Raw genomic sequence first — 57,671 nt, forward strand, 5'->3', positions numbered from 1 at the left:
GGGTTATACCGGTCCTAAGGGTAGGTTATCCACGTGTTACTGAGCCGTTCGCCACGAACCCCCGAAGGAGTTCGTTCGACTTGCATGGCTTAATCGAACCCCAATAGCAGTAGCCTCCGCCAGGATCAAACGGATTTGCTATAAGTTAATAAATATTAGGGAAGTACACAAAACGTATATAAAGAATTGGATGAGTATGCAATATTAATTTAGTTACAAAGTAACTGAATATCACCACACTACTACCAAAAAACCAACATCAAACAACAAACACTGTATGCCAAGTGGCAAAGGTTTGCGCCCTCATTTAAAATCGTATTCAAATAAATTTATAATCATATAGCCACGTGCGGAAAAACAGCCATTCATAGAGCGATAAAATCGCACTCCGGCCGACGCCTTATGCATCGTGGCACATACTATACACGACACCCAAAGAAACACAAAGTTATTAGAAATATTTGCAAAATAATGGACTTGATTTAATGTCCTTAAAACATGTTTATTCTATCTTCAGGTGTACAGGTGTAATTAATAATTAAGGATATCCAGGACATATATATTTTTGGATTTTTTAATAAAATCTAATAGAATTTTTTGAAATTATTATACTAATTAATATTATACTAATTTGCTTGAATTTTTAGAATTTGAATTAAACCTCCAGCAATTTACAGCATTTATAAATTAATTAATTCATTTTTTTAAACAATTTTTAGACTTGTCTTAGAGTCATTTTCATTATTATTTAAGAGTAGATATAAAGAAAAAAGAAAAATCAATTAATCACTATTTAAACCTTTCGATTGCATCTAAATCACAAAATATTTTTATACTCCCAATAGATTTTAAAGCGGTGATATATTATGAAGTTCGGTATCGAATTTGTTCCAAATGAGCCAATTGAAAAAATTGTAAAGCTTGTAAAACTGGCAGAAGATGTAGGATTTGAATACGCCTGGATCACTGACCACTACAACAATAAAAACGTATATGAAACCTTAGCATTAATTGCTGCAGGAACTGAAACTATTAAAATGGGACCTGGTGTGACCAACCCATACGTGAGAAGCCCTGCTATAACTGCTTCCGCGATTACCACCCTAGACGAACTCTCCAACGGAAGAGCAACTTTAGGTATTGGACCTGGTGACAAAGCTACCTTTGACGCCTTGGGAATTGAATGGACTAAACCTGTAAGTACCATTAAAAGCGCTATCACCATGATGGAAACCATGATGGCTGGTGGAAAAACCGAAAGTGGTGCAAGCTTAATGGGTACCAAAGCTGTCCAAGAAAAGATCCCAATTTACATGGGTGCTCAAGGACCAATGATGTTAAAAACCGCTGGAGGATTCTCCGACGGTGCATTAATTAACGCATCAAACCCAAAAGACTTTGAAGCTGCTGTACCTCTAATTAAAGAAGGAGCAGACGCAGAAGGTAAATCCATATCAGACGTTGACATAGCAGCATACACTTGTTGTTCCATAGATGACGACGCTGGTAAAGCATTAGGTGCTGCAAAAATCGTTGTTGCATTCATCGCAGCAGGATCCCCACCGCCTGTATTCGAAAGACACGGACTAGCCCCTGACACAGGAGCTAAATTCGGAGAATTCTTAGGTAAAGGTGACTTCGGTGGAGCTATCGGAGCAGTTACTGACGACTTAATGGATGCATTCTCTGTTGTAGGAACCCCTGCAGAATTCATACCAAAAATCGAAGCTCTCGGTGAAATGGGTGTAACTCAATATGTAGCTGGTTCTCCAATCGGACCTGACAAAGAAAAATCCATAAAATTACTGGGAGAAGTTATATCTAGCTTCTAAATCCAATAATTTTCTTTTTTTATTTTTGACTTGAATAAAATATAATTAAACTGTTTTAACTTAATATCTGATTTTAATTAATAAATTTAAAAAAATAATTCTTTCCCTTGAATTTCTTGTTTTAATGATTAAAAACAAATTAGTTTCTAATTAAATTATTCTGCTTTTAATATCATATTTCCTGCAAATTTCTGAAGTTAAATCACTAATCTTCTTCTGATAGTAAGGTGGAGGATAATCCGAATTGTCAAAAATAGCCTTTGTTTTGGTTAAAACTTCAGAAAAATATTCTGCAAGTGCATCATAATATTTCATCCGAGAATCGTTGCACTGGTCACCAAATAAAGTCATTCCTCCACTAAGGACAAAATCTCCACCAAATTCCTTCACAGTTTTTATGATAAAATCAATTTGATCTGCTGTGTCTGATAGAAATGGTAAAAGAGGCATTAAACAAGCACCGACCAAAAATCCCTCCTCTTTTAGCTGGGCCATTGCTTCCAACCTATCCAAAGGAGAAGGTGCCGCAGGTTCGAATATCCTTGCCATTTCATTATCCATGGTAGAAAAAGAAAAGGTAATTATGGTGCCCTTTCCTAAGCTGGTAGCAAGATCTTCTGGTAATTTAGCAGATTCATCAATCTTTTTCAATAAGTCCATATCTCTCAAAATAAGGTTAGATTTAGTAGATAAATTAAGGGGAAAATGAAAACGGTAGATAATTTTTAAAAGTTCTCTGGTAATTTTCAAATCTTTTTCCTGATGCAGGTAAGGATCTGTGGCAGAACCTAAAGCTATAATTCCATATTCTTTTTTTCGGGCCCTATTTTTTAGTTGGCGGTACAATACTTCTGCAGCATTGATCTTCACTGATAAATCCTTGGGAATTCTAGATCCATACTTACTCCCATTAACATAGCAGTAAACACAGTTGAAAGAACATCCCAGATAAGGATTAAGTGTATAATCCTCTAAAAACAAACTGTCTCTTTTTTTATGTTTGTTGAGAACAGATTTTGATTTTATTTCTTTAATCAATATGTATCACCAAAATAATTCATTATAATTATAAAAAAAATTATAGGATTATTCATTTATTATTTATAGATTGAAGATTATCTCTATCAATATCGTAATTATCTTCTAAAATAAAATTAAATCCAAATTTACTTTTTATATATGATATGGCCTCACTTTCAGATTTAACTGCAAAATTATACCTTTGATGTACTTTAATTATCTCTTCCAATGATTTTTTAACCAGATCCTCATTTTCCCAGTTTTTTAAATCTAAAACAACTGTTTCCAAACATCCTTCTTTGTAACTTATCTGGCCAATAACATGAATAATCATATTTCGGACTCGAGGAGTAACTTCATTTTGGAGTTGGTGAAGAATAAATAAAACATCTTCTGGATGAGTTCTCCCCCTTAATTCAATTCCATGCACCATCAATCGCCTGATTTCGGGGTCAGGATGATTTAAAAATTTTTGAACAAATATTAAAGTTGGTTGAGGATTTTTTTCTCCCATTTTCTTTAAAGAACCCATTATTGAACTTTTAACTTTGTGACTATTGTCATTTAAGGCCATTTCAAAAAGAGGAGCCACTTTATCAAATTCAAGTTTGCCAATTTCACCCCAAGCAAAAACCGCAGTCTGTCTCTGTTTTTCATCAGAACTTTGGTATAATAATTTAGTTGTGGTGATTATTTTTTCCTGAAAATCATAATCATTCAAGTATATCCTACTTAAAATAAGATAAAGATTTTTACGAATGTAAGAATCATCATCAGAAGCATATTTAGAAATATTTGAATTTTCTAAAATTTCATCCTTTTTAAGTTCTGATTTCACTTCTAATTCCATCTTTTGAACAAATTTTATCCTTTCTTCCTTGGAAAGATCGTAAAAACCCATTTTAAATCCTCATTAATAAGAAAAATTTATTATTTTATAATTATTTATAATTTAATACCAGATAATCTATTATAGTTTATTGAATTCTAATCATCTATTAAACAGAACTTTATTTTACTAATCAAATAATATCTCAGATATTCTTAATAATTATATCTAATTAAATATCTATGAATTAAATTAAAATTATGTTACAGATTAATAAATAAAATTAAATTTAAGGTTTTCAATTATTATCCTGATTTTTCTAGTTTATTAAATTCTTAAAAACATTAAAATTATAAGCTGATAAATTTTAATAACTGATTAAAAAAATTATATTTACCATATTTATATCAACATTTAAATTCAATATAAAAATATTAAAAAATTAATATGCAATTTATCTATTTATCACATTAAATATCATCTAAAGGGAAAAATATGAAAATTCAAGAACTTTCACAAGAAATAAGGGCCAAATCTCTAAAAAGAATAAAAGAAAAAACTCCACAAGAACTTTCAGCCACTTGGTCTCATGAAGACCTCACTTATTCTGGTGAAGGACCAACCATATTCATGATTTTACCAACAACTGGTTGCGCGTGGGCGCTTGCTGAAAGTGGAGGTTGTACCATGTGCAGTTACATCTCAGAGTCCAGTTTAGAACCAGTTTCAGCTGCCACATTAGTTGAAATTTTTAATGATCTGCTTGGGAGATATGAATTAAATGAACCGACTGCAATAAAGATATTTACTTCAGGAAGCTTTTTAAATCAGAGTGAATTTCCTCTAGAAGCAAGAAACGAAATATTGAATACTTTAGATGGACTAGAAAACGTCTCAGAAGTTATTGTAGAATCAAGACCAGAATATGTGACTAAAGAAGAAGTTTTAGCTTGTTGTTCTCTGATTCCGGAAAAGATATTTGAAATAAGTATGGGCCTGGAAACCAGCGATGATTATACAAGGGAATTCAAAGTAAATAAGGGTTTTAACAAGCAAGATTTTGAAAAAGCTGTGGATGTTATTAAAGGCCTTAAAAGTGAATATAATGTCAAATCAAAAGCATATGTTCTTATAAAGCCTATTTTAACTTCTGAAAAAGATGCTATTGAAGAGGCGGTGCAAACAGCAATTTATGCTGAGGAAAAAGGCGTTGATAGAGTTTCATTCTGCCCATCAACCATTCATAAAGGAACTGTTATGGAAGAACTCTGGAGAAAAGGATCCTACCAGCCACCTAGAGTATGGAGTGTCTTAGAAGTCCTGAATAGGGTTAGAGAATCTGTAAAAATACCGTCCATAATGGATACTTCTGGTTTTGGAAGTCGTAGAGGCCCTTACAACTGTAAAAATTGCAATGATAAATTGAAAAAGATAATAATGAAATCTAATCTTGATCAAAGTACTATAAAAGATTTCAAATGTGATTGTAAGGTTGAATGGGAAACAGAAACAAAATTTGGTGATATTAACCGATCTCCTTCTCGTATTCAATATCCAAAGAATTAAATTTAATGAAATTATTAATAGAGATTAATTATTATTAAATTCATTTCTAATTTATATTTCTAATTTATATTTCTAATTTTTTTATAGATTATAATTATAAAATAATTAGTTAGGAAATTTTAATAGAAATTTTAATAATTATAATTTAAATTTATTAAAAATAATTATTTAATAAAAACAAATAACCAATAAAAGAGCTGATTGAATGAAACAGACCCCTGAAACTTCTGGAAAGTTCGCAACTTGTTTGAATTGCATTGATGGTAGAATACAATTCCCCGTGTTAAACTGGATAAAAATTAATTACGGAATTCCCTTTGTGGATATGATTACCGAACCCGGTATAGTAAACATATTTTCAGATGACAATGAACATAACAAGAGTTCTCTTTTTGAATCCACACTGGAAAAAGTTAAAATTTCATTAAATATCCACGATTCCAATATAATATTCCTAGTTGGGCATGATGATTGCGCAGGTAATCCTGAAAGTCCCCAAGTGCAAAAAAATCAAACAAAAAAATCTGTAAGGAATTTAAAAGAAATTATAAAAGAAATTAATCCATCATGTAAAGTAATCGGCCTATGGATACCTTTAAAAAAGGATTTATTTTATGATTCTTCTTTAAAGGAACGTTATATAGCAAAAAATTTAGCAGAAGTGGATATTGTGAAAAATATAAAAATCATATTAGAATTATAATCTAAGCTAAAAATAATATTTATGAATAAGTATCTAAACATTACAATGCATTATTTTTTTATTATAATTAATTAAAATAGAATATTGATTAAAATAGAAATTAGTAAGTAATTTATTAATTTCGGACTTATAAAACCACGAGAATAAAAAATGATTGGCATAAGCGCTGATTTTGACCCGGTCCATAAAGGCCATGTTAAACTCATTCAAAAAGGAAGGCAAATAGCCGAAGAGACTGGAGATGAAGTTGTAATCTATCTTAACAAAGGTTATAGTGCTAATCACGCTCCATTTTTTGCAGATTATGAATCTAGAAAGGAAATGGCCCTTAAAGCCGGGGCAGATAGAGTAGTGCCTATTGAAGGCCTGCATCACCGCCTTACACTAGCCTATAGTGTGCCCATTAGGATAGCTATGATGATTGAAGACGGTGCTGTGGATTACGTAGATGCTGCGGGAGTGAATGTTTCAGTTCCCATGCTTACCAAGAAGGCCAAAAAATTCGCCAAAAAGGGAATATTTAGTGGAATTCCTCGAAATCTTCCTAATAGAAATGTTATAAGGTGGTTTGCAGTTAATGAGTTCCTATATAACAAATATCAGCGCAAAATGCGTTTCCATATTATCGACGAACTTTCCATGGGGGGAAAGGTTTCTGGAAGGGAAATAAGACGACAGATAGTTGAAAATGATATGGAAATACCTCCCCAATTGGATCAAGTTCTTCCCCAAAGCACCATCAAGATTTTGGAAAAAGGAATTAGAAAAGGGACTATTCCTGGAGAAAGAAACCTGGCCACCATTACCAAAAGAATGAACACCTATTCTCGCTCTAAATTAACTGAAATTGCTCATTTAAATGCAGATGCTATTAATTCTATAATTAAAGGAAGGTTTTATCGAGAAGAAGATCAAGTTTGGGCCACTTTCAGGAAAGCAGGTTATGGGCCAGTTCTCACCAGGTTGGCTGTGAGTGCTATTGAAGAAGAAGTAGCTAAAAAAGAGGTTTTAGAGTTAATTGAGTCCTATGAAAAACAGGGCGTTATTCCTCCAGATCAAAAAGTGGGTAAAGTTATAGAAAGAGCGTGGTTTGTTTCTCAAAAGAAAGAACATAATTTAAGTGCTAGTGAAGCCCATGATAAATTCAGAAAAGGAATTGAGCTTCAGAAAAAGCCGTGCATGACCTTTGATGCAGGATTAAGTATTAGAAGTTTTGAAGTTGAAGAATTAGAATCTGGTATGAATGCTGGAATTTATGTTGATCAAAATGGAGTTCTCGCCTGTGAGATTAGAACTGAGAAAAAGAAAATAAAAAGTCCATTGAAACTCCCCGGGGAAATGGCCACTTATCTTAGGCTTTTAATTGATTCTCATTTTATTCCAGTGAAAGCTGAAGTTGTGGAAAAGGAGAGAGGGATAAGGATTAGAATAACTGTGGATAATTAAGATATAGCTAATATTAGAATAACTGTGGATAATTTAGAAAAATATTTAAAAGTATTTTTCAAAACCTATTTTTTAAAAATCTGGTTCTTGAAATGAAGCATCTTCCCTTAATTCAACTACAGGACAACTCCACTTTTTACAGAAAGTCATTACCATTTTTCCTTTATCTGTATTTATGTAAACTCTCCAGCACTCGCCATCATATGATTTAAAATCAATTTCCATGATTTTTTTACCAATTAGCTTTTCCAGAGTCTGTTTACATTCTTTTATTTGATCATCAGAATCATACAAACCATTAACCCCCTAAATTATCTATTAAATGTTCAAATATTTCCACAATATTAAAATCGTCATAATATTTTATGTTTTATCTATTTCTAATAAGTTATGATTCTGAAATTAAATTGAATTAATTAAATTAAAAATGAAATAAATATATTGATTAATTAAGATTATTCTGAATTTTTTATTTTATGAAATGAATATGCAGTTAAAGTATTGTTTAATCATATAAATGCTTAAAAAGTTCTTTATAGGATTTAAGATCTGATTTAAACTCTATGGCATCTTTATAATCTTTATGGTTATTATCATTTTTATTAAAATCTTTATTTTGATCAAGAATAATTTCAAACATGTTTTCAATTGCATCTGCCATTATGGGGTCGATTTCATCAGATAAAAGATTTTTAACTTCATCCATTTCTTCATATCTTCTTTTAGCATGTTTAAAACTACTTATTAATCTAGAATTAGCTGAATTTTTAAATTGATGCCCTTCAGTTTCACCAATAATTTCCATAACTTCTTCATCAATCCCCATTTTATATGCTGCCGAAATTGTCTCCCAAAGAAGAGCAGATACTCCTTTAGTATAAGAACTTCTCAACATTTTTATCTGAGAACAGTTTCCAATTTCAGTTCCCATTATTTTTATATTTAATCCATAATCATTTAAAACAGCAAAATCTTTGGCTGAATCACCACAAGCAATGATTTGAGCATTAGAACCGTTTTTTTTTACACTACCAATGATGGACGCATCCACAGTTTTTTTATTTTCTACCTGGCCCAGTGCCTCCCAGACAGTAGCTGGGGAAACATTGTTAATATCTACATAAATTCCTCGAGAATATTTTCCTATATCTCGGGCTACTTCAACTGCATTAGATGGGTTAACGGCCGAAATAAGTATTTCAGAAGTTTCAGCGAGTTCTCTATAACTATCGCAAATAGTTACGCCCATTTCAAGAGCTTTATTTTTTGTATTGCTGCTTCTACCATGTAAACAAGTGAAAACAGTCACACCATTATCTAAAAGCCCTTCTGAAAGAGTAGAAGAAACCTCACCAAATCCTAAAAAGCCTACTTTCATAAATTACACCAAAATAACTAATTTTACTAAATATCCTAACTTACTGAATGCTTATTAATTACATTATTCAGAATCTAATATTTGATATTCATATTATAGAATTCTAATAAATAAATCTATAATTTTAAGAAAATAATGAAAAGAAAAGTTTAAAGAAGATCTTTATTTATTTAAATTTAAACTAATGAAATTTAGGTTTAAGCTAGGGCTAGCCAAATCATATAAATTCCAGCCCATGTAATTAAAATTCCAGACATTTTTCTTATTAAATTCGCTTTTTTGGCCAATTTTTCAATATTTGCACTGGAAACTAGTAATCCTAAAACTAATATACTAATGGAAAATCCTGCGGTGTATAAAAGTAAATTTAGAGCACTGTAGAAAGCATTTCCTGTTGAAATGCTGAAAGTGATTAACGCTATAAGATAAGTGCCATAACAAGGGGCCCAGGCCAGTGAAGTTAAAATTCCCCATAGAAACGATCCAAATACACCTCGACGATTGGAATCAGACACATGTGAAAATTTAAAAAGGTTTTTATTGACAATAATCATTATCCCCATCACAATCAGTATTATGGAAGCTATTATTCTAAAATAATGGAGATAATAATTTATGGCCGCGGTGAAAAGTATGGTCAATACTATAGTTATGGTAAAAATTAAAAAAAGACCCATTACAAAAGCTAAAATTTCAGTTTTTCTACGCTCTGCCAAAGTATACCCGATTAAAACTGGTATAACGGGTAAAACACATGGAGATAATACTGAAGCAATTCCTGCTAAAAATGAGAATAACGGGACAATATCCATTTAAATCTCCTTAATAATTTAATATAAAATTATAATGCGCTTAAAAGTTGATCTGGAGATTTATATCCCTCAATTTTTTTAATTTCTTCCCCATTAGAGTTCATAATTATTAAAGTTGGAATACTGTATATTCCATATTTAGATGACAGTTCTGGATTGGTATCCACATCTATTTTAACTGCCACATAATTTTGGGACAGTTTCTGGGTAACCTTTTCATTTACTAGAGTTTCTGATTCTAGTTGTTGGCAGGCAGGGCACCAGTTAGCTGAGAAAAATGCAAATACTAATTTATTTGTTTTTTGAGCTTCTGAAATAGCAGAGTCAAGATTATTGTACCATTTCAAACTATAAGATTGATTAGATTCATTAGAAACATTATTATAATTATTAGTTAATGACTGATTGCTATTATTAAAACTGTTTAAAGCCATGGCCACACCAGCAATTACTACTATTATCAAAGCAGCAATAACCCAGATTTTAAGAGAAATCTTCATAAATGATGATTATGTGATTACTACACATATAATTTACGATAATTGTAATGTCCTTTAGATAATTAAATATTGTATAATTAAAATCATGAAAAAGTTAAATAAAAAAAATAGAATAAATAGAACAAAATAATTCAATTAATTAATTCAGTTAATAATTCAACTTAACTATAACATTAGAACCTTCTGCAACCCCCAAATCCCTGGAAGTAGGGCCACATTTTGTATTTAAAAGAGAAAATACTGGTTTTTCTCCAAAATCAATTTCAGTAAGACCCTCATAATTACCTAAACCTTTAGATATAATTAATTCAGCATTATCAAGCATGTGTCGAAATTCAGAGGATACTTGCTCATAAATAACACCTATAGAATCCGTGCCTGTGGTTACCAGTTTTGCCATCCGTTCAAGGCCCACTTGATAAGCATCATCTAAACAAGCATCATTAAGTATAGGATTTTCTTTTACAGCTACAGTTACTTCCAAACCATATTCTTCCATCTTTTTTATTAATAATTTGTCAAAAACAATTTCTCCAGTATTGTCCGCCAAGTAAAGAACAGTTTTAACTGATTTAAGTGATTTTTCAAGTTCTGGAGTGTGATTTATAACTAGAGGGGCCTTAATCGTGTCCACCATTAAATTTAATGGATCACAGTTTACTCCCAGAGCTCCGAAATCTATTAAATTGCCAACAATGGCTGCTTTAACAAACATTTCCAGATCTTCTTCGCCTTGGAGAAATTCTATTAATTGAGGAAGGAATTCTTCTGCAATTTCATTGCACTTTGCTTTAATATGCAAGTAAGGATCAGGATTGCCAGTTTTTTCTTTAATAAGACGATGGATACTGGTTCCAATAACATTAGAAACAGCACCATTATGAAATTCACGGCCTAAAAGAACAGTTATTTCAGCCATGATTTCAATTTTTAGATTTTCATCACCAGTGGCCAAATCCAGGGCCTCTTGGGCCTGTCTTAGGAAACAGGGAGCACATTCATAGTAGACTTTCATTTAATCACACCATTAACTATTAAAAATAAATAATTTAATAAATTAAATAAAGATATTAAGTAATATTATTAAGAGTTAGATAACTATTGGATTTAAATAACCTTAGTTTAAAATTATCCACCATATATAACCTTAATAACTTCAATAATATCCCCATCAGCAATTATTTCTTCCTCTATGACAATCTGACCATTTTTTTTAACAACCACTGTTTCTAATGGAAAATCCATATCTTCTAAAACACTTTTAATGGTTTTTTCTTCTGAAACTTCTCTGGATTCCTTTTCATCACCAATGATTAATGTAAATTTCATTTAATCTCCCCTGAATATTATTCTAATATATTTTAATATATAATTACTCAATATGGTCCCTATTTATCCAGTTCACTGCAAAAAATACAGGTCCGGCACAGTTCATGAGCAGAGGGCTCACCACAGCGAGTGCATTTTCCCATATTAAATTCTTTAGTAAATTCTTTTTTTATAAATGGTTTTAGCTTATCAAATCCTCTTAAAGTCGAGTACATGATAGTGGGATGGTTTTGAGACAATTGCTTTATAAATTGGCCCACTTCGCCTCGGAAAGAATCACTGGCATAAGGACAACCTGCAAAATGAACTTCCAACTTTCTGGCCAGCGCATAAAGAGCTACTTCTTTTTCTGGAATCTCCCTTAGAGGTTTAATCTTCACTGTGAACTTTTCACTTCTGGAACTGGTTTTAGGGCCAATTCGAGTTAGATTTTCAATATTGCCTTCTAAATAATTCATTAAAATGGCCTGGGTTTCATCATCAAGATTATGACCTGTAGCAATTTTAGTTGCTCCAACATTTCTAGCCTCTCTATTTAAAATCCAGCGCCTAAAAACACCACAGTAAGTACAGGCCCCTCTTTGAGAAGAGGTTGACATTATATCATCCAGCGTGGTATCAAATGAGTCTTTAAAAGTAACTACATTGTGTTCTATCCCTAAACGTCGGGCATGGTCACGAGCTATTCTTACCCCATCTTCCCGATATCCTTTGATACCTTCATCAATGGTTACCGCAGTCATTTCAATTATATTTCTTTCATAAAGTGAATTTAATATATCCAGAACCATAACACTGTCTTTACCACCAGATAGGGCCACCAGAACTTTATCTCCCTTATCAATGAGTTTGTACTTGCGAATATCTTTCAATACCTTTTGCTGTGTTCCTTGAATAAAGCAATCCTGACAAAGTCTCTGTCCAGAATGCTTTTTTTCAATAATAACATCAGGGGCACCACATTTGGTACATGTTTTCATTTTTTTACTCCAGTAAAATAAAATTGATTTAATACCTATTAAATCTTGATTTTAAATAATTAATGATTTTAAAATATTAGATTAAAATTTAGATTGAATAGTTGTCCTTCTTATTGAAATTTAATAAATTAATTCAAATATCTTTATGTAGATTATATTATAATTGTAGATATAAAATTTTGAATATATTAAATTTAATTTGGAATATTCAATTAATTTGATTAGATATCTAAAATATTATTTTTATTAAACATGCACTTCAAGTGTAAAAAAATACACTAACTGTGAAATTTAGACAAAAATTTAAATTAAATAGAAAAAGGTTTTTTAAATAATTCAAAGTCCTGAGTATAGTTTTTCCCAGTAATCATTGCAATTTCTGCTTTTTGAAGTTCTGAACCCAAATAGGCAGCATGTTCCAGACGACTTACCAGTTGTCGGTTTAAAAGTTCTTCATATATCTTCTTAGCTGATTGGCCAACAATGGCCACATCAGGTTCCATATTTTTATAATGAACAACCATTATCTCATTATCATTTATCATGATCTTGAAACTTCCAGCCTCATCCTGCACGAATTTTTTAGTTCCCTCCGCTTCAAAAACCGGCACATCAAATTCTTCCACCACTTTCTCAGGAATTCTTTTATCCTTGAAAGCCAGGAGATTAATTCCCAGATCTTTAGGAATAGAACCCCTATTTTTAGCTAAAAACATCATTTTAGATGATACCGCAAGTTCATAAACACTTCGAACTGTTTTGCCGCTTTCTTCAGGAGTAAATAATATACTGGCCCCTAGTTCCATAGCTATGCCTGAGAGAAGAGAATTGACACCCGTCGAATCTGTGTCTAAAAGCTCTGTAACATTGCCTACACCAAAAAAAACAGGTTCTGGATTTTTATCATGATACTGATGGCAGGCCATTATAGAATCTACAATACTCCTGCTGTTAATTGGATCAAGAATTAAATCAGCCACTAAATCAATTTTCTTACATTTTTCTCGAAGCTCTTCCAACGAACTGACCCTTTCCTCCACAGTATGAGGAACCCAGCCCCTTTGGAAATCCGTGGGAAGAATAACTGCTGGAATTTGTTTTTCTTCCATCAAAGGAAGCATTTCTTCACAATTTCCATGATCTAAACTTAAAACCATATCTACACCGGATTTTACGGCGGATTCTATCTCCAGTGGGTTCAAAGTGTCTATACTTACGGGAATATCACCAGCTATCTGTTTGAGAGTTGAAACCATTTCTGGAATTTTATGGGCCAGATTTTCACCAGCCACCATCCCAATATCAACCATGTCCGCTCCGCTTTTTATAAAGTATTCTGCTTTTTTAATAAGATCTTCAGTAGTTAAAAGAGGAGCATTGGCTATTTCTGCCAACACTCTCATGGGAAAGTCTTCCCCAACAGGTAATTTACCAACTAAAATATTATTATTCTTTTTAAGAAGTTTATTGGTTAGTTTTTCATCTTTTTCAAAATCTTCAATAAATTCCAAAGCCTTTTGACGTTGTTCTGCTTCAATAAGTTTATCAGCTGAAGTTATGGTTGAAAGTTCTAATTTATCCAGAGCATCAAGGACTATTTGCAAGTCAGCCGCGTCAGTTGGTCCTTTATATGCTGGAATTCCAGTTTCTTTCTGAATTAATTTAGCATCTTTACGAATAAGGCCGGGGATAATTATCATATCCAAATCATCCAAATCAATTAAATTGCTTGATTCAAGTTCTTTAATTTCATTAGATATTTTTCTAGGCGTTAAAAAAGCCGCTACAGGAGTATTGACAACATGAACAAATACATCCTGTTTTGAACTAGCTGAAAACTTTTTTACCAGTCCTTCAGCCAGCTTTCCGGTGATGATAATAACTTTCATTATAATTCCTCAGTCTTTTATTGATAATTCTGTGCTAATTAATCATCGAAATATATCAAAATATTATCAAACTTTAACTAATAATTTCATTAATACTATACTTTATTTCATGGCACCATCATGTATATATATATTAAAAATTTATAATGATTAACTATGAGGAATGGAGGTAAATTATGATCGAAATTCGCTTTCACGGACGCGGTGGTCAGGGCTCTGTTACAGCGGCAGAGATTTTAGCAAAGGCTGCTTTCGAAGATGGAAAGTATTCACAAGCATTTCCCTTTTTTGGCGTTGAAAGAAGAGGCGCTCCCGTCATGGCATTCACAAGAATAAACGATGAACCAATTAGACGACGATATCAAGTTTATAACCCAGATTACGTTGTAGTACTTGATGAAGGACTTTTAGAAGTAGTAGATGTGTTTTCAGGTCTTAAAAGCCACAGTATGGCAATTATAAATACTCAGGGAGAAGCACCTGAACACGAAGGCTCTGAAACCCATGTAATAGATGCTACAGGAATTGCACTGGAAAAGTTAGGTTTACCAATTGTAAATACTGTTATGCTTGGTGCATTTGCAGGAGCTACAGGACAAGTAAGCCTTGATTCCATTATAAAAATTATAAAAGAAACTTTCCCAGGTAAAGTTGGAGAAAAAAACGCTGTTGCTGCTAAAGCAGCTTACGAGCATGTTAAATGAGTTAAATCCAATTCATTTAATATTTTAATAAATTAAATAACAACTAAAATTTAGAAATAAAAAAGTTTTGAAATTAGAATTAATAAAATTTAAAATTTTAAAACAAATTAATTTTAACAGGTGATTATCATGGAATCCATCGGAGGAGCTGTCAAAAAACCCGGAAGTACCCGGAATAATAAGACAGGAAGTTGGAGAACATTTAAGCCCATACTTGACAAGGAAACATGCATAGATTGCGATAACTGCATTATTTTCTGTCCAGAGGGTTGTTTAAATAAAGAACACGATATTGATTACGATTATTGCAAAGGGTGCGGCATATGTGCCGAAGAATGCCCTGTAAAAGCCATAAAAATGGAGAGAGAATAATGGTTCTTAAAGTTATGACTGCTAACCGAGCAGTATCAGAGGCTGTAAGTCTTGCCAGACCACAAGTTATTCCAGTTTACCCCATTACTCCACAAACAACAATATCCGAATATTTGGCCCAATTTGTGGCTGATGGAGAGCTAGATGCAGAATTTATAAGAGTAGAATCTGAACACAGTTCTATGAGTGCCGCCATAGGTGCTTCTGGAACAGGAGTAAGAGTATTTACTGCTACATCATCCCAGGGGCTACTTTTAATGCACGAAGTTCTTTTTGCAGCTGCCGGTCTAAGAACCCCTATAGTTATGGCCAATGCCAACAGGGCTGTTGCAGCCCCACTAAGTATCTGGAATGATCATCAAGACTCAATTTCACAAAGGGATGCTGGATGGATACAAATTTATGTTGAAGACGGACAGGAAGCTTTGGACTCTGTTTTACGCTCATATAAAATTTCAGAAGATAAGGATGTTCTTTTGCCAAGTATGGTCTGTCTGGATGGTTTCATACTAACCCATACCGTAGAACCTGTGGACATACCTACCCATGAACAAGTAGATAACTTCTTACCAGAATACGTATCCGAGCATTTATATCTTGACCCAGAAAGGCCCATGTCTATTGGAACTCTTGCCGATCCTAATTATTACATGGAAGCCCGATACCAAATGGAATTAGCTATGGAAAGATCACTGAAGGTAGTTAAAAAAGTTAACAAAGAATTTGGTGAAATATTTGGTAGAGAATATGGTTCCGTGGAAGAATATTATTGTGAAGATGCAGAAATCATATTAGTCACCATGGGATCTCTATGCAGTACCATAAGAGATGTGGTGGACGAATTAAGGGCTAATGGAGAAAAAGTAGGTATGTTAAAGATTAGAACTTACCGGCCATTCCCTAAAGAAGACATTTATAATGTCCTTAAAAACGCTAATAAAATAGCTGTTCTTGATAAGAACATTACCTTTGGTATTGGAGGAGCATTATACGCCGACCTGAAAGCATCAATTAATTTCCAGGACATTGAGATTTACGGATTTATTGTAGGTCTTGGCGGAAGAGATATTACTCCAACCCACCTCAAAGACATTGTAAATAAGACTAAAAACCCTACCCAGGACATTACCTGGATCGGATTAAAGGAGGGAGTCTAAATGAAAATACCTGAAGAAGAATTACTCGCCCCGGGTCACCGTGGTTGTGCCGGATGTGGTGCTACCATAGGTGTAAGACTAGCACTTAAAATGTTAGGCAAAAACACCGTTGCTGTTTCTTCAACTGGTTGTTTAGAGGTAATTACTACCCCTTATCCTGAAACCGCGTGGGAAATTCCTTGGATACATGTTGGATTTGAAAACGCAGCGGCGGTAGCTTCAGGAGTAGAAAGGGCCCTAAAAGCTCAGGGAAAAGATGATGTTAATGTTGTAGCATTTGCTGGAGACGGTGGAACAGCAGATATTGGTATGCAAGCTTTATCTGGAGCAATGGAAAGAGGTCACAACCTGATTTACATTTGTTACGATAACGAAGCTTACATGAACACCGGTATTCAGAGAAGTGGATCCACACCTTATGGTGCATCTACAACCACCAGCCCCCATGGAAAAGAAAGTTTTGGTGAAGATAAACCTAAGAAAAATGTTCCCATGATTATGGCAGCGCATGGTGTGCCTTATGTGGCTACTGCGTCCATATCTTATCCAGAAGATTTCATGAAAAAAGTTAAAAAAGCCGCTGAAATTGAAGGGCCAGCTTATATTCACCTCAATCAACCATGTACCACAGGTTGGGGTTATGATCCATCAAAAACTATAGATATAGGCCGTCTAGCTGTAGAAACAGGCTCATGGATTTTATATGAAATCGTTGATGGTGAATTTAAGGTTACTTATAGACCAATGCAACGAAAACCAGTGAATGAATATTTGAATGCTCAAAAAAGATTTAAGCACTTGGAAGATGAGGAAAAAGATAAGATTCAGGAATACGTTGACAAAGTATGTACTGAGCTTAGGATATAGGGGGCAGAAGATTGGATAAATTAATAGTTCAGCCAGAGTTATGCGATGGCTGTTTAGACTGCGAAGATGCCTGTTCTAAACTTTACGGCGTATCTAGAATAATGATACGGGAAGTTGAAGGTTCATATTATCCTATTATCTGTCAACAGTGCGAAGACGCTCCATGCAAAACTATCTGTCCTACAGAGGCCATTATAGAAAAAGAAATTCATTCTGAGAAATGTATTGGTTGTGGACTATGCATGATGGTTTGTCCATTTGGATCAGTAGCAATGGATGATAGAAAGGCTCAAAAATGTCACCAGTGTCCAGATCTTGATACACCAGCTTGTATTAAATCTTGCTCAAAAAGAGCCATTGCTTTGATTGACGCTGAAAAATTAAAGCTTGAAAAACAGACCAAACACATTGCCAAGTTATCTGGTGTGGGAAAACCTAAAAAAGGTTCAGACATTATGACTGTTTTGACTGCCAACGCCAGAGCCAAAGGAGCTTTTAAATAGGAGGCCTGGAATGAAAGAACTAGTTTCAAAACCAGAACTATGCAACGAATGCATGAAATGCGAAAGGAATTGTCCTAAAAATGCTATAAGAGTAATAAATGGAGTTCCCATATTTTGCATGCATTGTGCTCCTGAGAGAGCTCCCTGTTTAAATATTTGCCCAGAAGACGCTATAGAAGAAGTAGACGGAGCAATAGTAATTTTAAAAGAAAATTGCATTGGATGTGGGCTCTGCCGGGATGCTTGCCCTATAGGTGTCATAAGCATGGATGAAAAAGGAATTGCCAATAAATGTGATCTTTGCTTTGAAGAAGAAACACCAATTTGTGTTTTGAGTTGCCCTACCGCCGCCCTAAAAACAGATTCTGAAGAATTAATTTCAGGAAAGCAGAACAAAATAGCCAAAGAACTGGAAAGATTAAAAAATATAATGAAATATTAAGTTCGGTTTAATTACCGGCCGTTTTTTCATTTTATTATTCCATTTATTTATTTATTTGATAATTAATTCATTTCTATTCTTAACATTTAATTAAAAAATTCGTTTATTTTATTATTTGTTTTATTAATTTATTTTAGATCTTCAATAAGTTTAGTTATTTAAATAAATTGAAACAAATTTTTAATTATGCATTTTAAATGTATTATGGTAAATTTTAATTAATAGCAAGTAGTTAGTTTATTTATCTAATTTTTATTAAATTTGACTATAATTCATTAACTGGAAAAAGGTGTTTTCATGATTACTCAAAAAAAAATAGAAGATACAATTTGTGATCTTTATCATGATGCGGTTATCAATCTACCATCTGATGTAAAATTTGCATTGCAAGGTGCTTACAAAAATGAGGATAGTGAGTTGGGACTGCTAAATCTTAAAGCTATCTTGGATAATATTGGTGCTGCTGAAGAAATGGGTGTTCCTCTCTGTCAAGATACGGGTCTGCCAATAATATTTGTTAAGTTAGGTAATGTAAATGTGGAAAACCTATATCAAGGAATCAAAAATGGTGTAGAAAAAGCAACTAAAGAGGTCCCTTTAAGGCCTAATGTAGTTCATCCATTCACCAGAAAAAATACTGGAACTAATACTGGCCAGGGGATTCCCCAAATAGATATTGAATTAATAGAAGAAGATTATTTAGAACTTACTATATTTCCCAAAGGATTTGGGTCTGAAAATAACAATGCCCTTAAAATGGCCCTTCCCGGTGAAGGTATAGATGGAGTAAATGAATTTGTGGTAGAAACTGTTATAAAGGCCCAAGGAAAACCATGCCCGCCGGTAATTGTAGGGGTTGGAATTGGTGGATCATCAGATATGGCCATGAAAATGGCAAAAAAAGCACTGCTGGGTAAAGTAGGTGAGCGAAATCCAGAAGTGGAAATTGCAAAAATAGAAACCGATATTTTAGAAGAAATAAACCAGTCTGGTATCGGGCCTATGGGATTAGGTGGAAAAACCACTGCACTTGATGTAAAAATATTAACTGCAGATACCCATACCGCAGGACTCCCTATTGGGGTTTGCATCCAGTGCTGGGCTGGGAGGCACGCTAGTGCTATTTTAAGGCCTTGAATTATTTAAATCCATATTCTAATTTTAAATTATATTTATTTTTTCATATTATTTTAATTCAATTTTTAATATACAAATATCAATTTAAAAATCTTTATTTTGTTTTTTTCCAATTTATTTTTTCATTAAATTAAATTCTCAATAAAATTATCCCCGTTATTGTAAATAAAATTCAGCACACCTTGGTAATTGATATTTTATCACCTAAAAAAAGATTAGCTATAATAAAAGTAACTAAAGGGAATGATGCAATTAAAGGAACAACTTCTGATGCATCTCCAGACTTTAAAGCATAATAATATAATAATTGTCCTAAAAGAGCAGCACATATTCCCTCTAGAGCAATAAAAACCCACCCCGATATATTCACATCAGTTAATGGACTGGCATCCGTATTGAATAATAACCATACCAACATAATCCCACTAATTATAAAACTTCTTATACATAGGGCTAATGCTGGACTGACACCTTCAAGTCCAATTTTTCCAAATATAGGGGCCAAACCAAAGAAAAAAGCAGCTAAAAGAGCAAAAATATAATAATTCAAAAAAATCACCTAAGCTCCTTAAAGGTTTTTTAATTAGTTTAAAAAAATTAATTTATTAAATCCTTAAATTTTAATTTGAATTCAAGCATTTATTCTTTTTAATGGTTTATTAAGGAAATAAATAGTATTCAGAACTCTTGAGACATTAAATATAATTTAATTAATATGATTCAAAATAAAAATAAAAAGATAAGTGAATATTAAGGTTTTTCACAAGTGATCATGAAAATAGTCCTATCACCTATGCTAACTGCCCGATCAGCAATTCTTTCCAGGAAACGGGCCACAAAGAGCAAGTTTATCAGGTAAGAAATAGCATCTTTATCATCAAACATACTTCCAGTGATATGTTCCAGGGCCTGATCAAATAAATCGTCTACTTTATCATCATCATGGCGCAGTTCTTTAGCCATATCCATATTCTGATCTAGAAAAACATAGATACCTTTACTTAACATCATCTGAACAAAATCAGCCATATGTTTAAGGTCTTCACTTGGTTTTTTAGGTATTTCTTCATCTTTCAATTTTTCAGCAGCATCTGTAATATTCGCTGCTAAGTAAGCTATACGTTTTAAGTGGCTTCCAACTTTAATACATGCTTCAATAAACCTCAAATCACGAGCAACTGGTTGTTCAGCTGCAATTATACTTATACATCTTCTTTCAAGTTCAAAAACCATCCCATCGATTTCTTTACTGTCTGCAACGACTTTTTTGGCCATTTCCTCATCGTATTCCAAAAAAACATCCACTGCATTTTTATGGGCCTGTATAGTCCTTTGTCCAATATCTTCCATTTCTTTTCTCAAGTCTTTAAGTCTTTTACGGAATAATATCCGCGGATATTTTTTATCCATTAATAACCCTCCCAATAAATCTAAGATTTGTAAGATTTGTAATTAAGTAGCAAGTTTTCCACATCTTCTTCTGAAGGCGCTCTAATTCGGTATTTCTCTAAAAGATCTTTGCGTGAAGCAATATCCGAAACTTTTTCATTAAGTATTAATTTAATTTCAATAGGTAGTGAAAGTTTACATTCTTCATTTAATTCAATTAAAGTTTCAAATAAAGAATTATTTGTTTCATAAATCTCTAATTTTGAATCATTAGCAATATCAATATTTTTCATAGCTTTATTTTCATAGAACTCTTCTAAAGATGATGCATCCATGAACCAGGATCCCACAATAAAACCTTCTTTTATGAAAATTACTGCCTCATTATCCCGGTTCAATATTTTAATATAACCAAACTCAGGCAAATCAGACTTATCTAAATTTCCATATTCCATTATTATAGGGTCTTCTGTGGGTAGCCACAATTTGATCGCCTCGGTTATCTCATTAAAACGTTATAAAACACTTTATGGTGCATTACTCTTTTTCCTACAATCATATAAGCAATTCTATCTGCCATTCCCATTACGTGGTGACCCATACTTAATAAATTTCTTCCCACCAGTATCAAATGAGTGGATGAAGCTCCAATCTCTTCACCATCATACTGAGCAAACATCTGATTATAGAAATCCTGTAAGGGGACATAGTTTTTGGTGGATCTTTTCAGTAGTTGAATATCCTGGGCAATTAAAGCACCTACACCATCTTTTATCATTGTTTGAACTGTTTGTGACATAAAACTAAGATGCGGTGGTTTGTAGGAATTGCGTTCATTAGCATTAGCATCAATAGCGTATCTGGCTATATAAGCCGATAAAATATTTATCCTCTCGAGTTCTATAGAAGTTCTGAGTAAAGCTGCACCCATTCTTAGATCTTTAGCCACTGGTTGATGTAATCCCAGAATTTTAAGACATCCATGTTCAATTTCATAACTTTTTTCATTTACTGAAGCAGTGGATTCGATGATATCCCTTGATCTAGATATATCTTCTTCTAAAAAGCTGATAACAGCATCATCAACCCGTTCCACTGTCAGATTACTATAATCAATCACTTCTTTACTAAGTGAAGATAGTTTATTTTCTAAAATAGCCCCAAACATCAACTCACCTATTGGATTGCATGTTCAATCTCTCCATTATTGATTACAAAAACGATTAACCAAACCTACCAGTAATATAATCTTCTGTCCTTTTGTCTTCTGGTTCCAGAAATAATTTTTCTGTTAGATTACTCTCCACGATTTCTCCATGAAGGAAAAAAGAGGTATGTTTAGAAACCCTGGTTGCTTGTTGCATGTTGTGAGTTACTATAATTATTGTAAAATCATTTTTTAATTTGTGAATTAGATCTTCAATTTTGGTGGTTGATATGGGATCCAGCGCAGAACAGGGTTCATCCATCAGAATAACTTCCGGTTTTATGGCAATGGTTCTAGCAATGCATAATCTTTGTTGTTGACCACCAGAAAGACCCATAGCAGATTTATCAAGCTTATCCTTTACTTCATCCCACAATGCAGCTGATTTTAAACTTTCTTCAACTCTTTCCTGCACAGTATCCTTATCAGTAATCCCGTGAACTCGCAAACCATAAGCAACATTGTCAAATATTGATTTTGGAAAAGGGTTAGGTTTCTGGAATACCATTCCTATTTTTTTCCGAAGATCCACCACATCAATTTTAGGATCGTATATATCTTCACCATCTAAATAAACGACTCCATCACGTCTAAAAGTTGGAATAACATCATTCATACGGTTTAAAGTTCTTATAAATGTGGATTTACCACAACCAGAAGGCCCAATAAGGGCAGTCACTGTGTTTTTTGGAATTTTTATATTAATGTCTTTGAGGATGTGTGCATCATCAAAGTAAACATTTAAATCTTCAACTTCGATTCTATTCATTCTATCTCCCCATCATCTTTTTCCGGTATCTTTCAACAAATGTATTAGTTAATACAGTAATTACAAGCACCATTATTACCAGTACAGCTGCCGTTCCATATGCATTGTCCAGAGAAATTCCTTCAGTAGCCATCACAAACAGGTGAAGCGGTAAAGGCCTTCCCGGGTCAAATATAGATACTGGCATGGCCAACGCAGAACCAACAACAAACAAAATTGCTGCAGCTTCTGATATCGCCCTAGCCATACCTAAAATGACCCCAGTAGTTATTCCAGGTATAGCTGCAGGTAAAACTACCCTATAGACCGTTTCCCATTTATTTGCTCCTAATGCCAAACTTCCTTCTCGATAAGATCTTGGAACAGATTCAATAGAAACTTCAGCCACTTGAAAAATAGTGGGAAGAGCCATTAAAGCAAGAATCAACCCTCCTGAAAGTAATGACCATCCCATTCCTAAGAATATTACGAAAAACGATAGTCCAAATAGACCAAACACAATTGAAGGTATGGAAGCCAGAGTTTCTGCCCCGAATCTAATTAGTTTAACTAATCTACTCTCGCCAGCATATTCTGAAAGATATACTGCAGCCCCAACACCTAGTGGTGCGGCCACAATTCCAGCGATCAGTGTTACATATATACTGGAAACAATCATAGGGGCTATTCCACCCGCTCTTCCAGAATCAATAGGATCTGCAAGTAAAAATTCCAGGCTAATCACAGGCATTCCTTTCAAGATAATGTATCCAATTATAACAATTAGAATAATTATCGTTAGTATCCCTGAAGCCCAAAAAATAGATTTCATTATTTTCTGTGAATTTTTAGGAGAAATTATTCTAAATGACATGTTTAACACCGCATTTTTCTAAAATCAAATTATTAACGTATTTATAACTTGAAGTTTTCTTTAAGGATACTTTGGTTAACATTGAAGGTTTCATAGATATCCCCCCCCAATTACAACCTTTTTCTTGTAGTGATAATAGTTAGCTATTACTAATAGAACCATAATCATTAAGAATAGCACGACTGCAGTTCCAAACAAGGCATTGTAATGTAGGCCTGTTGCATAACCCATTTCTAAGGCAATGTTAGATGTTAGTGCTCTTACTGGATCCATAATGGAACCTGGTATCTGAGTTACATTTCCTGCAACCATAATTACTGCCAGAGTTTCTCCTACGGCACGACCCATACCCAAAATAATTGCAGTTATTACTCCCGGAATTGCTGCCGGGAAAATAACATTCTTTATGGTTTGCCATTGTGTGGCTCCAAGGGCTAAAGATGCTTCTTTGTACTCAAGAGGGACTGAACGTAGCGCATCCACCGAAACACTTATTATGGTAGGTAAAATCATTACAGTCAAAATAATGGATGCTGTGAGCATACTAAACCCTGTACCACCGAATTGAACCCTAACAAATGGTACTAGAACTATAAGGCCAAAAAATCCATAAACTACCGATGGAATACCTGCTAATGTTTCAATCACCGGTTTTAAAATTTTTGTCATAGTAGGGGGTGCTATTTCAGCCATGAATATTGCACATAGTATTGAAAGTGGCACCGCCATTATTAAAGCCAATATCGTAATGCACAGGGATCCAATGATCATGGTGAAAACACCATATTGGCCATCAGATGGGGCCCAGTCCATACCAAAAATGAAATTCAGAAAACCATATTCCTGAAATATGGGAAAACCTTCCCTGAATATAAATGCAATTATCAGCAGAATCACAATTATGGAAAATATAGCTGTGATAAAAAGCCCTTTCTCAACAAAGTATTCTTCAAGTCTTTTATTCATAATGCACCCCAAATTAGTCGGTAATTTTTTGTTCAAATTAAATTAATCAACTTAACAATTAATTAATTAAATGAATGAATGATGAATTTCAATAATTTTTAATATTTTTATCGAGCATTTAATATTTTGAATATGAAATTCAATAAATATTATATAAATTTTTGTTGATTATTATTTGTGAATTATATATAATTTTTGTTGATTATTTGTGAATTTTTGAAGGAGATAAATCAAATTTTAAAATTAATGGATTTTTTTATATTTTTTTGATAAAAATTGGAGATTAGATATTATTCAGAATGTAATTCATACATCATCTGAAACATTACCAATAGCTGGAACAATCTTTTCACTTCTTATAATTGATTGACCTTCTGGAGAGAAGACCCAGTCAATAAATTCTTTGGTAACACCCTGGGGGTCACCTTTAGTCAAGAATTCAAATGGAACCAACAAAGTATAGGAACCATCAGATATAGTGGTTTCCGAAGGAGTTATTCCATCTATCTCAAGTGCTTTAACGTCATTACTCATGTGAGAAAGCGATACGAAACCAATAGCATAAGGATCTTGATTTACGGCTTGTTTAACACCCTCTGTAGATCCCTGAACAATTGCGTCTGATCGGATCTTGGTTTTGTTCATAACCAGTGAGTTAAAAGAACTTAAAGTTCCAGAACCAGATTCCCTTACCACAACATGAATTTCAGCATCCACACCACCAACTTTTTCCCAATTAGTGATATTGCCATTATAAATGTCTTTTATTTGTTCTTTGGTAAGATCAGAAACCCCATTCTCTAAGTTAACTGCTATTAAAATCCCATCTTTACCAATAACATATTCTTTTAATCCGTCCTTTTCATCTGATTTTAAAGACTTAGAACTGGTCCCAATATTAACAATTCCTTGTTCTGTAGTTCTTATGCCCAGGCCAGATCCACCACCCTGAACATTAATCTTAACATTCGGGTGCTCTTTCATATATACTTCAGCTAACTTTTCAGCCACTGGTTGAACCGAGGTAGAACCTGCGATTTCGATCCTATCATATTGAAATCCTGGTTTAAAGAGCAGATAAGCACCAATGAGGATTATAATAATAATTATTCCAAACTTAAGTTTTGAGTCCATTACATCACCTTTGAGAAATAATTCTTTTTTTCTCTATTTAAATGCTGCCGTGATTTAATAATCTTTAGCATATTTAGATATATTTGTGATGAATATAAATACAAATTGATAACTCAAGCTAGTATGACATTTTATAAGAATTATTTTATGTAAGATATTGAATTTATTTTTCTTGAATTTGACTATTCTATTTTAAAACTTTCAGGATTGATTAATATCCAAAATACAAAAAAAATGAGATGGTGGTTATTAACCACACTCATTTAATTATTTTGCAGGTACTACCTTTTCAGATTTTACTATTTCCTGTCCAGCAGGGCTTAAAACCCAGTCAATGAATTCTTTTACTGTGCCTTTAGCATCGCCTTTTACTAAGAAAAGGAATGGTCTTTGTACTTTGTAAGTACCATCAGTCACAGTTGCTTCGGAAGGAGCTACACCATCAATTTTTAAAGCTTTTACAGTTTCGTCAAGATTTGCTAAGGATATGAATCCTATGGCATTTGGATCTTGTTTAACTGCTTGTTTAACTGCTTCAGTGGAACTTTGAACAATTGCGTCCTTTTTAATTTTGGTTTCTTTACCCATGATTATTTCTTCGAATGCTTTTCTGGTTCCAGAACCATCTTCTCTGGTCACAACATTAATTTCAGCATCAGATCCACCTACTTCTTTCCAATTGGTAATGTTTCCACTGAAAATACCTTTAACCTGGTCAGGAGTTAATGCACTGACTGAATTTTGACTGTTAATAGCAATAACAATTCCATCTTTACCAATCAAATATTGGGTTAAACCCGCAGATTCGTTGTCTTTTAGTTCTTTGGAACTAGTACCGATGTCCGCGGTGCCTTGTTGAGCACTGGTTATACCTACACTAGAACCTCCACCCTGAACATTAATCTTAACATTCGGGTGCTCTTTCATATATACTTCAGCTAACTTTTCAGCCACTGGCTGTACAGAAGTTGATCCAACAATGTCTATTTTAGATTCCTGGCTTCCGCCACCGAGTGCCATAACGGCACCGGCTATTATTATTATAGCAACGATTATTCCAATGATAATTTTGGTATCCATATTTTACCACCTCATTCTTAACCTTAGCCTACAAGCATATAAAGGTTACTATTTAGTGTACTAATAATCACTTTTAGTGAACATTTCTCTTTTTGGAGCATTTTTAGAGGATTAAAATAAAAATTTAGTTCTTAATATAAGAACAATACTACGCTAAAAGCATTAAAGTTAAATAATCCTTTGATAATATAAGAGTCATTATGATAACTGAGGAAGTATTAAAGGATATATTCAAACCCAATAATCTCAAGTGGAGGACCGCTATAACAAAGGTAGAACCTAATAGGCTCCTAACCAGAGGCCATCTACAAGAAGATTTGATAGGAAATACATCCTTTGCAGAAATGATATATCTCTTAATCAATGGAGAAGAACCTTCAAAGAACGAATCAAAAATGCTGGAAGCCATATTGGTATCATTCTGTGACCATGGAGTAACACCCCCTAGCACACAGTCCGCGAGATTAATGGCTTCGGCAGGATCTCCAATGCATGCCTGTTTGGCTGGAGCTTTGCTGGCTTTTGGAGAAAATCACGCCGGAGCCATTGAAAAATCCATGCAAGTCCTTCAAGAAGGTATAAATAAAACTAGATCAGACATGGACATTGATAGTATGGCAGAAATCATGTTTGATTACTTCATGAAAAGAGAAGAAAAAATTCCAGGATTTGGACACCGATATCATGATGAAGATCCTAGAGCACCAAGACTTATGGAACTGGCCCAGGAATATGAATGCCTAGGTAGGCACAGTGAACTGGCCTTAGCCCTTGAAAATTTACTTTTCGAGTCCAAAGGTATTCGAATGAATATAGATGGTGCTAATGCCGGAATCTTATCTGATCTTGGGTTTGATTGGAGATTAGGAAGTGGAATGTTTATTATAGGAAGACTACCTGGAATAATGGCCCATGTACATGAAGAGGTCACTAGGGAGTCACCATTTAGAAAGGTTTTTGAAATGGATGAAATTTATTATGATGGTAAAGAATGAAAAAAATACGGAAATGGTTAGATAATAATTAGATACTAAATTTTAGACTATATTTAATTGAATTTTTTAGTTTTGATTTTTTAATTTTTTATTAATTTTTAATTGACTATGCTGTAAATTGCATATTTTAATAATAAATAAGGAACATATAATTTATATCAAATATCCAAATTTCAATAACTATCCTAATTAATCTTATTAATTTGATTATTTTGAAATTAGAACTAAAGAGGAGATAATATGGAAGAAAAATACGAACAAGCTAAAAAAAGAGTAAAGCAGCTTAAAGCCTTTTACAACCATCTTTTGATTTATGTAATAATTAATGCCCTTCTTTTTGTAATCAACTTTTTTGTTTCTCCCGGCACCTGGTGGTTTTACTGGGTCACTATATTCTGGGGAATTGCAGTTTTATGGCAGGGAATGGAGATTGTGTCAAGAAACAGATTCCTAGGAAAAGATTGGGAAGATAAAAAAATTAAAGAGTACATGGGAAAAAAAGAAGAATAGTTTTAAAAGAATAAATATTAAAATTATTCTAATAATTAATTCTAATAATTATTCTATTTATTAAATATGAAAGCAATCTGATTTAATCTGCTTTGTTAAATATATTTTTATTCCTTGTTATTTGAACCATAAGACTGCCTCTTTTCTCTAAATCTTTCCGGAGTGGTAGTTCTAGGAATATTGCGATAGTATTCGACTGCAGTATCTACTATTTCAATTGAAATATCCCCAATTCTTTCAAATGCTTTAACAACACGTGAAAGAGATATATAATATGTTGAGCGGTCCTTATCCTCAAATGGAGTTTCTGCCATCTGAGTGGCTATACAATTAAGGGCCTTCTTTTGAAGAGCATGCATTTTCTCTTCATAATCCATAATGTCATTTTTTAAATCCAGTCTTTCGTTAATAAATGACTCCATGGACCAGCTGACCATTTTACGGGCCGTTTGATACATATCTTCCAGATATTTGAGCATTTCCGGATCAACTTCATATGCTTCTTTTAGAGTGAAGTTAGCTATAATACCTGAATGATCACCAATTCGTTCTAAATCATAGGCTATTTCACTAAAAACCATTGTTTTACTAAATTCTGAGTAAGGATTTATAGCCATGGCCGTATCAACTGAGGATCTGACTTTTTCATGCATATTATTAGTAGTATAATCCATTTTAAGGGCTTCATTAGCCATTCCCACATTGTAATTAGAAAATGCATTGAATGATTTTTCCAGTTGCTGACATACATGTTCTGACATATTTTTTAATATATCTTTAATGACAAAACTTCCAGCATATTCTCTAGAGGTACGTTCCTCATCAAACATCTCTGAAAACTCATTAAATTTTTGGATATCCAATATATAGGCCCTTCTTACTACACCTTTTTTTACCATTGGTTGAAGAAGTTTGGTTACGTATCTGCGAGTTATTCCTAATTTATCTGCAATTTCATCCTGTGTTGCTGGATTTTCATACAGTATAATATCTAGTATAGACTTAAGTGTAGTGTTTTTAGTCTTTTTATTCATGATATCCCTATTATTTGATTAAATATTTTTTAAAATTATACTAATTAATTAAAATTTTTAAAGAAATGGAAATGATAATAGTTCCATAATTGATCCCAATATTTAGTTATGCTTCTGTCAAACAGCTAATTCATTTATCTATTTCAGCCATTCATCTAGATTTTTTTCTTTTGAATCTTCTTTACTGTTTTTATTTTCTTCACCATTAAGATCAATTTCATCATCTTTTTGCCTAATTAACGATATAGATCCTTTTAAAATGGCAAAAATTACATAGATAAGTACAAATATGACCATTAAAGATATTAAATCATCAAATCGAGTGAATAACCCATAGTAAAGATTCACCAAAGGAGAATGCACGTCTATCAATCCCCTAAGTAGCACTATTACTCCTAAACCAGAAATTATAAACCCATATCGTTTTTTAACAAATTCAGACTGTAAAATAGGGTAAATTCCCATTATTATCAGGCCAATTCCAATTGATCTAAATAGATTCCATCCTGTGGCACCTTGTAGAAAATAGAAAATTTGTTCTGAGCGCCAATAGATGGGGGCCATGAAATATATAATTTCTATTCCTAGAATTAAGAGGAGAGGTAATGTATATACAATACTGGATTCAATTTTTTGAGTTTGAACTTTTTCTAACGGATTTCGAATGAAATGAGACATGAATTGATAAAGTACAGACCCTAAAACTGCACCTATGACTGTCCCTCCAATTCCCAGTTGGATGGTAGTGTAAGCAACAATTCCGGAGATAATGCCGGCCATAAATATATCAAAGGTCTTGGACATGTTATCACTAATAAATTTTCATTTTTTTGAATTAATTTTATAAATATTTTAGTTTAAAAATGCAATTCTGAGTTAATTTTTACTTTAGATTTAATAATTCAATATTTAATCATATAATCCGTTCAATTTTATCTAATTTATATATTCGTATATAGCCTACTTATTTTTGCTATTTGAGAACTAAATAAATAACTGATCAATTATTAATTTACATAAGGAATTGATTTACATAAGGATTTATTAAATATATGAAAATACAATACAAGGCAAAGTATTTCTGAATTTAAGTGAATATAATTCTTAAAAACTAATAAAGAAGATAATAATAAATAAAATGATAATCACAAAATGATTAAATCAGTTTAATCGTGATTTAAAAGATGATTATAAGAACAAACGACATATTCCTCTTGTTCTAATCTAACAGAATAATTAGCCATTTCCCTTTTGGCACCAGTTTCAGTATTTATTAAATCAACATGAATATCATTATCATGAATAAGCAGTTGATTGTGGGAAGGAAAAGTATTGCCTCTTAATTTACGAGTAGTAGCAGTTCCAGAATTAAGTACAGCCATTTTTTCTATCATCCAGACATTTGGAACATGCTTATGTCCATTAAGTACAAAATCAACACCACATTCACTGAATACTCTTAGTAAATCACCTGAATCCAATAATATATTTCTTTCACGGCCAGTTTGAGGAATAGGAAGTAAATGATGATGAAATGTCACGATTTTACATAAATCATTGGGAAGTTTTTCCATTTCTTTTCTCAACCAGATCAGTTGATCAATTCCTATCTGTCCATCATTAATGTCCGGTTCAGATGAATCAAGGCCAAAAATTGCAAATCCTCCGGATTTATCTACATGGGTAAATTTTCGGTGACCAATAAGTTTTTCAAAATGAATTAAGCCAACATTCCTAGCATCGTGATTTCCAGGTATAGTATAGGTATTAGTTATAGACCTTAATTCATCTACAAACTCCGCTGCTTGTTCATATTCATGAACGTATCCCTCAGTAGTTAAATCCCCAGAAACTATAATAAGATCAGGATTTTCTTCTTTTAGTTGATTTAAAAGATTATTTTTTAAGTGCTGAGAGAAATTTTTCTCACCAAAATGAATATCAGAAATTTGAGCTATTTTCTTTTCCATAAACATCACCTTAGGATTTTATAATTAACAAATTAACTTTTAGATAAATCTTTTAACTTAAAGTTATTCTTTTAATCTTATTTTCCATCATATTGGATCGATATTTTAATCATTTGATATCAGAATATCTAAAATGAATAAAATTTATTCCAATTAATCTATTAATAAGATTAATAATTAAAAGATATTGAATAAAAATTATTAAATTACTAAAAATTGTGAATAAAAAACTAATAAAAAAGTAATTAAAGCCTTAGGGGGGATTTGAACCCCCGGCCTATGCCTTACCAAGGCATCGCTCTACCCCTGAGCCACTAAGGCAATAATGAAACAATTATATGAATAAAAACAGTAATGGGATTTTCATTCATTTATTAATTATGATTATATATATTTTACTATCTTATCAATTAATTATTGCACAAATAGCTAGAAATTGACTGAAATTAATAGTTAAACTTAAATTAAGATTATTAAAGTGCAGGGGAAGGGATTCGAACCCTCGAAGGCCTACGCCAGAGGATCTTAAGTCCTCCCCCTTTGGCCGCTCGGGCACCCCTGCATACTATCGTAAGTTGTACATTGTACTATATTAACTTAACGGTTATTTATTCAAATTCAATTGAAATTTTAGGATAAATATGAACTAAATTAATAATTTAGGCAATTATTTAGGATTTAGATTTCATTTTCATAAATACATTATTTTAGTGCATTATTTGAATATAACATTTTATATTTCAGTTTACATAATAAATATAGATTTTATATCATATTTAATAATCTAAATGATAAATATCGGTGATAAAATTGAAATTCAAAACAGACACTTGTGGATATTGTGGTGCTTGTGTAAGTGTATGCCATGAAAATGTATTATCCTTGGATGAATGGCAATTAAATATTGGTCAGGGCTGTGTTGAATGTGAAAATTGCATATTCATCTGTCCCTTAGGAGCACTAAAAAAGTAGAATTTTAAATAAAATAGAAAATAATAACTTATTATTTTAATCAATAGTTCTAATCAATATTATTTAGTATAATTAATCATATAATCAAACATTATATGGATAAATAACCTAAAGAGGACTTAAATGAATTACGATGTAGTTGTAGTTGGAGGCCGTGTTTCTGGATCTATAGCCTCAATGTATGCATCGAAAAATGGTGCAAATGTTTTAATGATTGAAAAACATCAAGAAATTGGAACTCCTGTCCAATGCGCCGGCGGAGTTAGTGATTCTTTTTTTAAAAAAATAGATATTTCACCATCCTCAGAATACACCCTTGCTAGAGTCAAAGGAGCTACAATATACTCCCCTGACAAAAATAGTGTAACTTCAAAAAATAAAATTTTAAAAGGCCGTATCTTAGAGAGAAAAAATTTCGATAAAAATTTAGCCATACAATCAGCAAATGCCGGAACCGAAATAATGCTGAAAACCAGCGTGAAGGGATTAATTACAGAAAATGGTCAAGTGAAAGGTGTTGTAGCTAAACACCTGGGAAAGATCTTAGAAATACCTGCCAAAATAGTTATTGCTGCGGATGGAATTGAATCAAATATGGGCCAATTTTATGGATTAGAAAATCGATTTAAACCTAAAGATATCTGTTCATGTGCTCAATTTGAAATGGTGGGCTTAGATGTTGACCCGGAAATGATGAAATTCTATTTTGGCCAAAAAATAGCACCCGGAGGATATGCTTGGATATTTCCCAAAGGAGATAATCGAGCCAATGTAGGGTTGGGCATTAGAAGTTCCCAATGTACTGCCTACCACTATCTCCAAAAATTTACAGAAAATTTAGGTGGTAAAAAAGTTGAATTCAATGTGGGTGCAGTCCCTATAGGCGGACCGATTCAAAAAACCTATGGAAATGGCCTAATAGTTGTGGGAGATGCTGCCGGACAGGTTGATCCTGTGACGGGTGGTGGAATTCATGTTTCTGCAGAATGTGCTAAAATAGCAGGTATGGTTGCTGCCGATGCTGTTCAAAAAGAGGACTACTCGGAAAAATACTTGAAAAGTTACGAAAAAATTTGGAAAAAACAAGTGGGTAAAAATTTAGAAAAATCACTGCGATTTAGAAAAATTTTTGATAAACTCAATGATGAAGATATAAATAACCTACTAAGATCTGCCCAAAATAATGATATTGATACAATTTCCAAATTATCTATTTTAAGACTTTTAAAAGGCTATCCTGAGCTTTTAAAACTCCTTAGAACAATTTTATAGATTAAAATTAATAAGAATAGAATGATTATTTTTCTATAGTCCTTTTTCATTTTATTTTTATGATCAATACAATAAATTGGGCATATATGATTAATAGAAATTTTTCTAGAAAATAATAGAAATTTAGCAGAGATTATAGTAAAAAATATACTTATAAATGCTTAATTAGAATTAAGATGAGAAAAAAATTTCAAACAGGATAAAACATTCTAGATTATTAATTAGTTCAATAGAATGTTAATGAGATTAATAATGAAATAAATAATTGAATATTTATAATTTAATTCATACAATTAAAAATTACTATAATGGTGGCCCAATGAGTAAAAAATCCATTTTAAGCTCTAATTTAATTGCAAAAAATCTTAATCAAATCTATTTAATATTAATATTACTTGGAACATTCCTCGTTAGATTAATTCCCAGCAGAAATCTTTCCATTGCAGGTAATGATGCCTATTTACACCATGATATTGTTATGAGGATAATTGAACAAGGATTTGGAGTTATATCCCATAATCCTCTTTCTTTAATGGGATTAAGTTCTTATGGTTACCCCCCATTGTATCATATCATTGGAACTATTCTTTATGAAACATTTCACAGCCAGTTAGTTTTCTTTATTTTGCCTCCGCTTCTAGGAGTTGCCTCAGTTTTTGTATTTTATAGATTATCACATGAGCTTTTTGATAATAAAAATGCAGAATTACTATCAACTCTCCTATTCGCATTTGTCCCAGCATTTATAGTTCGTACGTCTGTCTTTATACCCGAATCACTGGGAATACTATTTTTCATAAGCATGGCTTACTTTTTAGTAAAATATATCAAATCAATTCCAGGATATGAAAATCTAGATAATTTTGCCTTAAAGAATTTTCTAAAAATATTCTCTGGAAATTACAAATATTTGCTGTTTGCCTTAGTTATATTTACCATATATCTATTCACCCATAGGGGATGGGTATTTATGGCACTGGTAGCTCTGCTTTTAATGGTCACATTTTTAATACCATCATTTAAGAAAAAACCAGTTACATTTTCCATTGTATTCATTTTAATTGGAATTGGGCTTTTAGAATTTGTTACTTTCGTAGCCAGATTCCAACAGGAACCAGTAACTATTTTAGGGTTCCCCAAATGGATGGGCATTCTTCAACTAGTTCTGGGGTTATATGGGCTGGTTATTTTCATAAAATCAAAGAATTCATTATATAAATTCTTGGCATTATGGGCCATTGCATTTATGGTCATTGGAACATACTCCTTTAGATTTAGAGACCCATATGCAGCAATTCCATTAACATTAATGGCAGGATATGTATTTGCATATATTTTATTGCCTAAAATTAATGAACTTTCAATTTTCAAAAGTTATAAACTCTTTAAAAGAAACTTCGGTGGAAGTTTAAAAATAATTCTATTATTAATCCTTATTTCAATTCCTATAGCTCAAGGAGTATCAATTGCTTACAGTGGTGTCAGCCAGCCTACAGCAAATGAAATTTCGGCTTTTAAGTGGATTGAAAACGAAACACCAGCAGATGCAATTTTTTTAACAACAAAAGATGATGCATATTTCTTAATAGGTAATACACATCGTAAAGATGTTGCTCTCTGGAAAACGGTTTATGAAGGATTTATGGGAAATGCACCTTCTGTTGATGAAACTGTGGCCACCCAAAGAGATGTAGATACTATGTTAGGGACTGCCCAGGCAAGTGAAGCCTATTATCTCTTAAATAAATACAATATAAGCTATATCTACGTATCTCCCGGCATGTACAACCTAACATCTTCCAATGGGTTGATAACTTACATACCATATGATACTCACTTTAAAACATATTTTGTTTCGGGAGATGCTTCTGTTTATAAATATATTAAAAATCCTACATTAAATCCCCCTACTAATAACTTAAACTCCTCATCAATTAATAATACAGAATATAAAAAGAGTTTAGAATTTATAGAACAATTCTGGAATGGTTACAGTTATTCTGAAAATGGGGGGGACTATTTAAAAGATTCACTCCTTGATTTAGAATTTGGAGGCATATACAAAGGAGATTATGCATTAAATTCACAAATAACTATATTATATGCTCATATGTCTAATAGCTCGAGTGCAGATCTAAATAGTCGTTCACAATATTTACTTAACTGGTTGAGTTATAAACAAATGGAAACTGGGTCTTTCCCTACAAGCATACCTCCAGAAGAGTATACTATAGGAACAATGGAAACTATATATCCATTAATGAATGTGGATGATGAAAAGTCAAATATTAATGAAAATCAGACCATTATAACCACAAAAGGCCTTGAGTTTGTTAATAAACAAACTGGAAAAGATTATATAAATATTTCCAATGTTAAAAAATCTCAAAACAGCACCTTAGGTCCAGATTATTTAAGTCTGAAAACCGATGCTCAGGTAAGTGGAATGAATCCATCAGGCAAGGAAAAAATCATCAAAAATGTTTTAAAAGCGCAAAAAAGTGATGGTTCCTGGACTTCACAATCCTATCAAAATATTGAGATTCTTAAAGGCCTCTGTCTTTATTATAATTCCACACCGGATAAAAATGTTTTAAATTCTATTAAAAAGGGATCCAAATGGTTAGTAAACAATCAAAATTCTCAAGGAAGATTTACTGATGATGGTAGCCCGACTAACTATGGCTTGAATCACTATGCTGATGCAGTTATGGTTTATCACATCGCAGGAAATACAGAATCTGTAGCAAAAACATTAAGTTACATGGCCAATGCCACTTTAAAAGACGATATTACGCCTTTAAAGTCTTATTTGACCATTATTTCTAACTTGAGTTTAATATATGGGGAAGATAAAGCTATTGAAATAGCCAATAGGATGGTGTAAACTTTTTAGGAAAGAAGTTTATATATAATATTATAATTTTGGATTATCTTAATGAATCTATAAATAAATTCTAGAATAAGTAATATTCTAAATAAGATTTATAAATGCTTGAAGTTATAGTTGGGGAAATAAATGACTTTAAACAAGTACAAAGTCGATGTAGACGAGTTGATGGCGGAAAAAGATGTTCCGGGACTTATTGATGCTTTAGAACATGAAGATTTCATAGTGAGAAAAGAAGCTACTCGTGCTTTAAAATATGTAGGAGATCAACGAGCAGTATCTGCCTTAATCAAATCTCTGGAATATGAAGATTGGCATTCTAAATTTTCAGTCCTCGGCACTGTGCGTGCCAATGCTGCAGAAGCACTAGGAAAAATACAAAGTAAATATGCTGTGACTCCATTAATAGAACGTCTTGATGATTCTGATTCAGAAGTTCGATGGAAAGCAGCTGAAGCATTAGGTAGAATAGGGGATTATGAAGCATTAGAACCATTAATCTATGCCCTAAATGATACTGATGGAGATGTTCGTAAACAAGCAGCCCGATCTTTGGGAGAGCTGGATGATCCTATAGCCGTTGATGCATTGATTGAAGCGTTATCAGATAGGGATTGGCCAGTACGTAAAAATGCTGCTACTTCTTTAGGAAGAATAGGTGACGAAAGAGCACTCAAACCACTACTGAAAGCCCTGGATGATAAAGATATTGATGTCAGACGCCATGCGATTGGTGCATTGGTAAAAATGAAAAGTAAAGCCGTTAAGCCACTTTTAAAAAAGCTTCATGACACTGATTGGCAAACACGAGCAATTGCTGCTGAATCTTTAGGACGTATAGGTAGTAAAAAAGCACTAGAACCATTAATAAAAGCATTGAGCGATCGCAGATTTCGAGATGAAAATCGTTATGTTAGAGGCAAAGCAGCAGAGGCCTTGGGAAGAATAGGAGATAAAGTGGCAGTTAAATATTTAGAAAAGGCCTTAGATGAAAAATATATATTCGTCCGCAAAAGAGCCCAAGAAGCCCTTGATTTAATTGAATTGGCACCCGACCTGGATCATTTTGAAAATGAGGAGTTTTGTTTTGATTATCCATTGTTCTGGGACTTGGACGATGTATATAAATGGGAAAAGCTATTGATTGGTTATTGGCCTCCTAAAAGTCTTAAATTTTCAATTAACCGCAAAACTAATGCGGAAGACGTTACTATTGGTGAATTTGCAGACATTATAGCTGAAGTTTTTCATGAACAGCACATTGAAAAAGTATTCAAAACAGAGGATCATATTGCAGGTTCCCGTGCTTTTAAAGTTGTTGGTGATAATTATAAGTTTGACCCAGCAAAACGAACTATAGTTATAGTCTTCAAAAAGTACGACAATTTATATTATTTCTGGTTCACAGGAAACATCAAAGATATGGATGAAGCATCAAAATACATGAAGATAATGATAAATAGTTTCCATATAAAGTAAAGTGAAAAATTATTTCAAAATTTAAAGTTTAATTAAAACCGGGATTTTTTACATGAAAAATAAGACTAAGAAAAATAAGATTAAAATTAGTTCCGGAAAATATAAAGAATTTTATTTTGCACTTGCTTGCTGTGATAATAATCTAATATCAAGTAGTTTGGGAAGAGATAGTAAAGAAGAAGCTTTAAATGACCTTAATGAATTTGTTGATGATAAGTATCATTTCTATATAAACTTAGATACTGAAAAAGATTCTAAAAATAGCCCTGAATTAATTAAAAAAATTGGAAAATACTATTACGGACAAAATAGTAAAAATAAAGAATTAAAATTTGATGAAAAAGAAAATTTTGATATTAAAGTTCTAAAAGAAGTTTCTAAAATCCCATACGGTGAATTTAGAACTTATAAAGAAATTGGTGAAAGTCTAGGAACAAAAGGTTATCGGGCGGTTGGAAATGCATTAAATAAAAATCCACTTCCACTTTTTATCCCTTGCCATCGTGTCGTGAAATCAGACATGACCATTGGAGGATTTCGTGGTGGATTAAAGATGAAAAAAGAACTATTAAAAAGAGAGGGAGTTCAATTTAAGGGGAATAAAGTAATTAAAAAATAGAAAATAAGAAATTTAACAATAAATATTATAAAAATTTCTAATTAAAATAAGAAAACTAATCCAGAAAATTATATAAAAATAACGAATAAAATAAGAAAATAGTGAAAAATATATTTAAATATTAAAATAATTAGATTTTTGTTTTATAGATTTTAAGAGCCTCTTCCAGCACATCCGTGAACTCATCATCTGTTTTAAGATCTTCTAAATCTTCTATCGAGAATATTTTTAAAACATTATCTTTACATGCTTCCACACAAGCCGGAATGATGGTATCGGCATCCATACAAAGAGTGCATTTTTGAGCTGATTTTTTCTCCTCATCGATTACCAGAATACCTATAGGACAGGCAATCATACATAATCTGCATAAAATACAGGATTCCTCATCAACTTTTAACGAACCATTTTCATCTTTTATGGCGCCAGTAGGGCATATTCTTGCACATGGAGCCTTATCAGGATGGCACTGCAAACAAAAAACAGGTATTGAACTGCTTTTTTTGGCCCTGGCCACCCCATGAGTTTTTTTACATGCATTGATACAGTCAAAGCATTCACTACAACTTTGGGGATCAACAACCATCAGAGTATTCATTAAATCACCTTAAATAATTTTTAGGAGTTTTATATTTAAATTGAGATTATCATGTAACGTATTCCAAAAAATATATTTAATTAATCGCAAATAGCGACCAATTTATTTATTTTTAAAGAATTGATTAAATTACAAATTTAATTCAAATACATTTAATAAAAGATTAAATGTTTTTTGTTAGATAATCTGGAACAGCAGAAGAATCTCTTGGTCCTACAACAACTTCCCATCCACTATCATCCTCTATTTCTCCACTTACGGGGGCTGCTAAACCAGGAATAATCATTTTTCTGGTTTTAACCTTATCTTCAATTCCAGTTTCTTTAATTAAATCAGCTACTGCTTTTCCGTTTAATTGACCACCAGCTAGGGATACATCAACTGCTCGACCCACAGTATCAAGGACCAGGAGATAAGTGCTTGCTTTTCCAGACTTTAAATCCCCTTCAACAGTGTAATACGTCAAAGCAAAGTTAGTGGTGAGAAGCACGGGTGAATTCTCATCAAGTTCACCAAATTCATATAAACCAGCATCAACAGCTTGTGGTTTTCTTGGATCAGTGTATAAACTCTGTCTTAAAGTTAAAACAGGTATAATTTCCCATATTTCAGTTCCATTTAAGATAAGCATATCTGCGTATTTATTTAGTAATGTGGCAGCAATAGTGGCCTCTTTAATACTTTTGGTCACTTCATCTTCATCATTATTTAATCTTAAAAGAGCTGGAATCCCCAGTATTGGGAAACGGAAGTCTTCATCACGTTCTTCAATAGCCAACCTTTTAATCATGACGAAATTATCCAGAGTATCACCAATAGCATCTCCCACAAAGGTACCTGGATCTAAGACTATATCTTTAAGTCCTTTGGCCCTTAGAGTGTGGGAAAGCTCTTTCATCTTTTCCAGATCTCCAGGTACAAATAATGTCACCGGACACTGGTATTCCACAGCTAAATCAGCCATATCTTCGAAATTATTTTCAGTAACTCCATATATAAGTGGATTTTCATCCCCTACCACTTCCAGAGCCTTTTTCATTGCTAATGGGTCCAAAGAACATAATACTAAAGGATATTTTGATTCTTTTAGTTTTGAAGCCGCAGCAGCAAATTTATCTGCATCACCAGATTTATTTCTAATAGCTATAGCATCGAGAGTTAATAGTTCCCCAGTTCTCTCAAATTCAGTATTTTCAATAGTTTTAACCCTTTCTTCAAATTCTGCAGCTTCCATCTCATCATTGACATCAATAACTAGTGCAGTTGGGTTGTAATATGTAAGTTCATATCTGTAAAGTACTTCGTCCCCACCAATAGCTATAGCCTTGTCTCCTTTGCCTATAATGACCTCTCTAACTGCAGGAGCAAGTAAGTTCTCCAGTGCTTGCATTTCATTGGCAGCAAGTTCAGTACATAATTCCAAGTCAGTTTCCTTCTCAGACAATTTAGTGGCAAAAGCCATGCATGATGCTTCTCCACATTTAGCACAGTTGGTTTTTGGAAGTAATCTGTAAATATCCATTGCAGTAACACTCATTTCTTAAACCTCCTATAATTTTTCGAGCTATTAGCCCTCCAGCTGAGTTATCCAGTCACTAATTTCAGGGAGCTCAGTGGTCATGTAATCTTTTACAAAAGTGTCTCCAATTTCTCTTAAGAGTTTAACAGAAGTCGGGTGGAGCATCATAAAGATATCGACACCATTGAGCATCATAGTGAGTCCTGTTACAATTTCCCAGATAGGTCCCCGGTAATCAGTTGGTCCCCATTCTTCTTTTTTCATCCAAGCTTCTCTGGAACCCCATGCATTAGTGGTACCCGACGACATTGGCATTTGCAGGTCAGTGTCTCCTTTAAGAGCTGCTAATCTGGTTCTGGTCATTATATCAATAGAAAACTCAATACCGTAACCCAGAGCACAAGTAGTTGGATCCATAACAATGTCGTTGTGAGTTAAACCTTCTTTCAGGAGGTAACGATTAAGTGTTTTTTGCATGTTCACATCAGTTATTGACCAGGACAAAACCGCGTGATCATTATCTACTGCTGCTTTAGCTACTTTTCTGTAATCAAGATCAAGATTTGCTGATGCTAAAAGACATCGTTCGCCCTGAGCCGCTTCAGCAGCAGCTTCTAGAACTAAAGGATCTTTTACAGGATCTCCAGAAGCCCCGATAACCAGAGGCACATCCACTGCTTGTAAAACTTCTTCTACAGCTTGAGCTCCTTCCCGAGGAGTTTTGTCCATAACTTTAGGACCAGTCCCAATCAGGTGCATGGTGACCATGTTTGCACCAAATTCTTTTACTGCTTTTTTGGCCCATTCGCCGGGACTTTCCATTACATCACTGAAATGTTCCCTTATAGGCCTTGGAAGGCCAGGCATAGGAATATCAAAAACATCAAAGGTTACTACTGGAGGATTGGGCTGCGGTTCTTCAAATCTGTAAAGTGCCTGTTGACCTCCTAGATAAACTGGCGTTCTGCTGCCTTTTCCTAATTGAACTTCGGCCACCTTTCCAGGATAGTCTTGTATAGGAGGTTTAAATTCTTCCATGGCCATTATTTCGGTTGCAATAGCTTTTTCTGTTGTTACTGCCTTCTGAACAGCTTGCTGGATGGCTGGCATTAGATGTAGCTCAAGCTCATCAAAATCCATTCTAAATTCGTTTATTTCTATAGATTTTGTATTTTCAAGCAGTTTAAGAAGTTGCGTCATTTTATCCATAAACCCACATCCTCTTCGATTATTTTTAATTAATTTAATTATTTTAATGAAATTTAATTTAGAATATTTTGTAAAATATTTGATCTCAATAATAACTGATTAGTAAAAACCAATTAATGGAATTTTAAAATCTTTTCGACAATTTTGGTAAGTTCTTTTACAGAAACAGCATCCGAGGGTAACTCAATCAAAGGCCTTCCTTCCATGTCGTATTCTGAAACCACAGAATCCTCATAAATTAGCCCACCTAATTCCAGGCCAGTTGCTTCGGCTTTTTCACGAAGATTCTTTTCATCTTCGATTTTAACCCGGTTTAGTATGAGGAAAAGCTTTTTGAAATTTATTTCCAGCTCTTTGGCCAGTTCTCCAATTCTCTGAGCGGTTAATATACCACGGTAAGAAGGATCAGTTACCACCAACATCACATCCACATTTTGGGTTGTTCTACGGCTTAAATGTTCTAATCCAGCTTCAGTATCTATGACAATGAAGTCATAGTTGGAAGAAATAGTTTCAATGATTTTTCGGAGCATATTATTAACTGCACAGTAACACCCACTTCCCTCAGGCCTCCCCATAACCAGCAAATCAAATTCGGGGGTTTCGACCACAGATTCCATTATTTTATAGTCTAGAATATCCCACTTGTTGGCACTAGAAGGTATGTTACCTGAAGCAGTGTCCTTTTTTAATTCTTCTCTAACATCACCGACAGTTTTAAGAACATCAATTCCTAAAGCTTCTGGTAGATTGGAATCAGGATCTGCATCAATGGCCAAGATATCCTTGCCTGTTTTGGATAATAGATTTACCAGAGCCGACGAAACCATTGTTTTTCCAGTTCCGCCTTTTCCACTTACTGCAATTATCAATGCATCACACCATTTATCGATTTTAGTTTATCATATAAAACATATGATTGATTACAAATAGAGTTCAAATGTATTAGTTGCAATATAAAATAAAAATAAGGTGAAAACCTCATTTTTTCTTGATAATAACCTTTTCAGCATATATTTTAGCATTCTTAAAGATTATTTTAACTCCACCAGATGCTGGAATAGCAAATTCTGGGGCCATCATTACCGGAGCCATTCCAGGTTCTCCAAATTCACTTTCATCTACTTCAATCTCTTCGATTTCCTCAGATTCTTCAGCAGCTTCTAATTTGGCCTGTTTGATTCGGTCCATTACCGGGTGCTCCGCTTCACGTATGAATTTCCGGATTTCTTTAATGCTATTGGCATCTTCTTCAGTAGGTATTTTATCCCGAAGTTCTTCAGGTATGAATTCCATTACAGATTCTTTAATCTCCTTAGGCATCCATATAACTCTACCATAACCACCATCCGCTTTTAAAAATTTAGGAGATCTCATATATTCCAGGCTTAATCCAGTAAACCCCTCTACCTGTTTTCCACCAGAGCACTGACCTGCCATAGCAGAGAACGGAATTCCTAGAGGGGTTTCTCCTTTAAAGTCACGGTTTACTAGGCCTATACCATCTAATTCAGGAATGTAAAAAGCAACCGCTTCGAAACAACCACAGGATGTATGAGGATAACCAAATACACTGTGTATGTAAACTCTATCTGTCATCCCCTGAGATTTTTCTGCAATGGCCGCATTAACATTTACATACTCACCTTTCTCAGCATCCAGAACTTCACCTTTTTCTATTTCAAATATTGGTCCTTCTGGATCAATTTTTGCTGCGGCACGACAATCAAACCAGTTTATAGCGCCGCAAAGTGCGGTCCGGTCAGGGGTGACTACACACATATGTGATGGAGCAAATGATTGGCACATTAAGCATCCATAGAAAACATCTACATCTTCATCAGAAAGTTCTCTGGCCCTTTCATCCCGTATAGTGTATTGTTCTTTGGCCATTTCCAGAAACTCTGAGACTTCAGCTTCTTGAGTAAGAACGGTAATGGCAATAGATTCAATAATTGGGAATTCTTCTTTAAATAGAACTGAAAGTGCTTTAGCAAGATGTTCAAATTTAAATCCAGCTTCCAGTGCATCTGTACTGATCCGACACCAGATTTGATCCCTCTGGTTCAAGTGCATGAAACCCTTGACATAGTTACAGAGTTCATGCACTCTTCTTTCAATTACACTTTCCAGTTCTTTTTCTAGCTTTTCGCCCTGAATGTCGATCTTTAAACCAAAAGGATATATTTCACCCTGGGTCATTTCACTTATTTCAGGACCAATAACTGAAACTTTTCCGTCTTCAACACTTTCTTGAACTTGAACCAGTTCTGCACCGATAGATTTAGGACCTGCAAGTTCTACGAACATATTTGCAGCCCTTATCCTTTCACCTTCGTACATAGGACTTACGTCAACAGGTATATCTTCAAACATTGAATTCCTCCATGAATAATACGCCTAAATTTATAATAAGTCTAATTCACCAATTATTCATTTTAATTAATTATAAAATATATTATAGAATATAAGTTTAATTGGATTTAATTAGATTTTAAACATTCATTATTGAAATAATATTATTATATTAATCAGATTTCATTTTCTCCAGATATTTCAACCATTCATCATCATTCATATTCGGAAAAGACGCATCTGCATTAGAATGGAAAAACTTGCAAATGGTAAGAGTTTTAAGATGAGGAGCAAAATGTTTCAAGGTAGATAATCCCTGAGAAGCAATATAATATATACATCCGATAAACATTACCAGATCATGCTGGCCTTCTCCTTTTATACCCTTCCAGTCAGGATCTTTAAGCAAGTTAACAATTTCCACTATACCATAATGAGTTGAATCTACACCTAAATCTTTAAAAGTTTTATAAGCATCCCCTGTAGTTACTATTGGCAGTTCCCAATGTTCTGCAATATCTTTAGTTAACGAAAGGATTGGATCTTCTTTTAATAAAGGGCCAACAACAAAAAGGGGCCTTTTAGCTTTTTTAAGCATCATTTTGGCTGTTTCTGGAGTGACCAACAAAGCTTGTTTGGGGCCAGCAATCACTGTTGGTTGCCATGGAATTACTCTTTCATTCATTTAATCACCATAACTAATCCAAATTATTTATCTTTAGATTCTGCTTTTTTTTCATTTCTAAACTCCAATAAAGAGGGTTCTTGTACAATTTTTTTAGGTTCCCATCCTTTTTCATGAAGAATTGCTTGAACATCCTTTTTATAAGTTATAGGAATATCCTTATCATTTCTTATGAATTTATCAATATCATCCGGGATAGTCCCAAAGTATTTTTTATGGAGATCTAAATAATGATTTAACTTTATCTGGCGACCTTTTGGAGTGTCATTAGGTCTTAAACATAGTTTGGCAACCATAACCGTTGCTTCTTCCCTATTTTCTGCCGCGTAAAGTAAATGTTCTGGAGCTGGCTCACCATCAACGACCTCATTAGTTCGTAAATCATTAAGTTTCCATTTATCTTTTTTATCAGCCCTACCTAAAAACAATCGCCGATATTTAGACCCATGTGGCCCAATTACTACCGGTATTCCCCATCGATTAACTCCAGTTGCAATAGCTGCAGCTTTTTGAGAATAGGCGCCCCATGCAATACCACATGCGCCCACACGGTTTAATATGTAATCCGCTATTTCCTCATAATTGCCTTCTAATGGTTTTTTTGCAAAAATATTGGCAATTTTTATAGTGGCTCCCGAAATATGGGCATTTGATACACATGAACCCATATTTATCAGTCCTTTGGAATCAAATTCTCCACCATACTTTTCATAGAGAGTTTTTCCTTCTTCGTCCTTATATTCACCAATGGACATGGCTCCGCAGCCAGTGGCTAATACAATATAATTTCTCTCTAGGAACTCTTGTGCCATCAAAGCTACTTCTTTACCCCCTTGAGGATAATTTGAACATCCTACGATGGCAATTACTCCAGGTATGTCACCTAAAACAATAGGTGCTCCCACTCTTCTTATTTCCACATCTTGCACAGGGCCTCTTCCAGAACGAATGTTGTATTTTTCATTTTTTACCAACCTTTCTCCGGCTTTAGTAACCATAGAAACTAGTGGTAAGTCCCGTTCACATTCTTGTTCGCAGCGACCACATGTGTAACATAATTCATCAATACACAATGTTTCTAACATTGAAAGATCGCCTTTACTGGCAGCCACTACAGCATCCATCATCGGCACACTATTGGGACAAACTCTTTGACACCAGCCACATTCAGTACATTCCTTAGCCATTTCTATAATTTCATCTCGATCAGGCAACTTTTTCTGAGTACTCCTCTCAGGTGCAAGTTTCATAGCAGCTTTAACCGATACTTCCCCCACTTTTTCAGGATCTAAAATTAATGCACCTTTGACATTCCTATTAAGTAGATCAGAAACTATTTTATCAGAATCTTCATCAGTCATGTCTGGCAAGCCTAAACACATTTTATCAGTAGTGGCAATAACTACCGAATTATTTTTTAGAGCTTCTTCCAAAACATCAGTACGAACACACTGTTCATCAACAACAACAACATCAGCCACACCACTTCGTATGAATCTAAGTTGTTTTGATAGAGGGCCCACAACTTTTGCATTTGTATTATATCGAGTAATATCAATAGCTGCACAACAGATACCACATACTTCTAAATGTTCTTCCAGACCACTATCTTCCAAGTAGTCCATTATTCCTGCTCCCGGAGCAACGTTATGCCCAATGCATAAAATAACTGGCTTTTGAGAATCAATGGTTCCAAAACCCATTTCAACAAGAGGAGCATCTCCGTCACCTTTAGGCATATTTAAAGCAACAATCTGTGCTAAGTCCCCAACTTCTCTGGTTAAGTCGTCCATTAATCCCGCGTGTAGAGATTTAGATTCAAAGTCCAGATTATTTCCCTCTTGTCCTGTGTGACATGCAGAGAGTAAATGAGACATCTGCTCTTCAGCATAATTCAAAACTTCTTTAAGGTCATTTAGTGTTTTGGGCCTCATTCCAACTACTGTACGTATAATAGGAGCTTCAATATCAATATTCATTCCTAAATCTATAGGATAATCTGCCCCAAATTTTTCTATGAGATAATCTACCAAATGCCTAGCATGACCTGCATGGGCCGCAGTACCAATTAAACAAGCCAATAAAACCATTCTTGCTTGCTGAGCTTCGGCATCGATTCCACATGCTCCTTTTTTACCTAAAAGATCACATTTACCATAGGTACAAAGGCAACACATATCACAGAATGGAGCGTAAAATGGTTCATATCTCTCCATTAACTTCATGTCCCATTCCCGAAGGTCAGTTACATGAGGTTTAGGAGTTGGACCCATTTCTACAGGCTCACCAGATTCTCCGCTTACTTCATCTTGAACAATATCTCCAATGGAGATTTTAATATCTTTAGATTTCCAAAAATCCTCTTTAAAGTCTTTAGGTTTGGTTGATTTAGGTGCCACAATTATCACCAGTTTAATCCCAATTAGTTTAATATTCACTAATATGTTCGAATTCAATTAATTATTAATGATTTATAATGATATTTTTGAATTTATTATCAAGGCATATAAAGTTTTTGTATTAAAAATTTGATAAAAAAGCTAAAATGAGTAATAAATTTTCACGAGGTTATTTTACAAAAAAATTATGATTAAACGAATTACAGCCTATAAAATATATTATACCTACTTAATTATTAATTAAACTTAATCATATAAACTAACAAAATTTATTATTTTTCTCTTGAAATCCATTTTGAATTTCAACACTATGCTGTTTTTATTAATATTACCCCTAAAAAATAAGCTTTAGTAATAAAAATGTAATAAATTCTAACATTAAAATAAAGAATTAGTAATACTAACTATAACATTTATAAGATATAAATTCCGAAATTGAATTGTGTTAAGGGGCCAGATAGGAGTTTTATTTGAGTATTGATTCTTTTATAAGTAAAATATAAAATAAGATATTACTCTTTTAAACTACATATAAACATTAAATGGCTCTTTTATTGATAATAGGAGGCGAAAATTTGCATATACCTGATGGTTTCTTGCCTTTAGGGCAAGCAGCTATATATTATATTATTACAATAATTGCATTGTACTTTGCTCTCAACTGGGCAAAAGAAAATCTTGATGAAAAACGTGTTCCATTAATGGCAGTTTTAGCTGCATTTATATTTGCTATACAAGCAATGAATATCCCTATCCCTTGGGGGACCAGTGGACATATGTTAGGTGCAGCATTAGTTGCAATCATATTTGGTAGTCCCTGGGCCGCAGTTCTTGTTCTGGCAGTAGTACTAACTGTACAAACATTTTTCTTTGCAGACGGAGGAATTACTGCTTGGGGTGCCAATATACTTGATATGGGAGTTATTGCAGGATTCACCGGGTTTGGAGTATTCCAAGCATTGAAAAAATTAAATTTATGGGTGGCTATATTCTTAGCAGGATGGGCTTCCATATTTGTAGCATCATTGGCAGTAGTTTTGGAGCTAGTGTGGGCCGGAACATTCCCATTAGACTTAGGATTATTCTTCATGGGCCTCTATCACGCCGTGATAGGTATTGCAGAAGGAGCAATAACTGTAGTAGCAATTTTAGCAATTCAAAGAGTTAGGCCAGATTTACTCCCTTGGAATAAACCAAAACCCGACACAGAGGTGGAAAAATGAATGCTAAAGACAAAAAATTCATTATTGGTGGGTTAGTTGTAGCCATCATAATAGCAATTTTAGCACCATTCTTGGCTTCCTCAAATCCTGACGGTTTGGAAAGTGCAGCTGAAAAGATTGTTTTAGTTAAAGAAACCGAACCAATGTTTGAAGCACCAATGCCAGATTATGCCGTGCCAGCACTAGGTGAATCTCCTTTAGGAGGAGTTATTTCAATTGTTTTAGGGACAATTATAGCTTTCCTGGCCATGGTTGGCTTAGCTACGACTGCTAGATGGTTTAAATCCGGAAGCAATGGTACTTAAAAAAAGAAAAAGGTTAAATAAATAAAACAAATAATTGATAGGGAGTAATCCCTATCCATTAAATTAAATAAATTATTACTAATTTATTTATATATAATTTGGAGACAAAAAATGGGAATAGCTGATTCAATTTATCTAATTGAAAGAGAATCAATGAAAGAAAGCATCCTTCATTCACTGGATGGACGAATTAAACTAATATTATTAACACTTATAATAGTTTATACAGTTTTTAGTACCCAAATTATAGTTTTAGTAGCTTTGGAAGCTTATTTATTATTATTAATTTATCTATCAAAAATCTCATTCAAAGCAGCTTTTAAAAGAATTTTGATACTTCTCCCATTTAGTATTTTTATCATAGCTTTTCAGCCATTTATACGCCCAGGAGAGGTTATATACATATTACCTTTTGGAATTAATATCACTTATCAAGGTTTGATGTTCGCAGCCTTGCTTTTTTCTCGAATTATTGTGACTTTAACATCAATCATATTATTATCTTCTATAAGCCCTATGCAAGAAGTTGTTCATTCATTCCGAAAATTAGGGATGCCCCGAGACTTTTCCATGATATTAAGTCTCATGATAAGATTTATATTCCTATTTTATGATGAGTTAAAAAAGATTACCAATGCTCAAACCTCACGAAACTTCGATATTTTTAATAAAAAAACCAGTTACAGTTGGAGATTAAAACAGCTGGGTTTCACCATTATGATGATGTTTTTAAGATCCTATGAACGAGGCGAAAGCATTTATTTAAGTATGTTAAGTCGGGGATACTCAGATAAATCACAATTATACTCTAGTTTAAATAAAAAAATTGGCAAGCCAGAATATCTCTTTGTAGCAACCACTCTGCTGCTGGTGGTAATTCTGCAGTTTTTGTCAGTATTTATCTTTCCTCAAATAGGATTGGTAGGAGCATATATTAAGTAGTGATTTGAATTCTAATACGATTTATTCGAAACTAAATATAGTTACATTCATAGTAATAATAATATCAAAAATGCAATAGGGCATCCGTCTTTTTTTCCTAATTTTACTAAAAAATCAGCCCTTTTATAATTTTAATGGTCTTTCAGAACGTCATAAGCAGATAATTAATCATATTACTTCATTTAGTAAAGCCGGGAAAATGCCAGTTTTACATATGCCTGTGATGAACAAGAGCATATATTACTAATGTGTTTGAAGAAAAAAAATAATATTTTTTGATTTAAAGTTTAGGCTCTAATCTTTTTATCATAAAGGCCATGAATCCTACAATCAAAGGGAAAAAGAACAGATACAAGATAATCAAAACAATTGGTGGGAAAAGCTCCCCTCCCATTACTGTAGATGCTGCCAGCAGCATGATCATAAGTATAACTGGACCTAAAATAGCCACAAACATGTAGATCATGGTGAATGAGTTTAGTTTTTGAGCATAGTCCTTTAATTTCATTCTCATTTCATAGGCAATGTCATCAGCAATAACGTTTAAAGTTTTGGCCAAATCCCCACCACTGCTTAAAGTTCGAGTTATCTGATAAATAGCCCTTTTCATCCCATCAGAGCCAACTCTTTCACTCATATCCATTAGAGCATTTTCCGTGGTTTCCCCATATTTTATTTCTTCCAAAGTTCTTGCAAATTCTTCAGATAACGGCCCATACCCAGACATAGCAACTGAACGCATACTATCATGAAGTCCCAAGCCTGCCCTCAATTCAGTGGCCATTTGTCTTAAGGCATAGGGTAATTCTCTAGAAGCTTCTGCAGAACGTCCTCCTTTTTTAAGATTGGGTAAGAAAATTAGCACCATAGCCATTAAAAAAATAACTAACATAAGTGCAAGTCCAATCTCTATTCCAAAACCAAGAAATATCATGACTCCCATTACAATTAATCCAGAAGTCAATCCAAGGCCAATAATTAACTTAGGATCTAGGCCTTCCTTTTCCTCTTCTTTAAGGAGTTCTTCCAGTGAAGCCTTTTGAAAAGATTCACTTTTTATTTTATCTTCTTTAGGTGATTTTTTATCGACTTTATCAGATTCTATAAGTCCTTTAAATACATCAATTTCCTCAGGGCTCATTTTCATCCGTTTAATGATTTTAGAAGACGTATCACTTGGTTTAAATTTGTATTTGGGCGTTTTATCATCTTTATCTGTTTTTTCAGATTTTGAATCAGATTTTGAACCCAAACCAGTTCTAACACCACCCATACTAGTTCTAACACCACCAATTTTATTGTTTATTCCCCCCAATTTATTTACAGGAATTTGAACCCCTTCTCCAACTTTTTTACTGGAATCAATAGTGAAACCACCAATTTTATCGAAGATATCCTTTAAGTTAGCCATAATAATCACCTGTTTTGAAGGAATACATACTTATTCAATTCCTTAAATCTGATTTATATGAAATATAGTTATTTATAGAACTCTCTCCAGTAGTTCATCAGAATCTTTATAATAATCATTAATAAATTGTCCAACTTCTTCTATGCCCCGGATATTTTTATCTGCCATGTATTCTAAAATTAGTCTCCTCTTTTCGATTTCTTCCTCAACTTCAGTTATACTTACACCCCTAAGTTCAGAAAGTGCTCTAAGAGTTTGGCTGGCAATTCCAACATATTCTACTTTATCAGTAACATTATTCCATTCAAATACCCGGTTAAGTTGAACATTACCTTCTTCCATACCTACTACTTCAGCAACTTCAGTTATTCTTCTTATAGACCCACCTTCAGGACGGTACATACGATTTTGCATTATAATAAAGTCTAAAGCAGGTATCATAATATTAGGAACACTCATAGGCGGATTTACAAGCCGAGTAATAGTTTCTCTGGCAGTATTGGAGTGAAGGGTACCAAATCCAGAATGCCCTGTATTTAAAGCAGTGAAGAGAGTAATTGCTTCACTACCCCTTACTTCTCCCACAATAACCCTATCCGGTCTCTGCCTAAGAGAATTTTTTACCAGAGTATCCATATCAAGCTCACCAGACCCTTCAATATTCGGAGGCCTAGTTTCCATTCTTAAAACGTGAGTGTGAGGTAGTTGAAGTTCCAGAGTATCTTCAATAGTAATTATTCTTTCTCTAGGAGGTACAAATGAAGTTACTGTGTTTAAAGTTGTGGTTTTACCAGAACCCGTACCCCCAGCAATAATTGCATTACAAGGTTTTACACCAAGCCCATCCACACAAAGCCACATAAAAGCAGCCAGATGAGATGACATGGTCTTAAAATTAATAAGATCAATTACAGTTAAAGGATCTTTTCTGAATTTACGTATTGTAAGGCTGGAACCGTCTGCAGAAACTGGAGGAATTGTAGCATTCACCCTTGAACCATCAGGCAGACGAGCATCCAAAATAGGAGTCTGCTGGTCAATTCTACGATTAACTTGACGGGCTATAACATCAATAAGTGCCCTAATGTCTTTGTCATTATCAAAAACGACATTAGTGACCATCATCCCAATTTTTCGGTGATAAACAAATACTGGCCGGTTTATACCAATAACCATTATTTCTTCCAAATCATCGTCTTTAATTAAAGAATCAAGTTCCCCATACCCTAACATTTCCTGAGAGATTTGAGCCGAAAGTTTATCAATATTACGGACTCCCTTCATCCTCAAAAATTCTTTAACTTCATTAATAAAGCTTGATTCATCAATTTTAAAATCTTCGCCCTTAGAAACCGCGACTTCAACCAATTTTTCCCTTATTTCATTAAGAAGCTGTTTTTCACTATCTGAAAATTTAGGAACACTAACATTATATTCTGGTATTAAATCCTCTTCAATAATTTCAGCCCGAGAATTATCTGTAGTTTTCTTGATAATTTTTTGAGATTTAACAGGTTTTTGCATTATTTTTTCAATATTAAATGCATCATCATCCTCTTCCTCAACCTCTTCTTCATCTAAAAATTCCTGAAAACTTTTTGGTTCTTCCTTTGGAATAATAGGTTCATCAAGTTTAACTTCTGGATTAGTATCCTCAGAATCTTCTTTTTCCGTGTTTTCATCATAATCTTCAGAACCAAATTCACCTAAAAGGTCCTTCAGAATATCTTTCCGTTTCTGCTTCATAAAACTCAAATATTTAATATGGATTAACCCATATTTAAGCATATGGAATTAAAATGTTTAATATATGTTCGTAATTAATTGTTTTTTGCATAATTTTTACACAATGGCCATTATCTGAATTTTTACAATAATAAAAAGAAATAGCGTTTTTTTAATCAAGTCATTATGTATTTTGATCATAGATACCATCTAGTTCATCTCAAATACTGAAATATCATATTTCTCAGAATCATTTATAAAAAAACTTATAGAAGATTTAATAATTATTTGTATAATGGAATTAAAATGCAAGTGCGGAAGTACCTGCATAAGGACTGCTGAGGAAATATTGATCCAAGCAAAAGAAACATTTAATCCATGCCAACAATGCGAAACAATACCTCTGAAAAAATTTTCACCACTTTCAGAGCAAATAAACCTAAATATCATTGATTCCCAGTTTGAAAGATGTTCTTGCGGAAAAAGACATCTTGATATAACTGTAGCTCACGTATTAAAACTAATGGTCGACGAAGATCTTCAAAATGAACATTCTAACCTAAGAAACACTTGTGTACCGCTGATAACACCTGCTTATCCACTTCAAGCCATTCCTTATCTGGGAGATAAATCTCTGATTGTACTTTCACCAAAAATGAATCAGCAATGCGCTGAAAGGATAGTGGAAGAAATTCCAGAAGTCAAAGCTGTTATTAAAGGCGAGACTAATAAAACCGTAGGTATAAAGGACTCATCACATGAACCCCATATATATGAAACCTTGGCCGGGTGTGATATGAGATGTGACATAATTAACACTCCTCAAGGACCAATATGTCTTCACAAATATCAAAGTGAGATACATATTGAATTTCCAGCCCATAGATCCCCAAAAATAACCTCAACATCTCTTTTTATGAAAAAACATTGCATTGATTCTGAGTTTACTGTTTTAGATGCTACTTCTGGCCCCGGGACTCTGGGAATTTTTTCTTTAATGTCAGGAGCAAGTAGAGTAGTTTTTAATGACCTTTGGAAGCCCGCTACCAATATGACTGCTCTAAATCTGGAAGTTAATGGATTTAAAGTTGATTTTTTCGATGAAACATTAGAAAAATGTATGATCGCTAATGGAGAGCAGTTTGAAATTTATAATTTAGATATAAGGGAGTTGGGTTCAGTTTTAGATGAAAAATTTGATTTATGTATCATTGATCCATTTCCCGGAGTGAATTCTAAAGAATTTGTGGAATCTGCCCAAAAATTGGCCAAAAATATTTTGGTTATTGAATAAATTTTTGATTTTATTTAAAAATATGGCGTTTTTATTTTGATTTTAATTAATTATAATATCAATTATATTTTTATTAAACATCTAAAATAAAAAATTAGTCTTATAAAATAACTAATAATCAGTTAAACATTCCAAAATATATCACAATAGCTGGAATAATCAATACGCCCATTAAGTGGGATTTGCTTACTCCTAAATAATGGGGTAAAAGTCCTAAAGCAGTGGCCGTGATAAAAACCAAAAACATGAATGGCAGAGATGCGCCTTCCAAAATAGAAAATATTAATAAAATACCTATCATGAAGATTATAACTGCCTTAGAAAGTTTATTATAATTTATACCTTGCATATAATCACTGAACCAGTCCCCCATTTTCAAACATAATATTAAAGAAATAGAAACTGCAGTGAGTGAAGCAAATATGAAAAATAAGAGATAATTAACGTTGAAATCTTGAATAAAATTTGATATATACACCGCGATGCCACTACGAGGATTCCCAATCAAATATGTGGCCACCAGGGAAAAAAGGGTATCCGCAGTATTTACTCCACTTATGGCCGTGAGGAAACTTTCCGTATTTTCCTCACCCCCACCCCCACTCAACTCTTGAGCAATTATACTACCCTGAGCCGGTCCAAATCCAGGTAAAAATCCCAAAATGGTTCCTGCAATTCCCCCAGCCATTATTCCTCTAAATATTTGAGTATTAAAATGAAAATTATGAAACTTATTTTGATGTGGGAGGATTGATTTTTCATTTAAACTGTAAATTAAAGTGCTTACTCCAAAAAGGCCAGTAAACATACACATTAATGATAAATTTGAAGATATAGGTGTTTGCAGCATGGTCCAGCCCATTATTCCAGATAAAAGAAAAAGAATTCCAGACCAGATTCTAGTATTTGTGTCTTTACTGAGTCTCATTATCATATAAATTGAGACCAGAACCAGAATTATCCATATGTAGGGCCTTATGAATTCATAAAGTGAAGGTAAAATCATTATAAATAGTGGAAGTAAAAAAATAGTTACTATAATGGCTCCAAATCCGCCCAGTGCTACTAATCGAATAGCTTCTCGGGCACGGCCCTCCAGTACCATCCGATGGCCTGGCAAAATAGACAATGCTGTGCTTTCATCAGGCACTCCTAAGAGCATGGAAGGTATAAACTCTAAAAGTGCATGGGCTATGGCCAGGGATACTAAAAATACGCATAAAAATTCAATAGAAAATAAATTTAAAAGAAAAGCAGACGATGCAAATATAATGGCCCCCACAGTATTAACATGAATACCTGGAATCAGGCCAGTTATTGCACCGAATAAAATTCCGATAAAGCAAGCTATGATGAGATCAAAAATCGCCATCACCAACCGTTTTTAAATAAAATTAATAAGTTAAAACTTAATTAACTTATAAAAAAGGCCTTACATTAATCTTCGGACATCTGTAACTTCAATATTGCCTATGTCGTCCAGTTTAGAAAGGTTAGCTTCAACTTCTTCAGTACCGCCTTCACCGTCGTCCACAATAACTATTACATTTAAGGCCACTAGGCCAAAAGCAATAGGTTCTTCTTCAATTTTGTGTAATTCGGTTCCTTCAGGTATAGAAGCTTCAACATTCTTTTTAATATTTTCTAAATCTACTTCAGGACTTTCTGGCATTAATTTTATGGTAGCAACAACTTCTCCCATAATATAACCTCCAATTAAACTTCTTATTAAGTTTTATTTGTTAAGTTTTATTCAATCCACATTATAGTAATACTGATTTGCATTATTGTTATTACTAAATGTAATACTTTTTATATATAAATTTATGGTAAATAGAAAAATCAGTATTTCTGAATTCTAATGAATATGTCTTCAAATAATTCTTTTAAAAAAAGAGTCTATTCAAAAGAGTGAATTGAATGAAATTAAATTAGCCAATAAATCAAATTTAAGAGATTAAGAACAACTCAAGTTGAACTTAAGGTCCTTGAAATCCGCATTTGCATGTGTAGATATGTCCGAAAGTTCGGCATTTCTGACATCGGTAAATAATTTCTTCACACTCAGGACATTCAAACTTAACATAAGTTTCTACCAGAGGTATTTCCTGTTTACATGATGTACATTCTATTTTCTCCATTTAATCACCTCTAACTAGTGTGTATTGTGTATTGTCAACATCAACACAAGCATTAATTATAGAAAGAGTCCTCTCAGGGTACTTTCCATTTACAATATAACAATTAGACCCGAATTCTATTAAAAGCTCGCTCAATGATGTGTCAATTGATGTTTCACCAAAAGATAGTAGTTTTTTAGCACTTATTTCATTTATAAGTTTAGCATCTTTGGCAGATGGTATTCGGGTATATATACCATCTACATCTGTTGCTATTAAAAGTTTTGCTTGTAAAAGATGAGCAATGTAAAATGATATGGAATCTGAAGTAACATTCCAGGAATGTTCCAGAGGATCCAAATAGTGCATTAACCTAGAAGGAAGAAGTATGGGAATTTTATTCTCATTGGCGAGACATTTAGCAGAATTTAAATCATATACTGCTTCAGCATCTGGAATTTTATCAGCAAGTAAGCGGCCAATAATGTCCATACATATAATAGCTGATTCGTGATTAGCTGTGGCTGAAAATTTCATTTGAGAATCGTAATCTCGTATTTGGTTGGCAAAAGAGCCACCACCACATATTATCATTAATTTTTCTTCTGTTGATTCAGAAATGGCCTTAACCAGCTTTACTGCATTTTCAGGAAACAAACTTCCCCCAACTTTAACTATCCAATCCATGGTACTCACAATCGAATTATTTTAACATCAAAATTATATTTTTAATAATATTAAATTAATGAAATCTCAACTTAAAAATCTATATCTAAATTTAACCATTATTTTAAAAATAGCTATCATTATTATTAATAGTTTCAATGCAGATAAGCATAAAATAATATGTTTATTTAAATAGCTTGAGGTCTTGAGTAATCTTGTCTATTTTTTCATCATCATCTGGACCAATTCCTAGACATGTTACTGTGGAACTGGGAATCTCAGTATGGCCAGCATCACGAACCAAATAGTTAGGCAAATCTGCGGCCTTAACCAGTTCAAAAACTTCAAATAATTCTTGTAGTGAGTTAACTTTCACCACAACTTTTTTCTCTCCTTCAAATTCCCATTCTTTGATTTTACGTATATCTGCCTTTCTAAATGATCCTAAAGAACCGTGACAAGCTTGTGCAGCAATTTTGCCTCGACCCATGTTGAGGTCACCCCTCATAATTATAACTTGTTTCATTTTTTCACCTTAAAAAAATCCCGGTTTTTCTATCTCACTATCTGATGATTATAGCATATTAATTTTTCATGTCAAAGGCCATTAGGTAC

General features: G+C 33.4%; 58 protein-coding genes, 2 tRNA genes and 1 rRNA gene. 22 read left to right on the forward strand and 39 right to left on the reverse strand.

Features of this window, described 5'->3' with window-relative positions; genetic code table 11:
* A 16S ribosomal RNA gene (locus Q7I96_07385) occupies nucleotides 1–136 on the reverse strand; the annotation flags it as partial.
* Nucleotides 137–866: 730 nt separating this feature from the next.
* Between Q7I96_07385 and mer the strand changes: the two genes are divergently transcribed.
* Nucleotides 867–1,832, forward strand: coding sequence for a 5,10-methylenetetrahydromethanopterin reductase (mer, locus tag Q7I96_07390; GenBank protein MDO9627429.1), 966 nt, complete (start codon nucleotides 867–869; stop codon nucleotides 1,830–1,832).
* 150 nt (nucleotides 1,833–1,982) lie between these two features.
* Here mer and Q7I96_07395 read toward each other — a convergent pair whose 3' ends face one another.
* Complete coding sequence (locus Q7I96_07395) at nucleotides 1,983–2,870, reverse strand: radical SAM protein (protein ID MDO9627430.1); 888 nt, start codon at nucleotides 2,868–2,870, stop codon at nucleotides 1,983–1,985.
* Nucleotides 2,871–2,922: 52 nt separating this feature from the next.
* Nucleotides 2,923–3,753 (reverse strand): HEAT repeat domain-containing protein, encoded by an 831-nt coding sequence (locus Q7I96_07400; GenBank protein ID MDO9627431.1) that lies wholly within the window; start codon nucleotides 3,751–3,753, stop codon nucleotides 2,923–2,925.
* A 423-nt stretch (nucleotides 3,754–4,176) separates the two neighbouring features.
* Between Q7I96_07400 and Q7I96_07405 the strand changes: the two genes are divergently transcribed.
* The 3 genes from Q7I96_07405 (at nucleotide 4,177) to Q7I96_07415 (ending at nucleotide 7,396) form a co-directional block, all read left to right on the forward strand.
* Nucleotides 4,177–5,247, forward strand: a complete 1,071-nt coding sequence (locus Q7I96_07405; protein MDO9627432.1) for an archaeosine biosynthesis radical SAM protein RaSEA — start codon at nucleotides 4,177–4,179, stop codon at nucleotides 5,245–5,247.
* A gap of 205 nt (nucleotides 5,248–5,452) precedes the next feature.
* Nucleotides 5,453–5,950: a hypothetical protein gene (locus Q7I96_07410; protein ID MDO9627433.1), complete on the forward strand. Its 498-nt coding sequence runs from the start codon at nucleotides 5,453–5,455 to the stop codon at nucleotides 5,948–5,950.
* A 150-nt stretch (nucleotides 5,951–6,100) separates the two neighbouring features.
* Nucleotides 6,101–7,396, forward strand: a complete 1,296-nt coding sequence (locus Q7I96_07415; protein ID MDO9627434.1) for a nucleotidyltransferase family protein — start codon at nucleotides 6,101–6,103, stop codon at nucleotides 7,394–7,396.
* 72 nt (nucleotides 7,397–7,468) lie between these two features.
* On the opposite strand, the gene Q7I96_07420 is transcribed toward Q7I96_07415, so the two are convergent.
* From Q7I96_07420 to Q7I96_07455, 8 genes are all read right to left on the reverse strand, one after another.
* Nucleotides 7,469–7,690, reverse strand: a complete 222-nt coding sequence (locus tag Q7I96_07420; protein ID MDO9627435.1) for a hypothetical protein — start codon at nucleotides 7,688–7,690, stop codon at nucleotides 7,469–7,471.
* A 211-nt stretch (nucleotides 7,691–7,901) separates the two neighbouring features.
* Nucleotides 7,902–8,774, reverse strand: a complete 873-nt coding sequence (locus Q7I96_07425) for a DUF1932 domain-containing protein (GenBank protein ID MDO9627436.1) — start codon at nucleotides 8,772–8,774, stop codon at nucleotides 7,902–7,904.
* A gap of 197 nt (nucleotides 8,775–8,971) precedes the next feature.
* A complete protein-coding gene (locus tag Q7I96_07430; GenBank protein MDO9627437.1) occupies nucleotides 8,972–9,586 on the reverse strand; it encodes a cytochrome c biogenesis CcdA family protein in 615 nt (204 codons plus the stop codon).
* A gap of 29 nt (nucleotides 9,587–9,615) precedes the next feature.
* Nucleotides 9,616–10,086: a thioredoxin family protein gene (locus Q7I96_07435; GenBank protein ID MDO9627438.1), complete on the reverse strand. Its 471-nt coding sequence runs from the start codon at nucleotides 10,084–10,086 to the stop codon at nucleotides 9,616–9,618.
* Between the two features lie 148 nt (nucleotides 10,087–10,234).
* The gene (locus Q7I96_07440) at nucleotides 10,235–11,101 is read right to left on the reverse strand and encodes a DUF89 domain-containing protein (protein ID MDO9627439.1); all 867 of its coding nucleotides are present in this window, start codon (nucleotides 11,099–11,101) and stop codon (nucleotides 10,235–10,237) included.
* A 113-nt stretch (nucleotides 11,102–11,214) separates the two neighbouring features.
* Nucleotides 11,215–11,415 carry a MoaD/ThiS family protein gene (locus Q7I96_07445; GenBank protein MDO9627440.1) on the reverse strand — a complete coding sequence of 67 codons (201 nt, stop codon included), beginning with the start codon at nucleotides 11,413–11,415 and terminating at the stop codon, nucleotides 11,215–11,217.
* 59 nt (nucleotides 11,416–11,474) lie between these two features.
* Nucleotides 11,475–12,395 carry a TIGR00269 family protein gene (locus Q7I96_07450; GenBank protein MDO9627441.1) on the reverse strand — a complete coding sequence of 307 codons (921 nt, stop codon included), beginning with the start codon at nucleotides 12,393–12,395 and terminating at the stop codon, nucleotides 11,475–11,477.
* A gap of 308 nt (nucleotides 12,396–12,703) precedes the next feature.
* Nucleotides 12,704–14,284 (reverse strand): dihydropteroate synthase-like protein, encoded by a 1,581-nt coding sequence (locus tag Q7I96_07455; GenBank protein MDO9627442.1) that lies wholly within the window; start codon nucleotides 14,282–14,284, stop codon nucleotides 12,704–12,706.
* 176 nt (nucleotides 14,285–14,460) lie between these two features.
* Between Q7I96_07455 and porC the strand changes: the two genes are divergently transcribed.
* From porC to Q7I96_07490, 7 genes are all read left to right on the forward strand, one after another.
* Entirely contained in the window at nucleotides 14,461–14,988 is a 528-nt protein-coding gene (gene porC / locus Q7I96_07460) for a pyruvate synthase subunit PorC (protein MDO9627443.1), read from the forward strand.
* Nucleotides 14,989–15,117: 129 nt separating this feature from the next.
* Nucleotides 15,118–15,360, forward strand: coding sequence for a pyruvate synthase subunit PorD (gene porD / locus Q7I96_07465; GenBank protein MDO9627444.1), 243 nt, complete (start codon nucleotides 15,118–15,120; stop codon nucleotides 15,358–15,360).
* Nucleotides 15,360–16,517 carry a pyruvate synthase subunit PorA gene (gene porA / locus Q7I96_07470; protein ID MDO9627445.1) on the forward strand — a complete coding sequence of 386 codons (1,158 nt, stop codon included), beginning with the start codon at nucleotides 15,360–15,362 and terminating at the stop codon, nucleotides 16,515–16,517. Before porD ends, porA begins: the two co-directional genes overlap by 1 nt.
* Nucleotides 16,518–17,384, forward strand: a complete 867-nt coding sequence (gene porB / locus Q7I96_07475; protein ID MDO9627446.1) for a pyruvate synthase subunit PorB — start codon at nucleotides 16,518–16,520, stop codon at nucleotides 17,382–17,384. It begins immediately after the preceding gene.
* A gap of 11 nt (nucleotides 17,385–17,395) precedes the next feature.
* Complete coding sequence (locus Q7I96_07480; protein MDO9627447.1) at nucleotides 17,396–17,887, forward strand: 4Fe-4S dicluster domain-containing protein; 492 nt, start codon at nucleotides 17,396–17,398, stop codon at nucleotides 17,885–17,887.
* 10 nt (nucleotides 17,888–17,897) lie between these two features.
* Complete coding sequence (locus tag Q7I96_07485; protein MDO9627448.1) at nucleotides 17,898–18,329, forward strand: 4Fe-4S binding protein; 432 nt, start codon at nucleotides 17,898–17,900, stop codon at nucleotides 18,327–18,329.
* 297 nt (nucleotides 18,330–18,626) lie between these two features.
* Complete coding sequence (locus tag Q7I96_07490; protein ID MDO9627449.1) at nucleotides 18,627–19,466, forward strand: fumarate hydratase; 840 nt, start codon at nucleotides 18,627–18,629, stop codon at nucleotides 19,464–19,466.
* A 172-nt stretch (nucleotides 19,467–19,638) separates the two neighbouring features.
* On the opposite strand, the gene Q7I96_07495 is transcribed toward Q7I96_07490, so the two are convergent.
* The 9 genes from Q7I96_07495 to Q7I96_07535 form a co-directional block, all read right to left on the reverse strand.
* Nucleotides 19,639–20,016 carry an EamA family transporter gene (locus Q7I96_07495; protein ID MDO9627450.1) on the reverse strand — a complete coding sequence of 126 codons (378 nt, stop codon included), beginning with the start codon at nucleotides 20,014–20,016 and terminating at the stop codon, nucleotides 19,639–19,641.
* Nucleotides 20,017–20,216: 200 nt separating this feature from the next.
* Nucleotides 20,217–20,876, reverse strand: coding sequence for a phosphate signaling complex protein PhoU (gene phoU / locus Q7I96_07500; protein ID MDO9627451.1), 660 nt, complete (start codon nucleotides 20,874–20,876; stop codon nucleotides 20,217–20,219).
* Nucleotides 20,877–20,896: 20 nt separating this feature from the next.
* Nucleotides 20,897–21,340, reverse strand: a complete 444-nt coding sequence (locus Q7I96_07505) for a DUF2226 domain-containing protein (protein ID MDO9627452.1) — start codon at nucleotides 21,338–21,340, stop codon at nucleotides 20,897–20,899.
* A gap of 14 nt (nucleotides 21,341–21,354) precedes the next feature.
* Nucleotides 21,355–22,023 carry a phosphate uptake regulator PhoU gene (locus Q7I96_07510; GenBank protein MDO9627453.1) on the reverse strand — a complete coding sequence of 223 codons (669 nt, stop codon included), beginning with the start codon at nucleotides 22,021–22,023 and terminating at the stop codon, nucleotides 21,355–21,357.
* 55 nt (nucleotides 22,024–22,078) lie between these two features.
* Nucleotides 22,079–22,831, reverse strand: a complete 753-nt coding sequence (gene pstB / locus Q7I96_07515; protein ID MDO9627454.1) for a phosphate ABC transporter ATP-binding protein PstB — start codon at nucleotides 22,829–22,831, stop codon at nucleotides 22,079–22,081.
* A gap of 1 nt (nucleotide 22,832) precedes the next feature.
* Nucleotides 22,833–23,684: a phosphate ABC transporter permease PstA gene (gene pstA / locus Q7I96_07520; protein ID MDO9627455.1), complete on the reverse strand. Its 852-nt coding sequence runs from the start codon at nucleotides 23,682–23,684 to the stop codon at nucleotides 22,833–22,835.
* A 90-nt stretch (nucleotides 23,685–23,774) separates the two neighbouring features.
* Complete coding sequence (pstC, locus tag Q7I96_07525; GenBank protein MDO9627456.1) at nucleotides 23,775–24,650, reverse strand: phosphate ABC transporter permease subunit PstC; 876 nt, start codon at nucleotides 24,648–24,650, stop codon at nucleotides 23,775–23,777.
* 306 nt (nucleotides 24,651–24,956) lie between these two features.
* Nucleotides 24,957–25,784 (reverse strand): phosphate ABC transporter substrate-binding protein, encoded by an 828-nt coding sequence (locus Q7I96_07530; GenBank protein ID MDO9627457.1) that lies wholly within the window; start codon nucleotides 25,782–25,784, stop codon nucleotides 24,957–24,959.
* A gap of 267 nt (nucleotides 25,785–26,051) precedes the next feature.
* Complete coding sequence (locus Q7I96_07535) at nucleotides 26,052–26,864, reverse strand: phosphate ABC transporter substrate-binding protein (GenBank protein MDO9627458.1); 813 nt, start codon at nucleotides 26,862–26,864, stop codon at nucleotides 26,052–26,054.
* 200 nt (nucleotides 26,865–27,064) lie between these two features.
* Between Q7I96_07535 and Q7I96_07540 the strand changes: the two genes are divergently transcribed.
* Together Q7I96_07540 and Q7I96_07545 are read left to right on the forward strand one after the other, a co-directional pair.
* A complete protein-coding gene (locus tag Q7I96_07540) occupies nucleotides 27,065–27,859 on the forward strand; it encodes a citryl-CoA lyase (protein MDO9627459.1) in 795 nt (264 codons plus the stop codon).
* 240 nt (nucleotides 27,860–28,099) lie between these two features.
* Nucleotides 28,100–28,369, forward strand: a complete 270-nt coding sequence (locus Q7I96_07545) for a 2TM domain-containing protein (GenBank protein ID MDO9627460.1) — start codon at nucleotides 28,100–28,102, stop codon at nucleotides 28,367–28,369.
* A 107-nt stretch (nucleotides 28,370–28,476) separates the two neighbouring features.
* Here Q7I96_07545 and Q7I96_07550 read toward each other — a convergent pair whose 3' ends face one another.
* The 5 genes from Q7I96_07550 to Q7I96_07570 form a co-directional block, all read right to left on the reverse strand.
* A complete protein-coding gene (locus tag Q7I96_07550; GenBank protein ID MDO9627461.1) occupies nucleotides 28,477–29,403 on the reverse strand; it encodes a PhoU domain-containing protein in 927 nt (308 codons plus the stop codon).
* 138 nt (nucleotides 29,404–29,541) lie between these two features.
* A complete protein-coding gene (locus Q7I96_07555; protein ID MDO9627462.1) occupies nucleotides 29,542–30,207 on the reverse strand; it encodes a hypothetical protein in 666 nt (221 codons plus the stop codon).
* A gap of 362 nt (nucleotides 30,208–30,569) precedes the next feature.
* Nucleotides 30,570–31,373, reverse strand: coding sequence for a metallophosphoesterase (locus Q7I96_07560; GenBank protein MDO9627463.1), 804 nt, complete (start codon nucleotides 31,371–31,373; stop codon nucleotides 30,570–30,572).
* A 249-nt stretch (nucleotides 31,374–31,622) separates the two neighbouring features.
* Nucleotides 31,623–31,694 (reverse strand) — tRNA-Thr (locus tag Q7I96_07565).
* Nucleotides 31,695–31,852: 158 nt separating this feature from the next.
* Nucleotides 31,853–31,935, reverse strand: a tRNA-Leu gene (locus tag Q7I96_07570).
* A 248-nt stretch (nucleotides 31,936–32,183) separates the two neighbouring features.
* On the opposite strand from Q7I96_07570, the gene Q7I96_07575 reads away from it, so the two are divergent.
* The 5 genes from Q7I96_07575 (at nucleotide 32,184) to Q7I96_07595 (ending at nucleotide 38,605) form a co-directional block, all read left to right on the forward strand.
* On the forward strand, nucleotides 32,184–32,345 hold the full coding sequence (locus Q7I96_07575) for a 4Fe-4S binding protein (protein MDO9627464.1): 162 nt from the start codon (nucleotides 32,184–32,186) through the stop codon (nucleotides 32,343–32,345).
* Nucleotides 32,346–32,468: 123 nt separating this feature from the next.
* Nucleotides 32,469–33,617 (forward strand): NAD(P)/FAD-dependent oxidoreductase, encoded by a 1,149-nt coding sequence (locus Q7I96_07580; protein ID MDO9627465.1) that lies wholly within the window; start codon nucleotides 32,469–32,471, stop codon nucleotides 33,615–33,617.
* 319 nt (nucleotides 33,618–33,936) lie between these two features.
* Nucleotides 33,937–36,504 (forward strand): glycosyltransferase family 39 protein, encoded by a 2,568-nt coding sequence (locus tag Q7I96_07585; protein ID MDO9627466.1) that lies wholly within the window; start codon nucleotides 33,937–33,939, stop codon nucleotides 36,502–36,504.
* 132 nt (nucleotides 36,505–36,636) lie between these two features.
* Entirely contained in the window at nucleotides 36,637–37,986 is a 1,350-nt protein-coding gene (locus Q7I96_07590) for a HEAT repeat domain-containing protein (protein ID MDO9627467.1), read from the forward strand.
* A 52-nt stretch (nucleotides 37,987–38,038) separates the two neighbouring features.
* Entirely contained in the window at nucleotides 38,039–38,605 is a 567-nt protein-coding gene (locus Q7I96_07595) for an MGMT family protein (protein MDO9627468.1), read from the forward strand.
* Between the two features lie 130 nt (nucleotides 38,606–38,735).
* Here Q7I96_07595 and Q7I96_07600 read toward each other — a convergent pair whose 3' ends face one another.
* The 7 genes from Q7I96_07600 to cdhA form a co-directional block, all read right to left on the reverse strand.
* The gene (locus Q7I96_07600; GenBank protein MDO9627469.1) at nucleotides 38,736–39,203 is read right to left on the reverse strand and encodes a 4Fe-4S dicluster domain-containing protein; all 468 of its coding nucleotides are present in this window, start codon (nucleotides 39,201–39,203) and stop codon (nucleotides 38,736–38,738) included.
* 163 nt (nucleotides 39,204–39,366) lie between these two features.
* Nucleotides 39,367–40,740: an acetyl-CoA decarbonylase/synthase complex subunit gamma gene (gene acsC, locus Q7I96_07605; protein ID MDO9627470.1), complete on the reverse strand. Its 1,374-nt coding sequence runs from the start codon at nucleotides 40,738–40,740 to the stop codon at nucleotides 39,367–39,369.
* A 30-nt stretch (nucleotides 40,741–40,770) separates the two neighbouring features.
* Nucleotides 40,771–41,931 carry a CO dehydrogenase/acetyl-CoA synthase subunit delta gene (gene cdhD, locus Q7I96_07610; GenBank protein ID MDO9627471.1) on the reverse strand — a complete coding sequence of 387 codons (1,161 nt, stop codon included), beginning with the start codon at nucleotides 41,929–41,931 and terminating at the stop codon, nucleotides 40,771–40,773.
* Between the two features lie 113 nt (nucleotides 41,932–42,044).
* Nucleotides 42,045–42,803, reverse strand: coding sequence for an AAA family ATPase (locus Q7I96_07615; GenBank protein MDO9627472.1), 759 nt, complete (start codon nucleotides 42,801–42,803; stop codon nucleotides 42,045–42,047).
* A 109-nt stretch (nucleotides 42,804–42,912) separates the two neighbouring features.
* A complete protein-coding gene (cdhC, locus tag Q7I96_07620) occupies nucleotides 42,913–44,307 on the reverse strand; it encodes a CO dehydrogenase/CO-methylating acetyl-CoA synthase complex subunit beta (GenBank protein ID MDO9627473.1) in 1,395 nt (464 codons plus the stop codon).
* A gap of 151 nt (nucleotides 44,308–44,458) precedes the next feature.
* Entirely contained in the window at nucleotides 44,459–44,971 is a 513-nt protein-coding gene (gene cdhB, locus Q7I96_07625; GenBank protein MDO9627474.1) for a CO dehydrogenase/acetyl-CoA synthase complex subunit epsilon, read from the reverse strand.
* Nucleotides 44,972–44,994: 23 nt separating this feature from the next.
* Complete coding sequence (gene cdhA, locus Q7I96_07630) at nucleotides 44,995–47,370, reverse strand: CO dehydrogenase/acetyl-CoA synthase complex subunit alpha (protein MDO9627475.1); 2,376 nt, start codon at nucleotides 47,368–47,370, stop codon at nucleotides 44,995–44,997.
* A gap of 575 nt (nucleotides 47,371–47,945) precedes the next feature.
* On the opposite strand from cdhA, the gene cbiM reads away from it, so the two are divergent.
* The 3 genes from cbiM to cbiQ all read left to right on the forward strand — a co-directional run bounded on the left by cbiM (nucleotide 47,946) and on the right by cbiQ (nucleotide 49,840).
* On the forward strand, nucleotides 47,946–48,593 hold the full coding sequence (gene cbiM / locus Q7I96_07635; protein ID MDO9627476.1) for a cobalt transporter CbiM: 648 nt from the start codon (nucleotides 47,946–47,948) through the stop codon (nucleotides 48,591–48,593).
* Nucleotides 48,590–48,898, forward strand: a complete 309-nt coding sequence (locus Q7I96_07640; GenBank protein MDO9627477.1) for a PDGLE domain-containing protein — start codon at nucleotides 48,590–48,592, stop codon at nucleotides 48,896–48,898. The genes cbiM and Q7I96_07640 overlap by 4 nt, the downstream gene beginning before the upstream one ends.
* A gap of 111 nt (nucleotides 48,899–49,009) precedes the next feature.
* Nucleotides 49,010–49,840, forward strand: a complete 831-nt coding sequence (gene cbiQ / locus Q7I96_07645; GenBank protein ID MDO9627478.1) for a cobalt ECF transporter T component CbiQ — start codon at nucleotides 49,010–49,012, stop codon at nucleotides 49,838–49,840.
* A 280-nt stretch (nucleotides 49,841–50,120) separates the two neighbouring features.
* Here the strand turns inward: cbiQ and Q7I96_07650 are convergent, their stop codons facing one another.
* Complete coding sequence (locus Q7I96_07650) at nucleotides 50,121–51,251, reverse strand: type II secretion system F family protein (protein ID MDO9627479.1); 1,131 nt, start codon at nucleotides 51,249–51,251, stop codon at nucleotides 50,121–50,123.
* 72 nt (nucleotides 51,252–51,323) lie between these two features.
* Nucleotides 51,324–52,997: a CpaF family protein gene (locus tag Q7I96_07655; protein MDO9627480.1), complete on the reverse strand. Its 1,674-nt coding sequence runs from the start codon at nucleotides 52,995–52,997 to the stop codon at nucleotides 51,324–51,326.
* A 274-nt stretch (nucleotides 52,998–53,271) separates the two neighbouring features.
* Between Q7I96_07655 and Q7I96_07660 the strand changes: the two genes are divergently transcribed.
* Nucleotides 53,272–54,270, forward strand: coding sequence for a methyltransferase (locus tag Q7I96_07660; GenBank protein MDO9627481.1), 999 nt, complete (start codon nucleotides 53,272–53,274; stop codon nucleotides 54,268–54,270).
* Between the two features lie 118 nt (nucleotides 54,271–54,388).
* Here Q7I96_07660 and Q7I96_07665 read toward each other — a convergent pair whose 3' ends face one another.
* The 5 genes from Q7I96_07665 to pth2 all read right to left on the reverse strand — a co-directional run bounded on the left by Q7I96_07665 (nucleotide 54,389) and on the right by pth2 (nucleotide 57,582).
* Nucleotides 54,389–55,636, reverse strand: coding sequence for a tripartite tricarboxylate transporter permease (locus Q7I96_07665; GenBank protein ID MDO9627482.1), 1,248 nt, complete (start codon nucleotides 55,634–55,636; stop codon nucleotides 54,389–54,391).
* 66 nt (nucleotides 55,637–55,702) lie between these two features.
* The gene (locus Q7I96_07670; GenBank protein ID MDO9627483.1) at nucleotides 55,703–55,972 is read right to left on the reverse strand and encodes an elongation factor 1-beta; all 270 of its coding nucleotides are present in this window, start codon (nucleotides 55,970–55,972) and stop codon (nucleotides 55,703–55,705) included.
* Nucleotides 55,973–56,249: 277 nt separating this feature from the next.
* On the reverse strand, nucleotides 56,250–56,411 hold the full coding sequence (locus Q7I96_07675; GenBank protein ID MDO9627484.1) for a zinc finger domain-containing protein: 162 nt from the start codon (nucleotides 56,409–56,411) through the stop codon (nucleotides 56,250–56,252).
* Nucleotides 56,412–57,077 carry a delta 1-pyrroline-5-carboxylate synthetase gene (locus tag Q7I96_07680; protein ID MDO9627485.1) on the reverse strand — a complete coding sequence of 222 codons (666 nt, stop codon included), beginning with the start codon at nucleotides 57,075–57,077 and terminating at the stop codon, nucleotides 56,412–56,414.
* Between the two features lie 163 nt (nucleotides 57,078–57,240).
* Entirely contained in the window at nucleotides 57,241–57,582 is a 342-nt protein-coding gene (pth2, locus tag Q7I96_07685; protein ID MDO9627486.1) for a peptidyl-tRNA hydrolase Pth2, read from the reverse strand.
* Between the last annotated feature and the right edge of the window lie 89 nt (nucleotides 57,583–57,671).

Source organism: Methanobacteriaceae archaeon, from assembly GCA_030656015.1.
GTDB lineage: Archaea > Methanobacteriota > Methanobacteria > Methanobacteriales > Methanobacteriaceae > UBA349.

What these genes read in the sequence shown, in the direction of transcription:
- Q7I96_07510 (MDO9627453.1), bottom strand. Translation starts at nt 22,023, where the DNA reads ATGTTTGGGGCTATTTTAGAAAATAAACTATCTTCACTTAGTAAAGAA.
- Q7I96_07675 (MDO9627484.1), bottom strand. Translation starts at nt 56,411, where the DNA reads ATGGAGAAAATAGAATGTACATCATGTAAACAGGAAATACCTCTGGTA.
- Q7I96_07650 (MDO9627479.1), bottom strand. Translation starts at nt 51,251, where the DNA reads ATGGCTAACTTAAAGGATATCTTCGATAAAATTGGTGGTTTCACTATT.
- mer (MDO9627429.1), top strand. Translation starts at nt 867, where the DNA reads ATGAAGTTCGGTATCGAATTTGTTCCAAATGAGCCAATTGAAAAAATT.
- Q7I96_07560 (MDO9627463.1), bottom strand. Translation starts at nt 31,373, where the DNA reads ATGGAAAAGAAAATAGCTCAAATTTCTGATATTCATTTTGGTGAGAAA.
- Q7I96_07660 (MDO9627481.1), top strand. Translation starts at nt 53,272, where the DNA reads ATGGAATTAAAATGCAAGTGCGGAAGTACCTGCATAAGGACTGCTGAG.
- Q7I96_07425 (MDO9627436.1), bottom strand. Translation starts at nt 8,774, where the DNA reads ATGAAAGTAGGCTTTTTAGGATTTGGTGAGGTTTCTTCTACTCTTTCA.
- Q7I96_07410 (MDO9627433.1), top strand. Translation starts at nt 5,453, where the DNA reads ATGAAACAGACCCCTGAAACTTCTGGAAAGTTCGCAACTTGTTTGAAT.
- Q7I96_07405 (MDO9627432.1), top strand. Translation starts at nt 4,177, where the DNA reads ATGAAAATTCAAGAACTTTCACAAGAAATAAGGGCCAAATCTCTAAAA.
- Q7I96_07400 (MDO9627431.1), bottom strand. Translation starts at nt 3,753, where the DNA reads ATGGGTTTTTACGATCTTTCCAAGGAAGAAAGGATAAAATTTGTTCAA.
- Q7I96_07530 (MDO9627457.1), bottom strand. Translation starts at nt 25,784, where the DNA reads ATGGACTCAAAACTTAAGTTTGGAATAATTATTATTATAATCCTCATT.
- Q7I96_07550 (MDO9627461.1), bottom strand. Translation starts at nt 29,403, where the DNA reads ATGAATAAAAAGACTAAAAACACTACACTTAAGTCTATACTAGATATT.
- acsC (MDO9627470.1), bottom strand. Translation starts at nt 40,740, where the DNA reads ATGAGTGTTACTGCAATGGATATTTACAGATTACTTCCAAAAACCAAC.
- Q7I96_07440 (MDO9627439.1), bottom strand. Translation starts at nt 11,101, where the DNA reads ATGAAAGTCTACTATGAATGTGCTCCCTGTTTCCTAAGACAGGCCCAA.
- porD (MDO9627444.1), top strand. Translation starts at nt 15,118, where the DNA reads ATGGAATCCATCGGAGGAGCTGTCAAAAAACCCGGAAGTACCCGGAAT.
- Q7I96_07580 (MDO9627465.1), top strand. Translation starts at nt 32,469, where the DNA reads ATGAATTACGATGTAGTTGTAGTTGGAGGCCGTGTTTCTGGATCTATA.
- Q7I96_07485 (MDO9627448.1), top strand. Translation starts at nt 17,898, where the DNA reads ATGAAAGAACTAGTTTCAAAACCAGAACTATGCAACGAATGCATGAAA.
- cbiQ (MDO9627478.1), top strand. Translation starts at nt 49,010, where the DNA reads ATGGGAATAGCTGATTCAATTTATCTAATTGAAAGAGAATCAATGAAA.
- Q7I96_07545 (MDO9627460.1), top strand. Translation starts at nt 28,100, where the DNA reads ATGGAAGAAAAATACGAACAAGCTAAAAAAAGAGTAAAGCAGCTTAAA.
- Q7I96_07655 (MDO9627480.1), bottom strand. Translation starts at nt 52,997, where the DNA reads ATGAAGCAGAAACGGAAAGATATTCTGAAGGACCTTTTAGGTGAATTT.
- Q7I96_07590 (MDO9627467.1), top strand. Translation starts at nt 36,637, where the DNA reads ATGACTTTAAACAAGTACAAAGTCGATGTAGACGAGTTGATGGCGGAA.
- cdhD (MDO9627471.1), bottom strand. Translation starts at nt 41,931, where the DNA reads ATGGATAAAATGACGCAACTTCTTAAACTGCTTGAAAATACAAAATCT.
- Q7I96_07585 (MDO9627466.1), top strand. Translation starts at nt 33,937, where the DNA reads ATGAGTAAAAAATCCATTTTAAGCTCTAATTTAATTGCAAAAAATCTT.
- porB (MDO9627446.1), top strand. Translation starts at nt 16,518, where the DNA reads ATGAAAATACCTGAAGAAGAATTACTCGCCCCGGGTCACCGTGGTTGT.
- Q7I96_07640 (MDO9627477.1), top strand. Translation starts at nt 48,590, where the DNA reads ATGAATGCTAAAGACAAAAAATTCATTATTGGTGGGTTAGTTGTAGCC.
- pstA (MDO9627455.1), bottom strand. Translation starts at nt 23,684, where the DNA reads ATGTCATTTAGAATAATTTCTCCTAAAAATTCACAGAAAATAATGAAA.
- Q7I96_07435 (MDO9627438.1), bottom strand. Translation starts at nt 10,086, where the DNA reads ATGAAGATTTCTCTTAAAATCTGGGTTATTGCTGCTTTGATAATAGTA.
- Q7I96_07670 (MDO9627483.1), bottom strand. Translation starts at nt 55,972, where the DNA reads ATGGGAGAAGTTGTTGCTACCATAAAATTAATGCCAGAAAGTCCTGAA.
- pstC (MDO9627456.1), bottom strand. Translation starts at nt 24,650, where the DNA reads ATGAATAAAAGACTTGAAGAATACTTTGTTGAGAAAGGGCTTTTTATC.
- Q7I96_07450 (MDO9627441.1), bottom strand. Translation starts at nt 12,395, where the DNA reads ATGAAAACATGTACCAAATGTGGTGCCCCTGATGTTATTATTGAAAAA.
- Q7I96_07680 (MDO9627485.1), bottom strand. Translation starts at nt 57,077, where the DNA reads ATGGATTGGATAGTTAAAGTTGGGGGAAGTTTGTTTCCTGAAAATGCA.
- Q7I96_07600 (MDO9627469.1), bottom strand. Translation starts at nt 39,203, where the DNA reads ATGAATACTCTGATGGTTGTTGATCCCCAAAGTTGTAGTGAATGCTTT.
- Q7I96_07555 (MDO9627462.1), bottom strand. Translation starts at nt 30,207, where the DNA reads ATGTCCAAGACCTTTGATATATTTATGGCCGGCATTATCTCCGGAATT.
- porC (MDO9627443.1), top strand. Translation starts at nt 14,461, where the DNA reads ATGATCGAAATTCGCTTTCACGGACGCGGTGGTCAGGGCTCTGTTACA.
- cdhC (MDO9627473.1), bottom strand. Translation starts at nt 44,307, where the DNA reads ATGTTTGAAGATATACCTGTTGACGTAAGTCCTATGTACGAAGGTGAA.
- cdhB (MDO9627474.1), bottom strand. Translation starts at nt 44,971, where the DNA reads ATGAATGAAAGAGTAATTCCATGGCAACCAACAGTGATTGCTGGCCCC.
- Q7I96_07455 (MDO9627442.1), bottom strand. Translation starts at nt 14,284, where the DNA reads ATGAAAGTTATTATCATCACCGGAAAGCTGGCTGAAGGACTGGTAAAA.
- porA (MDO9627445.1), top strand. Translation starts at nt 15,360, where the DNA reads ATGGTTCTTAAAGTTATGACTGCTAACCGAGCAGTATCAGAGGCTGTA.
- Q7I96_07415 (MDO9627434.1), top strand. Translation starts at nt 6,101, where the DNA reads ATGATTGGCATAAGCGCTGATTTTGACCCGGTCCATAAAGGCCATGTT.
- pstB (MDO9627454.1), bottom strand. Translation starts at nt 22,831, where the DNA reads ATGAATAGAATCGAAGTTGAAGATTTAAATGTTTACTTTGATGATGCA.
- pth2 (MDO9627486.1), bottom strand. Translation starts at nt 57,582, where the DNA reads ATGAAACAAGTTATAATTATGAGGGGTGACCTCAACATGGGTCGAGGC.
- Q7I96_07535 (MDO9627458.1), bottom strand. Translation starts at nt 26,864, where the DNA reads ATGGATACCAAAATTATCATTGGAATAATCGTTGCTATAATAATAATA.
- Q7I96_07445 (MDO9627440.1), bottom strand. Translation starts at nt 11,415, where the DNA reads ATGAAATTTACATTAATCATTGGTGATGAAAAGGAATCCAGAGAAGTT.
- phoU (MDO9627451.1), bottom strand. Translation starts at nt 20,876, where the DNA reads ATGGATAAAAAATATCCGCGGATATTATTCCGTAAAAGACTTAAAGAC.
- Q7I96_07430 (MDO9627437.1), bottom strand. Translation starts at nt 9,586, where the DNA reads ATGGATATTGTCCCGTTATTCTCATTTTTAGCAGGAATTGCTTCAGTA.
- Q7I96_07595 (MDO9627468.1), top strand. Translation starts at nt 38,039, where the DNA reads ATGAAAAATAAGACTAAGAAAAATAAGATTAAAATTAGTTCCGGAAAA.
- Q7I96_07540 (MDO9627459.1), top strand. Translation starts at nt 27,065, where the DNA reads ATGATAACTGAGGAAGTATTAAAGGATATATTCAAACCCAATAATCTC.
- Q7I96_07490 (MDO9627449.1), top strand. Translation starts at nt 18,627, where the DNA reads ATGATTACTCAAAAAAAAATAGAAGATACAATTTGTGATCTTTATCAT.